Source organism: Methylopila henanensis, assembly GCF_042681025.1.
GTDB classification, from domain to species: Bacteria; Pseudomonadota; Alphaproteobacteria; order Rhizobiales; family Methylopilaceae; genus Methylopila; species Methylopila henanensis.
In genome coordinates this window covers 136,839-192,395 of record NZ_JBHUER010000002.1, presented here as the reverse complement: position 1 = coordinate 192,395, position 55,557 = coordinate 136,839, and the positions used below count along the sequence as shown (strand labels likewise).

Genomic DNA, 55,557 nt, shown 5'->3' with positions numbered 1-55,557 from the left:
GAGAAGGCGGTGATCGCCCGCTTCGCTGGCCGGCGGCCGGAGGAGGTCGCGCTCAACCTGCCCGAGGCGCTGACGCGGGCGCCGGCGCAGATGTCGCCGCGGATGCGGCGCAGCTTCGTCCAGCGGTTCCTCGAGCCCGGCGTTTATCGGACGGAAGACCTGCTGACGGCTTACGGCTATCCTCGCTCCGCCGGCCATTTCGCCCGGTCGCTGGAGCAGGGCGCCTACATGCACTACCCCTCCGACATGATCTTCCGCGTCGACAGGAGCGGCCGGCTCGCCTTCGATCCGCTCGGCGACGGCGGGCCGGGCCAACTCGCCGCCAACGACGCCACCTCGTTCGCGGCGCCCAACCTGTGCGCGTCGGGCCGGTCCGCGGCGCTCGCCCTGACCGCGTCGCGCAGCCGATGAGGCGGGCCGGCCGCCGCGCCTGATGCGCCGCTTTCCGCCCGAACGCATCGTCTGCCTCACCGAGGAGACGGTCGAGACGCTGTACCTCCTCGGCGAGGACCGGCGCATCGTGGGCGTGTCCGGCTACGCCGTGCGTCCGCCCCAGGTCCGCCGGGAGAAGCCCCGCGTCGCCGCCTTCACCTCGGCGGATATCCCGAAGATCCTCGCGCTCGAGCCCGATCTCGTGCTGGCGTTCTCGGACCTGCAGGCCGACATCGTCGCCGATCTCGCGCGGGCGGGCGTCGCGACCCACGCGTTCAACCAGCGCGATCTCGCCGGCGTTCTCGCGATGATCCGCACGGTCGGCGCTCTCGTCGGCGCCTTCGGGAAGGCGGACGCGCTCGCGGCCGGCTACGAGGCCCGGCTGCGCGACATCCGGGCGGAGAACGAGGGACGGCCGCGGCCCCGGGTCTATTTCGAGGAATGGGACGAGCCCATGATCAGCGGCATCGGCTGGGTGTCGGAGCTCGTCGGCGTCGCGGGCGGCGACGACGTGTTCCCGGAGCGCGCCCGCAACGCCGCGGCGCGGGACCGCGTCGTGACGTGCGAGGACGTAATCGCCGCCGCGCCTGACGTCATCCTCGCCTCGTGGTGCGGCAAGAAGGTCTCGCCCGACCGCATCCGGGCCCGTCCCGGCTGGGACGCCGTTCCCGCCGTGCGGGACGGACGCATCGTCGAGATCAAGTCGGCGCTGATTCTCCAGCCGGGGCCGGCGGCGCTGACCGACGGCCTCGACGCGATCCGCCGGGCGCTGCGGGGCTGAGCGCGGACGGAACGCCAGGCGCTTGAGCCCGCCGCCCGGCTTGGGTCAAGATCGCCGCGTCCGCCATCGGAGCCGCCATGCCGCCGTCCCACGCCACGCCCGAGACGCTCGCCCGCCGCATCGCCCAAGGCCGGGGGAGGGAGCCGGCGGACCTCGTGATCAAGGGCGCTCGCGTGCTCGACGTCGTCACCGCGACCCTGTTCGAGAGCGACGTGGCGATCGCGGGCGACGTCATCGTCGGAACCTTCGGGGAGTACGAGGGCGCGGAGACGATCGACGGCCGCGGGCTGACCGTGGCGCCGGGCTTCATCGACACGCATCTCCACATCGAATCCTCCCTGCTGACGCCGCTCGAGTTCGACCGCTGCGTGCTGCCGCACGGCGTGACGACCGCGCTCTGGGACCCGCACGAGATCGCCAACGTGCTGGGCGCGGCGGGGATCGACTACGCGCTCAGGGCCGCCGCCGCCGCGGTGATGGACATCCGGGTCAACCTGTCCTCCTGCGTGCCGGCCTCGCCGCTGGAGACGGCCGCCGCCCGACTGGAGGTGGACGACCTGCTGCCGTTCCGCGGCCGCGAGGGCGTGCTCGGCCTCGCCGAGTTCATGAACTTCCCCGGCGTGCTGAACGCCGATCCCGGCTGCCTCGCCAAGCTCGCGGCGTTTCAGGACGGCCATATCGACGGCCACGCGCCGCTGGTGCGGGGCCGAGACCTCAACGGCTATCTCGCCGCCGGCATCCGCACCGACCACGAGGCCACCAGCTACGAGGAGGGGCTCGAGAAGCTGCGCAAGGGCATGACGGTGCTGATCCGCGAGAGCTCGATCGCCAAGGACCTGCGCGCGCTCTGGCCGCTGATCACGCCGGAGACCTCGGCCTTCGTCGCGCTCTGTACCGACGACCGCAACCCGGTCGAGATCGCGGCGGAAGGCCATCTCGACCACATGATCCGCTGGACGATCGCGCAAGGGGCGCCGCCCGCGCATGTCTACCGCGCGGCGAGCTGGTCCGGCGCCAACGCCTTCGGGCTGCGCGACCGCGGGCTCGTCGCGCCGGGAAAGCGCGCCGATCTCGTGCTGCTCTCGGACTACGAGGGTTGCCGGGTCGAGCATGTCATCGCCGGCGGGCGCCTCGTGACCGACGCGCTGTTCGACGCGCGGACCGCGCCCGATCCCGTCGGTCTCGACAGCGTGAAGGTCGCGCCTGTCTCGGCCGACGACCTGCGGGTCGCGGGCAGGGGCGGGCCGAGGCCGGTCATCGGCGTCATTCCGGGCAAGATCGTCACCGAGCGCCTCACGCTCGACCTCGCGGCGCGCGACGGCGTGGTGGGCTCCGATCCCGCGCAGGACGCGCTGTCCGTCGCGGTGGTCGCCCGGCACGGCGGACCGCGCACCATCGGCCGGGGATTCGTGAAGGGCTTCACGCTCAAGGGCGGCGCGATCGCATCCTCCGTCGGCCATGACAGCCACAACCTCTGCGTGGTCGGGGTCGACGCTGAGGACATGGCCCAGGCGGTCAACCGGGTGATCGCGCTCGGCGGCGGCTTCGTGGTGGCGGGCGGCGGCGAGGTGAGGGCGGAGCTCGCGCTGCCGGTCGCCGGGCTGATGAGCCTCGATCCGCATGAGGTGGTGCGCGAACGCCTGCTCGCGCTGCGGGCCGCGGCGAGGGCGCTTGGCTGCGGACTGGACGAGCCGTTCCTGCAGGTCGCGTTCCTGCCGCTCACCGTGATCCCGCATCTCAAGATCAGCGACCTCGGCATGGTCGACGTGGACCGGTTCGAGGTCATCGCCGAATGACGCGGACGACGGATCGGCCGCGCGGCCGCGCCGCCGCCGTTCCGGGACCTCCGCATGCCGGCTGATCCGCTCGGGCGCGTGCTCGAAGGGCTGCCCGAGCGGCGCGTCCTCGTGGTCTCGGACCGTTATCCGCCGGACGCCGCGGGCGGCGCCGAGCGCAGCCTGCATCTGATGCTGCGGGAGGAGCCGCTGCGCGGGCTGGCGCTGGTGGCGACCTTCGACAAGGCGCTGGCCGCTCCGGAGCGCCGCAGCGTCGACGGGGTAGAGATCCTGGCCTTGCCGGCGCCCGCGGCGTGGCCGCTGCACCGTCTCAGCCAGTTCGAGGTCGACGCGCTGAAGCGCCGGCCGTTCGGATTGAAATGGGCGACGTTCCTGCGCGAGGTCGCCCACGACCTTCGCGCCGACCCGGTCGAACGCGCGCGCGCCTTCGGCGTGCGCTTCTTCGGGCGTCCCGAGGGCGGCGTCGCCATGGACCATCGGACGGTCGCCGAGAGCGGTCTCGAACAGGCGATCGCGCGCATCGTCGCGCATGTGAAGCCCGATCTCGTCCACGCCGACAACGCCCGCGCCATTCTGGCCTCCGCCGGCGCGCTTACCGACGCCGGCCCGCCCCTGATCGCGGTCGTCCGCGACCATCGGTTCTCGACGCCGAACTTCCGCCAGACCTTCGATGTGGCCGGCGAAGGCGGGACCGCCGTGGCGGACGCCTTCGCGCGGCGAGCGCTCGCCTTCCGGCAGGAGCGATTGCGGCGCGCGGACCTCGTTCTCGTCACGAGCGCGCATGTCGAAGCGCTGGTGCGGGCGGCGGCTGCGCCGGAACGTGTGCGCCGGCTCGCGCTGACGCCGGTGGAGCCGGCGCCCGTCGTCGCCGTCCCGCCGGAGGGGTTCAACGTCGCGGTGGTCGGGTCGCTCAACGCCAACAAAGGGCAGGCGGGTTTGATCGAGGCCTGGCCGGAGGTGCTCGCGCGCCGGCCGGACGCGACGCTCGAGATCGCCGGCGAGGGGCCAGACCGTGCGGCGCTGGCGGCGCTGATCGAACGGCTCGGCGTCGCGGACCGTGTGCGCCTGCTCGGTCCGGTCGAGGGCGTCGAGCGGGACCGGCTTTTCGGCCGCAGCCATGTGGTCGCGCTGCCGACTCTGTGGGAGGAGCCGTTCGGCCGCGTCGCCGTCGAGGCGGGCGCGGCCGGACGTCCGGTGGTCGCCTACGCCGTCGGCGGACACGCCGAGACGGTCGTCGACGGCGTCACCGGCCGGCTGGCGCCGGCTGGCGACCGCGCCGCCTTCATCGACGCGCTTCTGGCGCTCGGCGACGACCCCGAAGCCCGCGTGCGATTCGGCGAAGCGGGCAGGAAAAGGGCCGAATCCTACGCTCCCGGACCGCTGGCGGCGGGCCTCGCCGACGTGTGGCGGGAGGTCGCTGGGCGCGCAAAGACGGCGTTTTAGCGCGTTTGAGCCATGAGGAGCCGCGAGACGGCGTCACGGTCGGGTGATATTGAGCGCTGATGCCTGCGTCCGCCGACCTCGTGATCGTCTCCTCGCCGCTGCAGTATCTGAACGCCGTCGAGTGGCGCCGCCGCCGCCCGGAGCGCGCCGTCGACCTCGTGCTGCTCGGCGACCGGGCGGGCGGGGGGGCCGCGATCGATCTCCTGATGGCGCGCGCCCCGTCGCTCTGGCGTTCGGTCCGGCGCTGCGAGGGGCGGCCGCGGTCCTCGCGCAAGGCGCCGCGGATTCTGCGCGACGCGGTCGACCTCTTGCACCGCGCCCGGCTTCGCCGGCTCGCCGCGTCGCTCGCCGGCGACGGATATGCGGCTCTCGCCTTCGGCGACTACCGCAATCGGTCCCAGCGCGAACTGGTGGACCGGATCGCCCATGACGAGCTGACGCTGCTGGACGACGGTTCGATCACTCCGCAGGCGGCGCGCTGCCGCGCGGGCGAACCGACGCCCGATCCGTCGCGCTTCGCCGATCGCTGGCTGCGCACGCGGCTCGCCCGCGCGCTGTTCGGCGGCGATCGGCCGATCGATCCGCCGCGGCTCACCTTTTTCACGATCTATGGCGCTCTGATCGAGCCGACGCTTCGCCCGGGCGACCGGGTCGAGCGGCACGCCTTCGAAAGCTGGCGGACGGACGCTCCCGCCCGGAGCGGCGACGAGGTCTGGCTTCTCGGCGCGAACCATGTGGAGGCGGGCATCGCCTGCGTCGAGACCCACCGACGGCTGATCGTCGAGGGCGTTGCGGCCCTGCGGCGCATGGGGCTTCATGGCCCCGTGCTGTACCGGCCGCACCGCGGCGAGGACCGATCGGCCGCCGAGGCGCTCGCGCGTGCGGCGGGGGCGCGGTTCGAGCCGTCGATCACGCCCGTCGAGCTCGCCTATCTCGACGCTCCGGTGAAGCCGGCGGCGGTCGCCGTCGTCGCCTCGTCCGCGGCCGACACGCTGTCGGTTATCGATCCCAAGCTGCCCATCATCCGTTTCGCGCTGCCGGAGGGCTATCTGAAACGGCAGCGGGACCACATCCTCGCCGTTGTTCGCGCGCATGACGCGTTCATAAAGCGCCTCCGCGTCATCCACCCGGACGACGCGCCGGTCCACAGGTCCCTCGCCATCCGATGACGTCAGCCCAGCAATCGCAAGGACAGGAGCACGCGCAGGGCCGCTTCGCCGGCCGGCGCATTCTCGCTCTCGGGACCTTCGATTCCTTCGTGAAGACGGCGGCGGCGATCGGGCGCCGGTTCGAGGATGAAGGCGCCAGCCTCCGGATCGCGGCGGTGTCGACGGCCTCCGGCCAGCTCTCGCCGCGGCAGTTGCGGGCGGGGGGCGTCAGCGAAAGCATCCCGATCGTCTCGACCGAGCAGATCGTGGCGAGCCGGCTGTTCCGCGACGCGCATGTGGCGATCGCGGTCGTCGACGGCGGACGCGCGCGCGAGCTGTTCCTGGCGCTGGCCTCCGCCGATTTCAGCCGCGAGCGGTCGCGGCCGATCGTCATCATCGCCTCGCCCGGCGTCGTGCTGGCGGACCATCTCGCGGGGTTCATGAGCCGCGCGCCGGCCGATCTGCTGTGCTTCAACACCGAACGCGACCTCGCGCTCTACCGGGCCGCGGCCGCGGAGATCGGCGTCGACGACACCAACGGGCTGGTCACGGGGCTGCTCGGCCTTCCGACCGCGCCGCGCGCCGCGCCGGCGGGCGCGCCGCTCGTCACCTTCTTCGAGCAGCCGATCATTCCGGCGCGGCGGATGCAGCGCCTCCACATTCTCGGCGAGCTGACCACGCTCGCCCGCCGCCATCCGGAAGCGCAGGTGCTGATCAAGCTCCGGCACGCCCGCGACGAGACCGCGCATCACGGCGCCCGCTTCCATCTCGAGGACCTCGCGCGCGAGGCGTTCGCCCGCGGCGGGCGGCCGAAGAACCTGAACTTCACCCACGAGCCGGCGTCCGAGCTGCTCGACCGCACCTCGCTCGCGGTCTCGGTCAGCTCGACCGTGGCCGTCGAGGCGATGGCGCGCGGCGTTCCGACCCGGATCGTGTCGGATTTCGGCGTATCGGAGGCGCTGGGCACGAGCTTCTTCGTCGGATCAGGCTGTCTCGCGCCGCTCGCGTCGCTCGCTCCCGATCTTCCCGCCGTCGTGGACGCGAGCTGGCTCGCCGCCCATTCCGGGGCGACGCCGGACGTCGAAGGGCTGCTCACGCGGTGCCTCGCGCTGATCGAGGGCCAGGACCGGCTGGAGGCTCCGCTGCCGCTGAGGCCGCTCGTGCCGGCCTACGGCTCGGCGGACTGGCTCTCCTTCGCGCTTGGAAAGGGGGGCGCCATCGCGGTCCACGCGCCCCATCTGATTGAACGTTCGCGCCGGGGAGCGGGCGTGGTCGCCGCCGTCGCGCGGAGGTTGCGACAAGTCAAGCCCTTCGCGCCACGAGGGTAAAACCCTGTAAAGTCACTTCCTAAGTCGCACTTTTCACGTTAGGGTGCGCTGCACAATCGGGACGCATGTATGAGCAATCGATACGCCATCGGCGAGAAGGACAACCGTCCGTGGGGGTCCTGGGAGGTTGTCGCGGGCGGAGACGACTACGTAGTCAAACGCATAGTTGTCTCGCCCGGCGCGCGTCTTTCATTGCAGCGTCACAAGCATCGCGAGGAACATTGGATCGTGGTGCAAGGTGAGGGTGTCGTCACGCGGGATGCGGAGCGCATCCCGGTGTCGTCCGGCGTCGCGGTTTACCTGCCTCTGGGCTGCGTTCACCGCGTCGAGAATCCCGGGGCAGGAGACCTCGTTTTCATCGAGGTGCAACGAGGAGACCCGCTGGACGAGAACGACATCGAGCGTCTGGAGGACGACTACGGACGCGCCGAAGCGGCGGAGACGTCCGCTACGCAGTGACCGCCGGGCGGTTGGCCCGGAACGGTCGGATTGAGCGAAGCTCGATCAATAACGTGCAACGATCTTAACAGACCCAATTTTCAGGTTCGGAGACGTGTCATGGTAAAGGTAATCGCCGAGATCGGCTGTAATCACATGGGCAAGATGGAGACGGCCAAGGAGCTGATCTCGGTCGCCGCGCATGTCTGCAAGGCCGACTACGCAAAGTTCCAGAAGCGCAACAACCGCGAACTGCTGTCCCCCGCGCAGTACAGCGCGCCGCATCCGGTTCCCGCCAACTCCTACGGCGCGACCTATGGCGAGCACCGCGAGGCTCTCGAGTTCACGGTCGAGCAGCACGCCGAACTCAAGGAGTTCTGCGAAGCGCAGGGCATCGGCTACGCGACGTCCGTCTGGGACATGACCTCCGCCAAGGAGATCGCCGCCCTGAAGCCGGACCTGATCAAGATCCCGTCCGCGACGAACTCGAACTACGAGCTGCAGGGCTGGCTCGCCGAGAACTACGAGGGCGAGGTCCATGTCTCCACGGGCATGACCACCAAGGATGAGATCGACGCGCTGATCACGTTCTACGAGGAGCGCGGCCGCGCGAAGGACCTCGTGGTCTACTCCTGCACCTCCGGCTACCCGGTGGCGTTCGAGGACCTCTGCCTGCGCGAGATCACCCGCCTGCGCGAGAAGTTCGAGGGCCGCGTCAAGAAGATCGGCTTCTCCGGCCATCATCTCGGCATCGCGGCCGACGTCGCGGCTCTGGCGCTCGGCGCCGAGTGGGTCGAGCGTCACTTCACCCTCGACCGCACCTGGAAGGGCACCGACCACGCCGCGTCGCTCGAGCCGGACGGCATGCGCCGCCTGGTCCGCGACCTGCAGCATGTCGAGGCGGCCCTGACCTTCAAGTCGAAGGACGTGCTGGACGTCGAGGACGTGCAGCGCAAGAAGCTGAAGTGGCAGCCGTCCCTGCGCGCCGTCAGCTGACGCGCAGCCGACGCTGCATGATCTGAACCTGCACCGTGGCCGGATCAATCCGGCCACGGTCGTGTTTGCGTCCCGGTTTCCGCAGGAGGCCGGGCCGGACCTTACGATGATCGGGGAGAATGCGAACGTGCGGTGCGTGGCGGTGATTCCGGCGCGCGGCGGGTCCAAGGGCGTGCCGCGCAAGAACGTCAGGCCTCTCGGCGGCGTGCCGCTGGTGGCGAGATCGGTGGCGGCGGCGCTCGGCGCCTCGTCCGTCGACGCGGTCTTCGTCTCGACCGACGACGCCGAGATCGCGAGCGTCGCCCGCGCCGCCGGCGCCGAGGTCATCGACCGCCCGGCCGACATCTCGGGCGACAAGGCCTCGTCGGAATCCGCGCTGATCCATGCGCTCGACACGCTCGAGGCCGAAGGCCGCCCGGCCGACGTGCTGGTGTTCCTGCAGTGCACCTCGCCCTTCACCACCTCGGCCGAGATCGAGGCCTGCGTCGCCGCGATCGGCGAGGACGGCACGGTGGCGGCGTTCACCGCTTCCTCGAACCACGGCTTTCTCTGGCAGGTGGCCGAGGACGGTTCGGCCGCCGGCGTCAATCACGACCACACCCAGCCGCGCAAGCGGCGGCAGGAGCTCACGCCGCAATATCTCGAAACCGGCGCGGTCTATGTCATGGACGTGCCGTCGTTCCGCGCCGCCGGCCATCGCTTCTGCGGGCGCACGAAGCTGATCGAGGTCGATACGCCGCCGGTCGAGATCGACAGCGAGGCCGACTTCCAGGTGATCGAGGCGATCCTCGCCAAGCGCGAGGGGCAGTCGCGCGCGGCGGCCGCCGTGCCGGCGGGCCTCAAGGCGCTGGTGATGGATTTCGACGGCGTCTTCACCGACGACCGCGTGCTCGTGGACGAGACCGGGCGCGAGGCGGTGCTCGCGAGCCGGAGCGACGGCATGGGCCTCGGCCGGCTGCGGAAGCTCACCTCGATCCGGACGCTGATCCTGTCGAAGGAGCCGAACCCGGTGGTTTCCGCGCGCGGCCGCAAGCTCGGCATCGAGGTGCGGCAGGGCATCGACGACAAGCTGCCGGAGCTCGACCGCTGGCTCGCCGAGCACGAGCTGACGCGGGCCGACGTCGTCTACATCGGCAACGACGTCAACGACCTCGAATGCATGCGCGCGGTGGGGTTCGCAGTCGCGCCCGCCGACGCCCGGCCGGAAGCCAAGGCCGCGGCGCAGCTGGTGCTGACGTCCGGCGGCGGCCGGGGCGCGCTGCGCGACCTCTGCGAGGCGCTGATCGCCGTGTCCGGCCAGGCCTGACGGGTTCTTGCGTCAGCGCGGCGCGGCGCCCGGCGTGATACGGCGCAGCCGCTTGTAGAGCCAGTAGAGCCCTGCCTTGCGCGCCAGCGCCGCGACGCCGCCCTCGCGGCGCCGCCAGGCGGAATCGACGGCGTGGCGCGTGTCGGACGCGGTCAGCGTCGCGCCGAGGCCGGACAGCGCCGCGCGCGCGGCCTGGTCGTCGCCCGCCGCGAGCGCCGCCTCCACCGCCGTCCGGTCGCGCGCCAGCGCCTCGTCTTCCGCGCGCGAAACGCGGGCCGAGGCGCCGATGAGCGCGCGTTCGCCGGTCTGCAGTTGCGGCGGCGGGGGCGCCATGACGTCCGTCTGCGCGATCCGCGCGAGCAGCGCCTGCGGCGAATGGGTCGCGCCGTAGCCGATCCTTTCGAGCCAGCCGGGGTCCGGCGCACGGCGCGGCGCGTCGTCGAGGGTCGCGAGCCGCGACAGCTCGACGCCGAGCCCCGAGCCAAACAGCACGTGCGATCCGTAGGCGTTGCGCACGCCGAAATCGAGCAGCACGCAGCATGTGGCGCCGTGGTCGAGCGCGTCGAACAGCGCGGTCGACGAGATCGTGGCGAACAGGTCGGTCCCGTCGAGCAGGCGCTCAAGCGGCTCATAGGAGATGAGCAGGTTCGCGGGCCGCGCCGGCAGCCGCTTCAGCAGCGTCTCCATGTGCAGCGTCTGGTCGTGGAAGGTGCGCTCGCCGGGCTGCACCCGCGGCCGGACGACGACGCGCCAGTCCGGGCTTGCGGCGGCCAGCCGCGCGAGCGTCGCGGCGAGGCGTTCGCGGTGCTCCGGGTCGGAAGGCGCCGCCACCTGCTCGGCGAACAGAAACGTCTTCGGCGATTCCGCGTCGCGCGGGGTCGCGGCCGGAACGTCGCGGCGTCGGCGCAGGCCGACGGTCGCGATGGGCTGGTCGGCGAAGGCGGTGCCTCCGGCGAAGTCGCGGAACGCGTCTTCGTCGCGCGGTCCGTTCAGGCACAGCACGTCGTAGCCGAGGCGCCAGGCGAGCCCCTCCTCGAAACGCTCGAACACGAGGCCGTTGAAGCCGCAGAACAACGCCGGCCGCCGCCCCCCGCGCACGCGCCAAGCGAGCTCGTTGTCGTAGCGGAAGCGCGCGATGCGGCTGCCGGTCGCGAACACGCCAACCGCGTCGGCCGAGAAGGCGAGGTCGGAGACCGCCAGCGGTCCGATCCAGGCGTCATGGATCTCGAACCGGTTCGTGATGCGCGCGAGCACGCCCGGCGGCAGTTCGCCCGGCGCATGCAGCGCGAACGAGACCGTCCAGCCGGCCGTTTCGAATGCGTCGGCAAGGGGGAGGGCGCCGAAAACCTGGCTGTCGAGATCGCAGGCGAAAAGAACGCGCTTCGCCGTCACGCGAAAACGCCCGTGAGCGATGCAACCGATGTTTTCAGGACAGCGTTCATGTCGCGAGGTCCGCGCCGCGACTCTCCGATGGAGCGATGTGGCGGATCTGCCTGAAAAATCAGCAATGCTTTCGTCCCCATCGGACGGCGAAACGCGCCGCCGTCGCGTTTCCGGCATACGTCGGAGCCGCTTCGGCTGCAACGCCGGCGAGGCGGGGGCTGTGGGCGGAGAGTGGCGTGCGCCTTGCGTCGGAATGGTCAGGCGCGACAATCAGAGGGACGGGCAGCGTGAAGATCAGGGTCGGCTTCGAGATCGTCCACTCCTTTCCGCAACCGACGCCGCTGTTGATGATGCTGAACGTCCATCCAAGCCGTGAGCTCGACCTGATCGAGCCCGACACGGTGACGTCGTGGCCGCCGACGCCGATCGACACCTATGTCGACGGTTTCGGGAACGTCGCGAGCCGCGTGCTGGCGCCGGCCGGCGAATTCACGCTGCGGACGGACGCGCTCGTCGCCGACAGCGGCATTCCCGACGTCGCGGCCTGGAACGCGGTCCAGCATCCGGTGGAGGAGCTGCCCGATGACACGCTCGTCTACCTGCTCGGCAGCCGCTACTGCGAGACCGACCGGCTCGTGGCGGACGCGTGGCGGCTGTTCGGCCACACGCCGCTCGGCTGGGGCCGGGTCGCCGCCATCGTCGACTTCGTGCACAACCATATCCAGTTCGGCTACCAGCATGCGCGCGCGACGAAATCGGCGTTCGAGGCCTATCAGGAGCGGCTGGGGGTCTGCCGCGACTTCGCGCATCTCGCAGTGACCTTCTGCCGCTGCATGAATATCCCGGCGCGCTACGCCACCGGCTATCTCGGCGACATCGGCGTGCCGAAGGACCCGGCGCCGATGGACTTCAGCGCGTGGATGGAGGTCTATCTCGGCGGCCGCTGGCACACCTTCGACGCCCGCCACAACCATCCCCGCATCGGCCGCATCGTGATGGCCCGCGGCCGCGACGCCTCGGACGTGGCCCTCACCACGGCCTTCGGGCCGAATGAGCTCCGGCGCTTCACGGTCTGGACGGACGAGGTGGAGGAGTAGGGCGATCTCGCCAGCCTCGCTTCCGGATCAGCTGAGTCCGTCCAGACCGGCGCAAGCAGGCACGGACATGTCCTCAACAACGGCGCGGCCGACGCTGCTCCGCCGCGATTGATGGCCTCCGGTTTAACGGATAGCCGAAGCTGAGCGGTTCGCCGGGAAAGCACCCTTGCCGCGATTTGGCCGAGCGCTATGTCGATCTGGCGCGCCGGTTTCATAGTTCGGCGCGCGTTGCTCCACTGCGGTTTGCAACATGTCTAAAAGTTGTAAGCTGAATAAATTACAGGAGAGCCACATGGCTATCGATATTGCGAGCGAAGGCGGAATCCGCGAGCTCAATGCTGACGAACTCGACGCCGTTGCTGGCGGCCTCGGCGCCGCCGAGGGCGCATTGGGGTTTGCGGGTCTCGCCGTCGGTCTCGCGGCGTTGCCGGTTGCGATGCCTGTCGCGCTTGGCGCTGCGGCCGGCGCCGCTGTTATCGCAGGCGGCATCGCCGTGTATGAGGCGCTCTGAGCGCCTTGATCTCCGCGTGATCTCGACGGCGGCGTAAAGCCCCTCTGGGATAGGTCGCCCCACAACGTCGAACACCGCGCACGAGGAGCCGCCCTCAGGGCGGCTCCTCCCAACCCGAGCGGTTCGCCAGAGCGACCGCTGGACCCGCTGGTCCCAGGTGAGCCGCGCCGCCGCGCTAACGCCGCGCGCTTCGCTGCCGAAGCGCGCATTCCGTCACGCCCCACGTCGAGGCGCTCGATCGAGGCGGCGGCCCCCACCAAGATGCCGCCGATCATTTCGCGGGCGCGGCGTGTCGTACCCTTCGCCGCTATGATAGAAGCCGTCGACTTGGCTCCGGAGACAATCGTCGCCGCCGAGGCTGTAATTCGGACGGTTTCCTCACAGGCGCCGTCGCCGTGACGGCGTCCATAATGCGACATGTCTCCCGATCGGCGCGCAGCATCGCGCCGCGTACGACGAAACAGGCGAAATGAGCGAGAACGAGCAGAAAACGAGCGTCGCCAGGGCGCGCCGCTTTTCGGTCGCGCCGATGATGGACTGGACCGACCGGCGCTGCCGCCTGTTCCATCGCGCGCTGACGGGGCAGGCGCTGCTCTACACCGAGATGGTGACGACCGGCGCGGTGCGCTTTGGCCCGCGCGAGCGGCTGCTCGGCTTCTCGCCCGAGGAGCAGCCGGTCGCCGTGCAGCTCGGGGGATCGGAGGCGGCGGAGCTCGCCGAGGCCGCCCGCATCTGCGAGGACTTCGGCTACGTCGAGATCAACCTGAACGTGGGCTGCCCCTCCGATCGCGTCCAGGATGGCCGCTTCGGCGCCTGCCTGATGGCGGAGCCCGGCCGGGTGGCCGACGGCGTCGCGGCGATGAAGGCCGCCGTGCGGGTTCCGGTCACCGTCAAATGCCGAATCGGGATCGACGACCAGGACCCCGAGCAGGCGCTGGACGAACTGGCGGACGCGGTGCTCGCCGCCGGCTGCGACGCGCTGATCGTGCATGCCAGAAAAGCGTGGCTGAAGGGGCTGAGCCCGCGCGAGAACCGCGATGTGCCGCCGCTCGACTACGATCGCGTGTTCCGGCTGAAGGCGCGGCGGCCCCGGGCGCACATCTCGATCAATGGCGGAATCGGCTCGCTGGCGGAGGCGGAGGCGCTGCTGCGGCCGCGCGAGGGCGTCGCGCTCGACGGCGTCATGCTCGGCCGGGCCGCCTACCAGAACCCCGAGCTGCTCTTGGGCGTGGACGCCGCGATCTTCGGCGTCGCCGCGCCGCACGGGGACGCGCGATCCGCGGTCGAAAGCCTGTTCCCGGCGATCGCGGCCCATCTCGCCGCGGGCGGTCGGCTCTCGAATGTCACCCGGCACATGCTCGGCCTCTTCCCCGGCCAGCCGGGCGCGCGGGCCTATCGCCGGTTGCTCAGCGTCGAAGGACCGAAGGCCGGCGCCGGGCTCGACGTGCTCCGCGCCGCGCTTGACCTCGTTCGCGAACGCGGCTCCCTAGGCGCTCCCGCCGAGGCCGCCGCCTGACACGATCCGCTCGCGGCGGTTTCTCCGGAGCCCGCCCATGGACGTCTTCTCCGCGCTGCCTCTTCGCGAGCTGGTCGAGCTCGGGCTCGGCCTCGTCGCCGCGGGCCTCGTCACCGGCGTGCTCGCGGGCCTGTTCGGCGTCGGCGGCGGCGCGGTGATCGTGCCCGTGCTGGCGGAGCTGTTCGACCATATCGGCGTGCGCGACGACGTCCAGATGCAGCTCGCGGTGGGCACCTCGCTCGCCATCATTATTCCGACCTCGATCCGCTCGTTCCTGTCGCACCGCGCCCGCGGCTCCGTCGACGAGGCCGCGCTCCGGGCGTGGATCGCGCCGGTCATCGCCGGCGCGCTGCTCGGCGTCGGCATCGCGGCTTACGTGACCTCCGACGCGCTGAAGGTCGTGTTCGCCGTGTTCGCGGCGGGCATGTCCGCGAACCTGCTGTTCGGCCGCGAGAGCTGGCGCGTCGCGTCGGAGCTGCCGTCGCGAGCGGTGACGGGCCTCTGGGGCTTTCTGTTCGCGGTGCTCTCGGCGCTGATCGGCATCGGCGGCGGAACGCTCGGCACGCTGTTCCTGTCGCTCTACGGGCGGCCGATCCACAAGGCGATCGGCACCTCGTCCGCTCTCGGCACGCTGATCGCGGCCCCGGCCGCGCTCGGCTACGCCATAGCCGGCGTTCCGCATCTCGCCGACCTGCCGCCGCTGTCGCTCGGCTATGTGTCGCTGATCGGCGTCGCGGTGCTGGCGCCGGTCTCGGTGCTGTCGGCGCCGCTCGGCGTGCGGATCGCGCACGGCTTGAGCAAGCGGCGGCTCACCATCGCGTTCGGGCTGTTTCTGGCGCTGATCTCGCTGCGCTTCGCCTACGATCTCGCGACCTGACCGCCTACCACTTCAGACGTTGACGCCGAGCGACGCCAGAGTGTCCTGCCCGTAGACGAACAGCAGCGCGAGCCCGACCGCGAGCGCAAGCCAGATCGCGATGTGGCGCAGCGCGTCGCCGCCACGGCCGGCGTAACGCGCGAACGCCCCCGGGCCGATCCAGACCGCAAGGCAGATCGCCGCGATCGCTGCGGCCCAGCGCTCGTTCGGGAAATCGCCGATGCCGCCTGCGAGATCCGCCACCACGAACACCACGATCGACGCCAGGATGGCGGCGATCAGCATCTCGGGAATGCTGCGCTTGTTCACGGGGCGGAGGTCCTCGGCGCTGCGCCTTCCCGGAAGGCCTTCCGACGCGCCGGCAGCAGGCGCATCGCGGCGTCGCGCTGGTCGTCCGACATCCGCGCCCATGCGCCGATCTCGGCGAGCGTCCGGAAGCAGCCTTCGCACCAGCCGGTGGCCGGATCCATCACGCAGACAGACACACAGGGACTTTTGATCGGGCGGCGATTGAGCATCCCGGATGCTTCGCCCAACCGGGCGGGGCGATCAAGAGACGATCACGTCATCCCTTGGGCTGCGACGAGCGCGGCGAGCGCCGCGATCTCCGCCACATGCGCCGCGGCCCCGCAGACGTCGCCGGTGACGCCGCCGATCTCACGGCGGGCGAGGGCCGTCACGCCGAGCGCCGCCACCATGGCGGCGACCGCCGCCGCGAGGCCGGGGCCGGGTCCCGCGGCCAGCATCGCGAGCGCCAGGCCAAGAAAGGCGCCGGTTAGAACGGCCCGGACGCCTGGCCGGGCGGCGTGGCCCGCGCCGTCGGCGCGCGCCGGGGACAGCAGCGCGGCCGGCGCGAAGGCAGCGGGCCGGGCGACGATCGCCGCGGCGGCGAGCGCGCAGGCCGCCTCGACGCCGAGGCGTTCGCCGAGTTGGGCCACGAGCGCGACGCGCGCGATCAGCGCGAGCACGAGCGCCGAGGCGCCGTACGATCCCACGGCGCTGTCGCGCATGATCGCGAGCTTCGCCTCGCGGGTCCGGCCGCCGCCGAAACCGTCGGCGACGTCGGCGAGCGCGTCCTCGTGCAGAGCGCCGGTCAAAGCGACCGCGGCCGTCACCGCGAAGGCGGCGGCGGGAAGCGGTCCGAGTCCGAGCCAAAGGCCGGCGGCGAGGGCGGTGCCGGCCGCTGCGCCGACGGCCGCGCCCGCGAGCGGGGCCGCCGCCGCCACCCCGTCGAACAGACGCGCTCCGTCGCGCGCGCCGAACCGTTCGGGCGGCGACAGGCGCGTGAAGAACCGCAGGGCGTCGGCTACGGCGTCGAGGCAGGTTCGCAAGGAGGGGTGGTTCATGAGGCTCAGGCGCGCGGATCGTCGGCATGAGACGCGTAGCACGGGCGCCTCGGGTTTGCTTGGCGGCGTCGGCCCGATCGGTTATGTGCGACGCAGCAACGAACCTGTCCGACGCATGAGGTCTTCCATGGCGCGCCCGACCGAGGTCGCCGTCCCGTCCACGCCGACAGGGCTGCCGTTCGACGACATCCGCGCTCTGATGGGGCGCTTGCCCGGCCCGTCGGCGGAGGCCGTCTCCGCGACCCGGGCGCGGGAGGCGCAGCTCGTGAAGCCCACGGGCGCGCTCGGCCGGCTCGAGGAGATCTCGGAGTGGCTCGCCGCGTGGCAGGGCAAGGCGCCGCCGGCCGTCTCCCGGCCGCTGGTCGCGATCTTCGCCGGCGCCCATGGCGTCGCCGGGCGCGGCGTCTCGGCCTATCCGGCGTCGGTCACGCGGCAGATGCTCGACGCCTTCGCCAACGGGCATGCCGCGATCAACCAGATCTGCGCCGCCTTCGACGTCGGCCTGAAGGTGTTCGACCTCGCCGTCGACAGGCCGACGCCCGACATCACGACCGACGCCGCCATGAGCGAATCCGAATGCGCGGCGACCATGGCCTACGGCATGGAGGCGATCGCCGGCGGGATCGACCTGCTGATCGTCGGCGAAATGGGGATCGGCAACACCACCGTGGCGGCGGCGCTGTCCTGCGCGCTCTACGGCGGCGCGCCGGAGGACTGGGTCGGCCGCGGCACAGGCGTCGACGACGAGGGGCTGTCGCGCAAGGCGGAGGCGGTGCGCGCGGCGCTCAAGCGCCACGAGGGCCATCTCGCCGATCCGCTGGAGGCCTTGCGCCGCGTCGGCGGGCGCGAGCTTGCCGCGATGGCGGGCGCGATCCTCGCGGCGCGTCTCGAACGCGTGCCGGTCGTGATCGACGGCTATGTGGCGACCGCGGCCGCGGGCGTCCTGCACGCGCTCGATTCCAGCGCGCTCGACCACTGCGTCGCAGGGCACCTGTCCGCCGAGACAGCGCACCGACGCCTGCTGCAGCGCCTCGAGCTGAAGCCGCTGCTCGATCTCGGCATGAGGCTGGGCGAGGGCTCCGGCGGAGCCTTGGCGGCCGCCATGATCAAGGCGGCGGTCGCCTGCCACACGGGCATGGCGACCTTCGCGGAGGCCGCCGTCGCCGACCGAGGCTAGGAGGCGGCGAACCGGCGGCCGGCGCGGCGCTCGATGGCGTTGACGGCGCGCCGGACGATCTCGACCAGCGCGAGATAGAGCAGCGCGGCCCAGAGATAGACCGAGAAGTCGAGCGTGCGACCGTAGACGTAGCGGGTCGCGCCGAGCAGGTCGAACACCGTCACGGCGCTCGCGATCGAGCTCGCCTTCACCAGCAGCACCAGCTCGTTGCCGAGCGGGCGCAGGCCGCCGATCAGGGCCTGCGGCAGCAGCACGCGGACGTAGAGCGCGAACCGGCGGAGACCGAGGGCGGACGCCGCCTCGCGCTGGCCCGAGGGCAGGGCCGCCATGCCGCCCCGGATGATCTCGGACTGATAGGCGGCGGTGTTGAGCGTGAAGGTCAGGATCACGCACCAGAACGCGTCGCGCACCAGCCCCCACAGGCCAATGGCCTCGAAGGCCGAGCGGAACTGGCCCGCGCCGTAATAGACGAGGAAGGTCTGGGCCAGCAGCGGCGTGCCGCGGAAGAAGGTCGAGAAGCCGAGCGCGAGGTTGCGCGCGATCGGGCCGCCCTCGAGCCGTGCGACCGCGAGCGGGATGGCGAGCGCGAAGCCGAGCGGCGCGGCGAGCGCGACGATCTCGAGCGTCACGCCGAGGCCGGACAGCAGCCGGGGACCGTAGCGCGCCATCAGGTCGACGTCGAACCCGAGCGCGCCCCAGACCGCGAGGAACGCCTGTCCGAGCGCCTCCATCGTCAGCGTCCCGCCGTGGCGAAGCCGTGATCGGCGCGGCGCTGGAGCCAGTCCGAGACGCGGCCCGAGAGCAGCGACAGCGTTAGATAGGCGAGGCAGGCGACGAGGTAGAAGATGAAGGGCTGTTTCGTCGCGCCGGCCGCGACGGTCGTCTGGCGCATCAGGTCGGTGAGCGCGATCACCGACACCAGCGAGGTGTCCTTGAGCAGCACGAGCCAGCAGTTCGACAGGCCCGGCAACGCCAGCCGCCAGAGCTGCGGGAGCGCGACGAGGCGGAACGCGGTCGACGACGGCAATCCGAGCGCCGCCGCGGCCTCCATCTGGCCGCGCGGCAGGCTACGCAGCGCGCCGAGCATCGCCTCGCTCGCGAAGGCGCCGAACACCAGCGCCAGCGCCGCGACGCCGGCCGCGAAGCCGCCGATCTGGACGCTTGTTCCCGGGGCGATCCGGGCGAGCGCGGCGTTGAGCAGGATCTGGCCGCCGTAATAGACCACGACGATGGTCAGCAGCTCAGGCAGCCCGCGGAACACGGTGGTGTAGGCCTCGCCGAACGCCCGGAGCGGGCGTCGCGGGGACGCTTTGGCGAGGGTCACGAAGAGCCCGAGGGCAAGCCCGAGCGGCAGGGTGGCGAGCGCGAGAGCGAGCGTGACGCCGACGCCGGCCAGCAGTTCGTCGCCCCAGCCCGCGGCTCCGAAGGACAGCAGCGCCGGCAGGTTCTCCACGTGCGGACGCCGGCTCTCAGTAGAGGCTGAACGGGAAGTAGCGGGCGTTGATCCGGTCGTAGGTGCCGTCGGCGCGGATGTCGTCGATCGCCTTGTCGAACAGCGCCTTCAGGTCGGCGTCCTCCTTGCGGAGGCCGACGCCGACGCCCTCGCCGAAGAAGGCGGGGTCACGCACGTCCTGCCCGATGACCTGGCAGCATTTGCCTTCCTCGGCCTTTTCAAGCCACGGCAGCAGCACCGCCTTGTCGGCGAGCACCGCGTCGAGCCGGCCGGAGGCGAGGTCGAGATTGGCCTCGTCCTGGGTGGCGTAGAGCTTCACGGTCGCGCCGGCGCCGTAGACGTCCTCGAGATAGGTCGCGCTGGCCGTGCCGGTCTGCGCGCCGATCGTCTTGCCGGCGAGCGCTTCCGGGGTCGAGCCCCAGGAGCCGTTCTCCTTCGCCGCCACGAACATGGCCGGCGTCTGGTAGTAGCGCTTCGAGAAGGCGATGACCCGCTTGCGCTCCTCGGTGATCGACATGGACGCGACGACCGCGTCGTACTTGTTGGCGAGCAGGGCGGGGATCAGTCCCTCCCAGTCCTGCGCGCCGAAGGTGCACTCCGCGCCGATCTTGGCGCAGAGCGCCTTGGCGATGTCGATGTCGAAGCCGCGAAGCTGCCGGTCGGCGTCCATGTAGTTGAACGGCGGATAGGACCCCTCGGTGCCGATCCGGATCTTGCGCCATTCCCTGGCCTGCGCCGCGCCGGCGGTCCAGGCCGCGCCGAACGCGACCAGCGCGACCAAGGCGGCGCGCCGTGAGATCGTGGTCAGCCGAGTCATGTCGGCGGTCTCCGTGCCGGGCCGCGTCCCGCCTGCGGCCCATGCGCCCTCCGGCGCTTCGGACCGACCATTCCATCCTTCGCGGGAGCGTGCAACGCGTCTCACGAGCCCGCGAGCGAGCGCCGCGCGGCGTCGAGGTCGGCCGGCGTGTCGACGTCGCGAAACCCCTGATCGTCGTCGTAAGGAACGAGCGCCGCGCCGAGCCGCTCCAGCGCGCGCTTCGGCGAAACGACGCCTTCGCCCACGAGCGCCCGCAGCCGCGCCGTCGCCGCCACGGGCCAGAGCGCGTGCAACGGCTCGACGCCGCGCGCGGTCGAGGCGGCGGCGGGTCCTTCGCCGGCCGCCGCGAGCAGACGCGCGACGAGGTCCGGCGGCGGATGCGCCGCGTCGCCGGGGATGGTCGCGAGCCACAGCGCTCCGTGGGCCTCCGCGAAGGCGAGGCCTGCGAGCACGCCGGAAAGCGGTCCTCCCGGCCCGTCGGGCGGATCGGGCAGCGCGGGCAGCCCGAACGCGGCGAGCCGGGACAGGTCGCCATTGGCGGACAGGGCGAGCGTCCCCACCTGCGGACGGAAGCGCTCCAGGGCGTGCGCGAGGATCGGCCGTCCGCCAAGATCGAGCAGCGCCTTGTCGGCGCCGCCCATGCGGGAGCCCCGGCCGCCCATCAGGACGAGCCCGGCGATGCGGGGCGGCGAGGGGGCGGACATCGCGTTCAATCCTTCGGGACGCTTCAAGCCATTTGACCGCGCGGCGCGCCAAGGTCCATAGCGCAGCGAACGAAGGATAGAGGGAGCCAAGCCATGGCGGTGACGGAAGACGACGTGCGGCGCGCGCTCAGCGCGGTGCCCGCGCCCGACGGCGCCGGAAGCCTCGCCGAGTCGACCGCGCTGTCCGCGATCTCGATCAGCGGCGGGCGGGTGATCTTCGCGATCGAGACCTCGCCCGAGCGGGCGGGCGCGCTCGAATCGGTGCGCAAGGCGGCCGAGGCCGCGGTGCGGGCGGTGCCGGGCGTCTCGGACGTGCTGGTCGCCCTGACCGCGGACCGTCCCGCAGGTTCGGCGCCCGCGCCGCGGCCCGCGAGCCCGATGGCGGCGCGCGGCGGGCGCGCCGCGCCTCCCGGCGCCACCCCGCCGCCCGCGCGGCCCGCAGGCGGGGCCGAAATGCGGGGCGCGGGCGTTCCCGGCGTCCGCCACATCATCGCCGTCGCCTCCGGCAAGGGCGGCGTCGGCAAGTCGACCACGGCCGCGAACCTCGCGCTCGCGCTGAAGGCGCAAGGTCTGCGGGTCGGGCTGATGGACGCCGACGTCTACGGCCCGTCCGTGCCGACGCTGTTCGGCCTGCACGAAAAGCCCGTGGTCGAGGATAAGATGATGAAGCCGCTGCAGGCGCACGGCCTCAAGATAATGTCGATCGGTTTCCTCGTGGACGAAGGCACCGCCATGATCTGGCGTGGGCCGATGGTGATGTCGGCGCTGACGCAGATGCTGACCGAGGTGTCGTGGGGCGAACTCGACGTGCTCGTGGTCGACATGCCGCCCGGCACCGGCGACGCCCAGCTCACCATGGCGCAGCGGGTGCGGCTCTCCGGCGCCGTCATCGTCTCGACGCCGCAGGACCTCGCGCTCGCCGACGCCCGGCGCGGCGTCGCCATGTTCCAGAAGGTCGACGTGCCGATCCTCGGGATCGTTGAGAACATGAGCTACTACTGCTGCCCGAACTGCGGCCACCGCGCCGACCTGTTCGGCCATGGCGGCGCGCGCGCCGAGGCGCAGAGGATGGGCGCGCCGTTCCTCGGCGAAATCCCGCTCGCGATCGAGATCCGCGAGGGCGCCGACGCGGGCGCGCCGATCGTCGCCTTCGCGCCGGACAGCGAGCACGCCCAGGCCTACGCGCGGATCGCGGAAGGGGTGTGGACGCGGCTCACCAAGGGCGCGCCGGGCCGCACGCCGCCGCGCATCGTCATCGAGCGCTGAAGGCGCGGGCTCAGGCCGCCTTGCCGGCGGCCGGAGCCTCCGCGATGGCGCGGCCGATCGCACGGGCGCGCGCGAGCGCCGAGGCCGGGAAGGGCTCGCCCGAGGGCAGCAGCAGGTCGGACGAGGCGACCGTCGCTCCGGCGTAATCAAAAATGCCCTTGTCGATCTGCGTCCTGATCGCGTCGGCGTAGCCGCGCCGCTGGTAGAGGCCCTCGTCGGCGGCGCCGATGCCGACGAGATGCGCCCGAAGCCGGCCCAGCATCTTGATCAGCGAGCCGTCCGGGGTCTCGTCATAGGCCCAGCCGTTGGTGAACACCCGGTCGATCCAGCCCTTGAGCTGGGCCGGCATCGACCACCAGTAGACGGGATAGACCAGCACGAGCACGTCCACGCGGTCGACCCGCGCCTGTTCGGCGAGGACGTCCTCGGGCGGGCCGGCCTGCCGGCGGAACAAGGCGAGGTCGGCCGCGGAGAAGCGCGGATCGAAGCCCTCGGCGGCGAGGTCCGCCATCTCCACGGCGTGGGATGGGTCCGCCGCCGAAATTCCCTCGGCGATCTGGGCGGCGACGGCGTGCGTGAGCGACGCGGGATCGGGATGCGAGAAGACGATGAGCGAGCGCATGGGAAGGCTCCTGCGTTTTCAGCTTTGACCGGCGGGACGGTCGTTATATACTTTTAGTAGTTACTTTTGGTATATAGTGATGTCAACCGCGTCCCTGCCGTCTTCGCTCGCCCCCCGCCGCCGGCTGACCCGGGATCAGCGGCGGGTCCAGCTCATCGAGACCGCCTGGCGGCTCGCCCGCGACGAGGGCGCCGACGCGCTGACCCTCGGGCGCCTCGCCGAGCAGGCCGGCGTGGCGAAGCCGGTGGTCTACGATCACTTCGGCACGCGGAACGGCCTGCTGGCCGCGCTCTACGAGGACTTCGACCGGCGGCAGACGGCGGCGATGGATGCGGCGCTCGCCGCGAGCGGCCCGACGCTGGCCGACAAGGCCGGCGTGATCGCCGACGCCTATGTGGATTGCGCGCTCGCCCAGGGGCGCGAACTGGCGGGCGTGGCCGCGGCGCTCGAAGGCTCCGCGGAGCTCGAGGCCGTGAAGCGCGCGTGCCGCAACGCGTTTCTCGACCAGTGCCGCGAGGCGCTGGCGCCGTTCGCAGCTCGCGCGCCGTCCACGGTGAGTCTGCTGGGGGCGATCGGCGCCGCCGACGCGCTGTCCTACGCCGCCGCCGCAGGCGAACTCGATCCATCCGACGCGCGCAAGGAATTGCAGGCGGTGTTCGCAGCGGTGGTCGAGCGGGCGGGGGATGCATCCCGCTGACGAGTCCGACCACCGTCGTTCGACGAGACTGGATTTATTCCAAGTTGAACTTCAATCGAAAAAAGTCATGCGATCAAAAGCCTTTACGACCTAATTGACTTTTTCGTGAGGTCGGCTCTCGGTTGCGCTCGCCGGCGCCGGAAGAACTCTCCGGGCGGTTCCGGGAACGCCCCGGCGGCTGAGGAGGACAGGCCCATGACGATGAGGTGGATCGGCGCGCTTGCGGGCGCGGGCCTTTCCCTGTTGGCCGCGGGCGCGGCGCAGGCCGCTGGTCCTTCGGCGAAGGACGTGGTGGCGACCTATTCCGACATCGCGCTGGCGATGTATGGCGACGCGGTGATCGCGGCGAAGGCGCTCGACGGCAAGATCGACGCCTTTCTGGCCGACCCGACCGACGCCAATCTCGCCGAGGCGCGTAAGGCGTGGATCGCGGCGCGCGCGCCCTACCAGCGCACCGAGGCCTACCGCTTCGGCAACCCGGCGGTCGACGACCTGGAGGGCAAGGTCAACGCCTGGCCGCTGGACGAGGGCCTGATCGACTACGTCGATCCGAAATACGGCGAGACCTCCGACGAGAACCCCTATTACGCGCTGAACGTCATCGCGAACCCGAAACTCAAGATGGGCCGCAAGACGGTCGACGCGTCGAAGATCACGCCGAAGCTGCTTCAGTCGCTGCAGGAGGCGGGCGAGGTCGAGGCCAACGTCGCCATCGGCTACCACGCCATCGAGTTCCTGCTGTGGGGGCAGGACCTCAACGGAACGGGGCCGGGCGCCGGCGCGCGACCCGCGACCGACTACGCCAAGGGCGACGCCTGCACCCACGGCAATTGCGACCGGCGCGCGCAGTATCTCAAGGTCGTGACCGATCTTCTGGTCGCCGACCTCACGGACATGGAGAAGCTCTGGGGTCCGAAGGGCAAGGCGCGCACGGCGCTCGCGAAGAAGAAGGGACCCGACGCCGTCGCGGTCATCTTCACCGGCATCGGCAGCCTGTCCTATGGCGAGCTCGCCGGCGAGCGGATGAAGCTCGGCCTGATCCTCCACGATCCGGAGGAGGAGCACGACTGCTTCTCCGACAACACCCACAACTCGCACTACTACGACATCGCCGGCATGGTCGACATCTGGAACGGCCGTTACGTGCGGCTGGACGGCTCGACCGTCGAGGGCGCCTCGCCCAAGGCCTATGTGGAGGCGAAGGCCCCCGAGCAGGCGAAGACGCTCGACGCCGACTTCGCCGCCACGCTCGCCAAGGCGCAGACGCTGAAGGACCGCGCCGACAGCGGCAAGGAGGCCTACGACCAGATGATCGCCGAGGGCAACGCCGAGGGGAACAAGGTGGTGCAGGACGTCATCGACGCGCTGGTGCAGCAGACGCGCGGCGTGGAGGCGGCGGTGGCCAAGCTCGGCGTGAAGATCACGGTCGAGGGCTCCGACAGCCTCGACGCCCCGGAGAAGGTGTCGCAGTAGGCGGACGGCGACCGCGTCGAGGTCGTTGTCCATGCTCCGCGTCGTCCTCCGGCTTGACCGCAGGACCCATTTTCGGCGGGGAGTTTCGCGTTCGACATGGATGGTCCGGTCAGGCCGGACCATGACGGGGGCTTCTTCGGCAGACATCGCGGAGATGATGCTGGCGCTCGAGTGTTTCGAAGGTCGCATGCGATGAATCCGGATTTCTCCAGACGCGCCCTTCTCGGCGGCGGCCTCGCCGTGGCGGGCGTCGCGCTGCTGTCGGGCGGCGGGCAGGCGAGGCCGGCGCGGCTTCCGGCCCGCGCGGCCGCCGCGGCATCGGGCGAGCACAGGCTCTCCCTCGTCGCCGCCGAGCGTTCGGCCCCACTGCTTGGGCCGGACAGGCCCGCGACCCCGGTCTGGACCTATGGCGACCGGCTGTTCGACGTCGTCCGTATCCGGCAGGGCGAGACTCTGTCGGTCGATCTCGAAAACCGCCTGCCGGAGCACACCGCGATCCACTGGCACGGGCTGCGGATCCCCAACGACCAGGACGGCGTTCCCTTCGTGACGCAACCTCCGGTGCGGCCCGGCGAGCGCCACGCCTACCGCTTCACGCCGCCCGACACCGGCACCTTCTGGTTCCACCCGCATTGCGACACCGTCGCCCAGCTTGGACGCGGGCTCGCGGGCGTGCTGATCGTCGAGGGCGACGAGACCAGGCCCTACGACGCCGACCTCGCGCTGGTGCTGAAGGACTGGCGCATCGACGAGGACAGCGGGGCGTTCATCGCCTTCTCAACTCCGCGCGGCGAGCTTCGCGCCGGCACCTTCGGCACGGTCCGCTCGGTGAACGGCGAGCGCTCCCCTCGGCTGCCCGCGCCCGCTGGCGGCGACGTCCGGCTGCGCCTGCTCAACCTCGACAGCACCCGCGTCGGCGACATCGGCGTCGAGGGCGGCGAGGCCGCGGTGATCGCGATCGACGGCAATCCGGTCGCTCCGTTCCCATTGCATGGCTGGCGGCTCGGCCCCGCCATGAGGCTGGACATCGTGGTGCGCGCCCCGGCGCCGGGCGCGGAGCTGCGGCTGATCGACTATTTCGCGGCCGAGCCGGTGACGCTCGCGACATTGGTCGGCGCGGGCGAGCCCGCGAAGAAACGGGCGTTCGACCCGGCGCCGCTCTCGCGCTCCGACATTCCGGAGCCGAAGCTCAAGGGCGCGGAGAGGCTCAGCTTCGCCTTCGCCACCGCGAGCAAGGAGAAGGCGGCGCTGTCGGTCGCGGCCGAGTACGGCGACGCGCTCGCGGAAGCCATGCTCGACAGCCTGTGCGCGTCGTCCTCCGTCAACTGGAGCATCAACCGCGAAGCTTGGCCGTCGAGCGCGCCGGCGGCGCTGCCGAAGCCGCTGGCGCTGCTGAAGCTTGGGCGGTCCTACGTCGCGGAGCTGTCCAACGAGACGCCGCACGTGCATCCCGTGCATCTGCACGGATTCACCTTCAAGGTGCTGAAGTCGAGCCAGCGCGAGTTGCCCGTGCATTTCGCCGACACGGTGTTGCTGACGCCGGACGAGCGGATCACGATCGCCTTCGTCGCCGACCGCCCCGGCGACTGGATGCTCCATTGCCACCTGATCGAGCATCAGGAGACCGGCATGATGGGCTACCTGAAAGTCGCCTGATGCGGCTCGCCATCGCCCTTGCGGCCATCATGCTGGCGCCGGACGCGGGCTCCGCGGCCGACAGGCTTGACGTCGCCGTCGGCAAGGCGGTGTTCGAGCGGCTGTGGGTGCAGGCGCCGGCCTCGACCACGAACGCGGACGGTCTGGGTCCGCTGTTCGCCGCGCGCTCCTGCGCGAGCTGCCATTCGGTGGGCGCGGGGCGCGCGCGCTTCCGGCTTGGCCGGGACGATCCGGCGGCGCATCCCGGCCTCGTCATACGCTTCGGAACGGCGGACGGCGCGCCGGACCCGGTCTACGGCGCCGAACTTCAGCCCAAGGGGGTCGGGGATGTGGCGGGCGAGGGCGTCGCCGCCGTCAGCTTCGCCCCCGGGGCCGGCGCGCTCGCGAAGCCCGAATGGCGTGTCGACGGGCTGGGCTACGGCGCGCTCGGCGAGGGCGTGGCCATGTCGGCGCGGGTCGCGCCTTCGCTTGCGGGCCTTGGGCTGCTGGAGCACGTGCCGGTAGACGCCGTCCTCGCCCTCGCCGCGGAGCAGGCCGCGGGCGAGGACGGCGTGTCCGGCCGCCCGCATTGGGTAGGGACGGCGGACGGGCGCAGGCTCGGCCGCTTCGGCTGGAAGGCCGCGGAGCCGACGCTCGCCGCGCAGGCCGCGGCGGCCTTCGCGCTGGACCTCGGCCTGTCGACGCCTGCGCGGCCGTCGCCCGGCGGGGACTGCACGGCCGCGCAGACCACCTGCCGCGCCGCGCCGGCCGGAGCGCCGGAGGGCGGCCACGAGGTCGCCGATCCGCTGCTGGCGAGCCTCGTCGCCTTCCTCGAAAGCCGCCCGCAGCCGCCGGCTCCGGCGTCGGGCCCCCGGGGCGCGGCGGCTTTCGCGAAGGCCGGCTGCGGCGCCTGCCATGCGCCGTCGCTGCCGCTCGATGGCGGCGGAGCGGTCTCCGCCTACACCGACCTGCTGCTGCACGACATGGGGCCGGGCCTCGACGACGGCGTCGGCGAAGGCGCGGCCCGCAGCGCCGAATGGCGCACCGCGCCGCTCTGGGGCCTGTCGCGCGCGCTCGACGCCGGCGCCGGCTTGCTGCACGACGCCCGCGCGCGCAACGTGGACGAGGCGGTGCGCTGGCATGGCGGCGAGGCGGCTGCGGCGCGGGCGCGCTACGACGCGCTTCCCGAGCGGGAGCGCGCGGCGCTGATCGCATTCGTGAACGGCCTTTGATCGCGAGCCGGGAGGTCGCCATGGCGTATCGTTTCGCAAGCGTCGCAATCCTGATGGCGGCGCTCGCCGCCCCCGCCGCCGCGGCCGGCCCGGAGCCCGGACCGCTCGCGGTCTCGGTCATCGAGGACTGGCTGCTGCCGCGCTACGACGCGCTTGTCGCTACGACGGCCGAACAGCGCGACGCCTGGCGTTCGGCCTGCGCCGATGGCGACTACGTGGCCGAACTGGCGGATCTCCGCGAGCGGTTCCAGGCCGCGTCCGACGCCTGGTCGGCGGTGGAGCACGTCACGACCGGGCCGGTCAGCCTGGCGTTGCGGCCCGATCGCATCTTCTTCTTTCCCGATCGCCGCAACGCGGTCGCCAAGGCGCTGGGCGAACTCGAGGACAAGGCCGCTACGGACGAGATCGCGCCGGACGCGTTCCGGGCCGGCAGCGTGGCGGGGCAGGGCTACCCCGCGCTCGAACGGCTGCTGTTCGATCCGGACGACGCGGGCTCCGCCGCGCGCTGCCGCGTCGGCGCGGCGGTCGCCGCCAATCTGGCGACGCTCGCCGGCGCCATCCGCGACGAGTGGGCGGCGCCGGCCGGCCCGCTCGCCAAACTCAAGGCCGGGCAGGGCGATCCGGTCCACTTCGCCGATCCGTCACAGGCGGCGGCGCGCCTCATGACCGATCTCGCCGGCGGGCTGCAGCGGGCGGTCGACGTCAAGCTGCTGCCGGTGCTCGGCGGCTCGGCCGACGCCGCGAAGCCAAAATCCGCCGAGGGCTGGCGGGCGGGCCGTTCGGCTCGGGCGCTGAAGGTCGCGACGGCGAGCCTCGCCGCCATGGCGAAGGCGTTCGCGGCCGCAGCCCCGAAGCCGATAGCTGCCACCGACGCCAAGGCCTTCGCAGCGGCCGAGGCGGCGGTCGCGCGGCTCCCGAACGATCTCGGCGAGGCCGCGTCCGATCCGAAGCGCCGCAAGGTGGTCGAGGCGGCGGTCGCGGCGCTTAAGGGCGCGCAGGCCGACGTGGCGAAAAATCTTGCGCCGGCGCTCGGAGTGCGGCTGGGCTTCAACGCGCTCGACGGGGATTGACGCGGATGCGCCTCACGCGTCGCGCCGCGCTCGGGCTCATCGGCGCCGGCCTGCTCGGAGCCGATGCGGCGCTCGGGAGCGAGCTGGAGTTCGACGCAGCCGCCATAGGCCCCGGTCTCGACGGCGCCGGCGCGTTCCGGATCGGGGCGCTTGACGCCGCGCTGGGCCTCGAGGCCGGCGCCTTGGCTCCTGTCCGGCTTCACGCGCTGGCGTTCCGGCCGGACGGCGCGGAGGCGGTCGCTGTGGGCCGCAGGCCGGGCGATCTGGCGCTGGTGCTCGACGGCGCCGGCCACACGCTGCGATCGACCTTTCGGGCGAGCGCGGGGCGGCGCTTTTCCGGCCATGGCGCCTACCGCGCCGATGGGCGCAGCTTCGTCACGAGCGAGATCGACGCCGCGACGGGCGAGGGCGTGCTCGTGCTGCGCGACCCCGCCGACGGCTACGCCGCGCGCGCCGAGATCGCCTCGGGTGGCCTGGGTCCGCATGACGTGACCGAGCATCGCGGGCTGCTCGTCGTGGCCAACGGCGCGAAGGAGCCGAAGACCGATCCTGGCATCGCCACGCTCGGGCGCACGACGGCGCGGTCGAACGTCGCCCTGATCGATCCAGCGACCGGCCGGATCGAGGAGGTGGCGGAGGCCGCGAGCGATCTCGCGAGCCTGTCGCTCCGCCACATCGTCGCGGCGCCCAACGGCGGGCTGCTGGTCGCGGCGCAGGACACGCAGGCCGGCGTCCACGACCGGCCGCTGGTGGCGAGGTTCGATCGCGGCCGGCTGCGCTGGCTCGATGTCGAGGCCGACATCGCCGGCCGCATGAACGGGTCGGTCTGCTCGCTCGTCGTCGATCGGTCCGGTCGTTTCGCCGCCGCCACCTGCCCCCGCGGCGGCGTGGTCGTGGGCTTCGACCTCGCCCGCGACGCCGCTGTCGGCCTCGCGTCCGCCGCCGACGTCTGCGGGCTCGCCGCGACGCGAGACGCCGGCGGTTTCGTGGCGACGACGGGTCTCGGCGAAGCGCTCCGGCTGGTCGTGAGCGAGGACGGCGTCGCCGTCGCCGCGCGCAGGACGGGCGCGCTCCGGTGGGACAACCACCTGGCGCCGTCGCGGGTCTGACGGTCCGTTCGGGGGTTGCCCCTCCGTCGCGCGGTCTCTATCTACCGTGGCCCGAACGGTTTTCTCCCCCCATCCGGAGCGTCCGGCGATGAGCCTCGAAAACACGGCGGTGGCCGTACGCGAGAGCGAAATCGCGCGCGGCGCCGCCGAACGGCCAGCTCTGCCGGCGGTTCCCGGCGGCTTTCCAGGCCGCGCTGCGATCTTCCTCGACCTCGACGGCACGGTGCTCGACCTGGCGCCGACGCCGGACGGCGTCTCGATTCCGGCTGAGGTCGTCGCGGCGATCGGCGTGCTCACCCAGCGTCTCGGCGGCGCGCTCGCGATCGTGACCGGGCGGACGCTCGCGGACGTCGACCGTATTCTCACGCCCCTGCGGCTGCCGACCGCGGCGCTGCATGGGGCCGAGCTTCGCCGCTGCGGCGGGGGTCGCGTGGCCGACGCCGGCGATGCGCCGCCCGACCGCCTGACGGCGGCGCTCGGCGCCTTCGTCGACGCCCGCCCGGGCCTCGCGCTCGAGAACAAGGGCGCGAGCGTGGCCGTGCATTTCCGCGCCGCGCCGGAGCGGGAGAGGGAGGTGCGCGAGCGCATCGGCGATCTCGTGGCGATGCTTGCGCCCGAGCATGAGCTTCAGCCCGGCAAGATGGTCGTCGAGGTGCGTCCGCGCGGCTGCGACAAGGGCTCGGCCCTGCGGCGGCTGATGTCCGAGAAGCCGTTCGCCGGGCGGACGCCGCTGATGCTCGGCGACGACCTCACCGACGAGTTCGCCTTCGCGGCTGCGAACGAGCTCGGCGGCGCCTCGGCGCTGGTCGGCGACGTCACACGTTCGTCGGTCGCAACCTATCGCGTCGCGGATCCGCAGGCCGTCCGCGCCTGGCTCGTCGCGCTCGCGGCGTCGGCGTGACGGAGCGGCAGGCGACCACGGTCTCGCTCGATCTCGGCGTCATCGGCAACGCCGCCGCCGCCGCTCTGATCGACGCCAGGGGCCGCATCAACTGGATGTGCGCGCCGCGGTTCGACGGCGACCCCACCTTCTGCGCGCTGCTCGGCGGCCACGCGCCGGAGCGCGGGTTCTGGGAGTTCGAGCTCGAGGGCCTGACGCGGGTCGAGCAGCATTATCACCGCAATACGGCGATCCTCGAGACGCGCCTCTATGGCGGCGAGGGCGCCGGCGTCCGCATCGTCGACTTCGCGCCGCGGTTCCGGGATCACGGGCGGATGTTCCGGCCGCAGACCATCGTGCGGCAGGTCGAGCCGATCTCGGGCTCGCCGCGCATCCGCGTCCGGCTTCGCCCGGCGATGGACTATGGCGCCGCCGTGCCGGACACGACGCGGGGCTCCAACCACATCCGCTTCCTGCTCGGTGACACGGTGCTGCGGCTCACCACCGACGCGCCGGTTTCGCTGGTGAGCGAGGAGACCCCGTTCATCCTCGACCGTCCGCTCGCCTTCATCCTGGGGCCGGACGAGACCCTGCCGGCGGCGCCGTCGCGGGTCGCCCGCGAGTTCTACGAGCGCACGCACGACTACTGGATCGACTGGGTGCGCTTTCTGTCGCTGCCGTTCGAGTGGCAGGAGGTGGTGATCCGCGCGGCGATCACGCTCAAGCTCTGCAGCCACGAGGAGACCGGCGGCATCGTCGCGGCGCTGACAACCTCGATCCCCGAATATGGCGACAGCGGACGAACCTGGGACTACCGGCTGTGCTGGCTGCGCGACGCCTACTTCACCGTCGAGGCGCTGAACCGGCTCGGGGCGACCAAGACGATGGAGGGCTATCTCTCCTACGTGACGAATCTCGTCGCCTGTTCGCCCTCCGGCTACCTCCAGCCGCTGTTCGGGCTCGGTTTCGAGACGCGGATCGAGGAGTCTCTGGCCGAGGCGTTGCCCGGGTATCAGGCGTTCGGGCCCGTGCGGCGGGGCAACGCCGCCTACACCCAGGTGCAGAACGACGGCTACGGCTCGGTCATCCTGGCCGCGGCCCAGAGCTTCTTCGACGCCCGTCTGCCCAAGCCCGGCGACGAGGCGCTGTTCGAGCGGCTGGAGAAACTCGGCGCCCAGGCCGTCGCGCGCTGGGACCAGCCCGACGCCGGCATATGGGAGTACCGTACCCGCGAGGCGGTCCACACCCATTCCGCCGCCATGTGCTGGGCGGCGTGCGACCGGCTGGCGCGCATCGCGAACCGGCTCGGCCTGTCGGAGCGGGTCGACCACTGGAGCGAGAAGGCGGCCGACATCCGCGACGGCATCTTCGCCGCGGCCTGGAGCGACGATCTCAACAGCTTCACCAGCACCTTCGGCGGCGATTTCGTCGACGCGAGCCTGCTGCTGCTGCCGGACATCGGGCTGGTCGCGCCGGATGATCCGCGTTTCCTCGGAACGCTCGCCGAGGTCGAGCGCAGCCTGCGCTATGGCAACCACATCTACCGCTACCGGACGCCCGACGATTTCGGCGAACCCGAGACCGCCTTCACCGCCTGCACCTTCTGGCTGATCAACGCGCTGGCCGCGGTCGGGCGGGAGGACGAGGCGCGCGAGGTGTTCGAGGAGGTGCTCGACCATCGCAACCGGCTCGGCCTGCTGTCCGAGGGGCTGCATGTCGGCACCGGCGAACTCTGGGGCAATTTCCCGCAGACCTACTCGATGGTCGGACTGGTCAAGGCGGCGATGCGTCTGTCCCGCCCCTGGGAGGAGGCGTTCTGAGCGCGGCGCGACGCGACGGCAGGAACTTCGCCGCGGATGCGGCGTTTCAGGTGAGGGCGATGACAGGACATCTCGACAGAACGGCGCAACGCGCCTCGGCGACCCGGCCCTCGGCGCTGAACCCGGGGACTTGGGCGTGAGCCGGCTCGTGATCGTGTCGAACCGCGTGCCGGTTCCGACGCCGGGCACGCCGCCGGCCGGCGGGCTCGCCGTCGCGCTGTCGGGCGCGATGAAGGCCCGCGGCGGCCTATGGTTCGGCTGGAGCGGCGGCAAGCTGGAGCCCGGCGCCGACGAGCAGCCGGAGCCGGAGATCACCACGATCGACGGCGTCACCTACGCCGTGATCGATCTCGCCCAGCGCGATCTCGACGAGTACTACGCAGGCTTCTCCAACCGCATGCTGTGGCCGCTGTTCCATTACCGGATGGAGCTGACAGAGTTCACGCGGGTCACGCTCTCCGGATACCACCGCGTCAATCGGCTGTTCGCGCAGAAGCTCGCGCCGCTGATCTGCCCGGACGACATCATCTGGGTGCACGACTACCATCTCATTCCGCTGGCGGCGGAGCTGCGCGCGATGGGCCTGCGCAACCGGATGGGCTTTTTCCTCCACATCCCGTTCCCGCCGCCGGACATCCTCACCGTCCTGCCAAACCACGCCGATGTGGTGCGCTCGCTCGCGGCCTACGACGTCGTGGGCTTCCAGACCCCGATCGATCTCGAGAACTTCGAGACCTACGTCCGGCGGGAACGCGTCGGACGCCGCCTGCCGGATGGTCGGTTCGTGGCTCACGGCCGAGCGGTGACGGTCGAGGCGTTTCCGGTCGGCATCGAGACGCAGGTCTTCGCCGACGTGGCCGCCGCCTCGGGACGCAACGCGCTCGTCCGGCGCACCCGCGAAAGCCTCGGCGATCGCAGCCTGATCATCGGCGTCGACCGGCTGGACTACTCCAAGGGCATCGCCCAGCGCATCCAGGCGTTCGAGACCTTTCTGCTGCTCGATCCGGAATGGCGGGGCCGCTGCGCCTATCTCCAGATCACGCCCAAGTCGCGGGAAGAGGTCCCGGAATACGCCGCGATGGAGCGCGAGGTGGCCGAACTCGCCGGCCGCGTGAACGGCTCCTTCTCGGAGGTCGACTGGACGCCGCTCCGCTACGTCAACCGCACCGTCGGCCGCAACGCGCTCGCGGGACTCTACCGGCAGGCCGCGGTCGGGCTGGTCACGCCGCTCAGAGACGGGATGAACCTCGTCGCCAAAGAGTATGTGGCGGCTCAGGATCCCGAGAATCCGGGCGTCCTGCTGCTGTCGCGCTTCGCGGGCGCGGCCTGCGAGCTCGACGGGGCGCTGCTGACGAACCCCTACGACGTCGACGGCACGGCCGGCGCGCTGGCGCGCGCCCTCGACATGTCGCTGGAGGAGCGACGCGAGCGCTGGAGCGGCATGTTCGAGAAGCTCAAGACGCACGACGTCGCCTGGTGGTGCCAGAGCTTCCTCGCCGCCCTCGAACAGCCGGACGAGCCGTCCCAGGCGAGCCGCATCGCCGCCGCCGGCTGACGGCGTCGAAGCGGCTGCTGCGCGTCGCGCGAATCCCGGTCATTCTGCGGCGCGCGCCGGCCGGCGCGGCGAGGGGAGCGCATGACGGCCATCGATCTCAACAGCGATCTCGGCGAAAGCTACGGCGCCTGGCGGATGGGCGACGACGCGGCGATGCTGGACATCGTCTCCAGCGCCAACGTCGCCTGCGGATTCCATGGCGGTGATCCCGCGAGCCTGCTGCGCACGCTGAGAGCTGCGGCGGAGCGCGGCGTCGTTGTCGGCGCCCACGTCTCCTATCCCGATCTCGTCGGTTTCGGCCGCCGCGCCATGGACGTCGCGAGCGAGGACCTGATCGCGGACGTCGTCTACCAGATCGGCGCGCTGAAGGCGCTCGCGCACGCCGCGGGCGCCCGCGTCGACTACGTCAAACCGCACGGCGCGCTCTACAACGCCATCGCGACCGACCCCCGGCAGGGCCGGGACGTGGCGCAGGCGATCCGCATGGCCGATCCCGATCTCGTGCTCATGGGGCTCGCCGGATCGCCGCTGCTGCCGCTCGCGCGCGATATGGGGCTCGGCGTCGTCGCCGAAGCCTTCGCCGACCGCGCCTACACCCCCGAGGGAACGCTCGTCTCGCGGCGCGAGCCCGGGGCGGTGCTGCACGACGCCGACCGTATCGCCGATCGCATGCTGCGCCTCGCGCGCGATGGCGAGATCGAGGCGGTCGACGGCTCCGTCATCCGCGTCGAGGCCGCGTCGATCTGCGTGCACGGCGACAGTCCCGGCGCGGTCGCGATCGCCCGCGCGGTGCGCGCCCGGCTGGAGGGCGAGGGGGTCTCGATCCGCTCCTTCGTCACCGCCGGCTGACCCGGCGTAGGGGGACATCGGTATGCGTTTTCTCCCCGCGGGTTCCGGCTCCATGCTCGTGGAGCTCGCCGATCTGGACGAAACGCTCGCCCTGCAGGCCTCGCTCGCCGCCGCCCCGCTTGCGGACATCGACGAGGTGACGCCCGGCGCGCGCACCCTGCTGCTGCGGCTGCGTCCGGGCGCCTGGCGCGACCCCGGCCGCGTCGCCGCGGAACTCTTCGCGCGCGACCTGACGGCCAGCGCACGCGCGGCCGGGCCGCTCGTCGACATTCCGGCGCTCTATGACGGCGAGGACCTTGGCGAGGTCGCCGACCATCTCGGCGTGACGCCCGAAGAGGTCGTGCGGCGGCACACGGGCTCCGATTACGACGTCGCCTTCATCGGCTTCGCGCCCGGCTTCGCCTATCTCGTGGGCGGCGAACCCAGCCTGAACGTCCCGCGCCGCCGCTCGCCGCGCACCCGCATCCCCGCCGGCTCCGTGGCGCTCGCCGGCCTCTTCAGCGGGGTCTACCCGAAGGACAGTCCCGGCGGCTGGCAACTGATTGGCCGGACCCCGCTCGAGATGTGGGACCCGGCGCGCGAGCCGGCGGCCCTGCTGCAGCCGGGTGCACGGGTGCGCTTCCGGGCGCTCCGGGACCGGGACGAATTCGAGGCCGCGCGCGAATCTTTCGCGGAGCCACGCAGGAGCGCGCCCGCGTCGCCTGAGCCGGAGGCGGGCGGGACGGTTCTGACCCTCGTCGAGGCGCCGCTTCCTGCGCTGGTTCAGGATCTCGGGCGGCCCGGATTCGCGGGGCAGGGCGTCTCGGCGTCCGGCGCGCTCGACCGCGCGGCTCTGAGGGCCGCGAACCGGATCGTCGGCAACGAACCGGGGCGGCCATGCCTCGAGATCGCCGGCGGCGGCTTCGTCTTCACCTCATCGGGGCCGGCGGTGGTCGCCGTCGCCGGCGCCCCTTGCGCGCTCGAGATACGGGCCGCCGACGGCGTCCCGTATCCGGCTGCGGCCTACGCCCCACTGCCGCTCGCAGCCGGCGACCGGGTCGCATTGCGCGCGCCTGAACGGGGCGTGCGAAGCTATCTCGCGGCGCGCGGCGGCTTCACGGTCGAACCCGAGCTCGGCTCTGCGTCGACCGACACGCTGGCCCGCCTTGGCCCGGCGCCGCTGCAGACCGGTGCCCGGCTTGCGATTGGAACCGGCCCCGCCGGCCCCGTGGCGCTTCACGAGACGCCCGCCGAGGAGCCGCCGGCGACCGGCGATGTGGTGACGCTCGACGTCGTGCTGGGGCCGCGGGCGGACTGGTTCACCGCGGCGTCGCTCGCCTTGCTGTGCGAACAGGACTGGGAGGTCACGCCGCGTTCGGACCGTGTCGGGCTGCGGCTCGCCGGCGAGCGCGCGCTCGGCCGCGCCGACCCGACCGCGGAACTGCCGAGCGAGGGGACCGCGACCGGCGCGATCCAGGTTCCGCACGACGGCCAGCCCGTGCTGTTTCTGGCGGACCACCCTCTCACCGGCGGCTATCCCGTGATCGCGACCGTGGCGGAGCGTCATCTCGACCGCGCCGGCCAGATCCCGCCCGGCGCCCGCATCCGCTTCCGCGCGCTCGGCCCCTTCGCCGAGATCGTCCCGACGTCCGACAGGATCGACGCATGAAAAAGGTCCTCATCGCCAATCGGGGCGAGATCGCCGTCCGCGTCATCCGGGCCTGCCGGGACTACGGCGTCGGCGCGGTCGCGGTCTATGCCGACAGTGACGCCGACGCGCCGTTCGTGGCGCTGGCGGACGAAGCCTACGGCCTCGGCGGCGATCGACCCTCCGAGACCTATCTCGCCGCCGAAAAGCTGATTGCGGTCGCCGGACGCGCGGGCGCCGACGCGGTGCATCCGGGCTACGGCTTTTTGTCCGAACGCGCCGACTTCGCGCGCGCCGTGATCGCGGCGGGTCTGATCTGGATCGGGCCCGATCCGGAGGTCATCGACGCGCTCGGCGACAAGATCGAGGCCCGTCGGATCGCCGCGGCGGCCGGAGCGCCGCTCGCGCCCGGGAGCGACGGACCGGTCGCCGGCGCCGACGAGGCCGTCGCCTTCGCCGAGCGGTTCGGGCTGCCGGTCGCGATCAAGGCGGCCTTCGGCGGCGGCGGGCGCGGGCTGAGGGTGGCCCGGCGCATGGACGAGGTCGCGGAGGCCTACGAGGCGGCCGTCCGGGAGGCGACGTCAGCCTTCGGGCGGGGCGAATGCTTCGTCGAGCGCTTCCTCGACCGCCCCCGCCATGTGGAGGCGCAGGTGATCGCCGACCGGCGCGGCAAGGTCGCGGTGCTGGGAACGCGGGACTGTTCGCTGCAGCGGCGCAACCAGAAGCTCGTGGAGGAGGCCCCGGCGCCCTTCCTGGAGCCTGCCCTGCGGGAGGAGATTCATCGCGCCGCGCGAGCCATCTGCGTGGCGGTCGGCTATGTCGGCGCCGGCACGGTCGAGTTCCTGCTTGGCGAGGACGGGACGCTGTCGTTCCTTGAGGTCAACACCCGTCTGCAGGTCGAGCATCCCGTGACCGAAGAGGTTTTCGGCGTCGATCTCGTGGTCGAGCAGCTCCGCGTCGCGGACGGGCTTCCGCTCAGCCTCGACGATGCGCCCGAGCCGCGCGGCCATGCGATCGAGTTCCGCGTCAACGCCGAGGACCCGGCCCGCGGCTTCCTCCCCATGCCGGGCGCCGTCACCGCATTCGAGCCGCCCTCGGGGCCGGGCGTCCGCCTCGACAGCGGCGTCGTCGCGGGGTCTGTTGTGTCGGGCGCGTTCGATTCGTTGATCGCGAAGCTCATCGTCACGGGCGCGACCCGCGAGCAGGCGTTGCGCCGCGCCGAACGCGCGCTCGCCGAGTTCCGGATCGAGGGCGTCGCCTCCACGCTGCCGTTCCATCGGGCGGCGATCCGCTCGCCGGACTTCGCGGGCGCGGACGGCTCCCGCGTCCACACCCGCTGGATCGAGACCGATTTCGCCGAACGGCTCGAGGCGGCCGTGCGGCCGCAGCCGGTGGACGGACCTGCGCTGACGCGCTTCCCCGTAGAGATCGACGGCCGCCGCCGGGAGCTGGCGCTGCCGCGCTCCGTTTGGGCGTTGTTCGGCTCGGCCGCAGGCCCGGCGAAGGCGGCGGAAGAAACGGCCGATTCCAGCGCCGCCGCGGGCGCGGTGACGGCGTCCGTCGCCGGCGTCCTGCAGTCCTGGACGGTGGAGGACGGCGCGACGGTCGCGGAAGGCGACGCGGTCGCCGTGTTGGAGGCGATGAAGATGGAGACTCGCGTCTTCGCGCCCCGCGCAGGCACCCTGCGCATCCGGACCGATCCCGGGGCGAGCGTGAAAGCAGGCCAGGTTCTCGCCGAGGTCGACGCCGGCTGAACCGGCGTCAGCCGCCTGTGGTCGACATGTGCCGGCCGACGGCGGGCCGGGCGTTGCGCCGGTCGATCACGAAGTCATGGCCCTTCGGCTTGCGCGCGATGGCGTCGCGGATCGCCGTCTCGAGCCGCCCGTCGTCCATGCTCGCCCGCAGCGGGGCCCTGAGGTCGGCGGCGTCCTCCTGCCCGAGGCACATGTAGAGCGTGCCGGTGCAGGTCACGCGCACGCGGTTGCAGCTTTCGCAGAAATTGTGGGTCATCGGCGTGATGAAGCCGATCCGCCCGCCGGTCTCGCCGACCGACACGTAACGGGCCGGGCCGCCGGTGCGGTAGGGGATGTCCGTCAGCGTCCAGCGCTGCGCCAGCCGCGCCCGCACCAGGCTGAGCGGCAGGTACTGGTCGGTCCGGTCGCCGTCGATCTCGCCGAGCGGCATGGTCTCGATCAGCGACAGGTCCATGCCCTTGCCATGCGCCCATTCCGCGATCGAGGCGATTTCGTCCTCGTTCACGCCGCGCAGCGCGACGGTGTTGATCTTGACGTGGATGCCGGCCGCGATCGCCGCGTCGATCCCCTTGAGCACCTGCGCGAGATCGCCCCAGCGGGTGATCGTTTTGAATGCGGCGGGGTCGAGCGTGTCCAGCGAGACGTTGATGCGGCGCACGCCGGCGTCCGCGAGCTCGGGCGCGAAACGGGCGAGCTGGCTGCCGTTGGTGGTCAGCGTCAGCTCTTCCAGCTCGCCGGACGACACCCGCTGGCCAAGCGAGCGGATCAGGGTCATCAGGTCGCGCCGCACCAGCGGCTCGCCGCCCGTGAGCCGGAGCTTGCGCACGCCGAGCCGGATGAAGGCCCCGCACAGCCGGTCGAGCTCCTCGAGGCTCAGCAGGTCCCGCTTCGGCAGGAAGGTCATGTGCTCGGACATGCAGTAGACGCAGCGGAAGTCGCAGCGGTCCGTCACCGACACACGCAGATAGCTGATCGCCCGCTGAAACGGGTCGACCAGAGGCGAAGGCGCAAGCGGCGCAGGGGATTGGGTCAACGAACGCTCGTCCTGGTCATCATCGCTGTCCGCAGGCCGCCTTACGGCGGCTGGTTGGAACGCCTCCTAACAGCTAAGAGGAGAAACGGCTGGCGTAAAGGGTGACGAGCGATGGCGGACGAAGCGGATTGGCCGATCGAGATCAAGCTTTCGCGGGACGGGCGCACGCTCACCGTGGCCTGGGCCGACGGCGCGCGGCATGAGCTCGCGGCGGAACTGCTGCGGGTCGAGAGCCCGAGCGCCGAGGTGCAGGGCCATTCGCCGGAGCAGAAGACGATCGTGCCCGGCAAGCGCGAAGTCGCCATCCGCGACGTGCAGGAGGTCGGCTCCTACGCCGTGCGGCTGGTGTTCGACGACGGGCACAGCACCGGCATCTACACATGGCCGACGTTGCGCGCCTTCGGCGACGAGGGCGCCGAACTGTTCGCGGCCTACGAAGCGGCGCTCGCCGAGCGGGGCCTCAGCCGGGGCTGACCGCCCGCCGGCGGGCGGCGTTCAGTGCGCCGGCACGGGCGGGCGCGCGCGCTCGCCGTCCTGCTTCGAAACCCAGCCGCAGTCGCACATCTTCTGCAGGATCGTCTCCGGCGTCTCCAGCACGCCGATGCTGTGGGTCCGGTCCATCGAACTCGTCAGCATGTCGATGACCGTCTTGTCGCCGAACCGCCGCATGTGCACGGCGAGCGACATGTTGACGAAGACCTCATGGTCGCCCGACGTCGTAAGCTGAAGCCATTGCATCGCGCATCCTCCGCTCGGTTCTGTTTTCGTTATCGCCAGAGAAGTATACGCTCAATAATCGCGGAGCGCCATCGCGGCGTTTACTGCGCTGCAGCATCGGCCTGTGGCGCGAAGGCCGCAGTCCATGCGCATGCGGCCGCCGCCCGCTTCCAAATCGGCGCGCGGGGCCGATAACGCGATGGGCAAAAAAAGGAGTGATGACGAATGAAGATCCTGACGCTGCTGATCGTCGGCGCATGCGCCGCTACCGTCGCGGGCTGCACGGAGACCGGACGCCGCGGCTACGGGCCGGGCTACGGCTATGAGCGCCGGACCGTCATCGTCGAGGACAACCGTCGCGATCGCCGGGAATGGGAACGTCGTCAGGCGCGTCAGGAACGGCGCGACGACCGGCGCGAGTGGCGCGACGACCGCCGTAAGGACGCGCGCGATCGCCGTGACGACCGAAGGGACCGTCGTGACGACTGGCGCGACGACCGCCGTTACTGAGGGCGTCGCGGCGCCCAGGCGGGCGGGCGCTTCCCGATGAACGCTCGCACGCCCTCGGCGTGATCCTCCGACGCGGCGGCTTCCGTCTGAAGCCGCCGCTCGACCTGAAGCTGGGCGTCGAGATCGTTCCCGGCGGAGGCCGCGAACGCCTTCTTCACCAGCGCGAGCGCATGGGCAGGCTGGGCGGCGAGCCGTTCCGCGACGCCGAAGGCCTCCTCGGCCAGCCGGTCGTCGTCGACCGCCTTCCAGATCAGGCCCCAGGCCTCCGCCTGCTCCGCGCCGACGGGCTCTCCGAGCAGGCACATGGCGCGCGCCCGCGCGTCGCCCACAAGGCGCGGCAGCGTCCACGTCCCGGCGACGTCCGGGACCAGCCCGATCCGCACGAAGGCCTCGACGAACTGCGCCGATCGCGCCGCCACGACGATGTCGGCGAGCAGCGCGAAGTTCGCGCCGGCGCCGGCGGCGACGCCGTTGACCGCGGCGACGATCGGCAGCGCGGAGGCGCGCATCCGCCGGACCACCGGCTCGTAGAAGCGCTCGAGGATGCGGGAGACGTCGCGCTCCTCCGGCGGCAGGGTCGCGATCTGCCCGATGTCCTGCCCGGAGCAGAAGCCGCGCCCGGCGCCGGTGACGAGGACGGCGCGAACGGTCGGATCGGCCTCGGCGGCGTCGAGCGCCTCGGCGATCGCGGTCAGCAGCTCAGGCGTGAACGCGTTGATGCGGTCCGGCCGGTTGAGGGTCAGCGTCGCGACGGCGCCGCGGCGTTCGACAAGAAGACAGGGTTCGCTCATGCGGGCCTCGGCGGGGGCGTCGGTCGGCGCACTGAAGACGTCGGGGGCCTCGCCGGCAAGACCAACCTCAGGCGGAAAGCAGCGCGTCAATCTCGGCGCGGAGCGGCATCGAGCGGCCGGCGCCGGGCCGCGTCACCGAAATGCCGGCCGCGGCGCAGCCGAAACGCGCGGCCTCCGCGAGGTCGCGCCCCTCGGCGAGAGCCACCGCGAAGGCCCCGGTGAACGCGTCGCCCGCGCCCGTGGTCTCGACCACCGGGCCGGCGTCAAACGCCGGGACGAGCAGCGACTGGCCGGGGCGGTGCAGCAGGGCGCCTTTCTCCCCGAGGGTCAGCAGCACCGCTCCGGCGCCTCTGGCGAGCAGCCGGTCCGCGGCGCGGCGGGCCGCGTCCTCGCCGTCGACCGTGATTCCGGTCAGCAGTTCCGCCTCGCTTTCGTTCGGCGTGACGATGTCGCAAAGCCGGAACACGGCGTCGTCGAGCGGCGCGGCGGGGGCGGGGTTGAGCAGGGTCGCGACGCCGGCGGCGCGGGCGAGCTCGAAGGCCGCCGTCGCCGCGGCCAGCGGCTGCTCCAGTTGGGCGACCACGACCGCGGCGCGCCCGATCGCGCCCCGGGCGGCCGTGACGTCCGCCGCCGACAGCGCCGCCGCCGCGCCGCCGTTCACGACGATGGCGTTCTGGCCGTCGCGGGCGTCCACGAAGATGAAGGCCGCGCCGGTCGGTTCGTCCGGGCTTACGATCACATGGGTCGCGTCGACGCCGGCCCCCGTCCATTCGTCGCGCGCCATCTGGCCGAAGGCGTCGTCCCCGATCCGGGTGATGAGCGTGGCGTGCGCGCCGGCCTTCGCCGCGGCGATCGCCTGGTTGGAGCCCTTGCCGCCGGACCCGAGCGAAAAGCCGTCGGCGAGCAGCGTCTCACCGAGCTTCGGCAGACGTGCCGCCCGGAACGTCAGGTCGGCGGCGAAAATCCCGAGAACGGCGACGCGGGCGCGGGTCACCCCGTGGGCGGCGTCCTCAGCGCCAAGACCACGGCGCCGGCGGCGACGCCGAGCCATCCGACGATCAGGAGCGAGCCGCCCAGCGGCGCGGCGAAGGGCAGGGGCGACGCGCCGGCGACCACGCGCAGCGTCAGGTCTCCGCAGAACAGCAGCGCCCCGAGCGCGATCAGCGCGGCCGGCGCGCCGAGCGTCCATCGGGCGGCGAAAGCGCGGACCGCGGAGGCGAGCCCTGCCAGCGCCGCCGCGTGGAGCAGCAGGAAGGTCGAGGCGAGGCCGAGGCGCGGATCGTTGAAGGCGTGGGAGGCGGCGGCGGCCGCCGCCACGCCCACCGCGCCATACAAGCCCGCGACCGCGATGAGGATCAAAGGGAAACGAGAGGACATAAGTCAGGATGCGCCGTCTCCGCCGGCGAAAGCAACGCCAGGGAGACGGAGCGCTGGGGATTGCCGGCGGCCGACGTCAGCCGCGGACGGAGATCTGGCCGGTCGGCGCCTCGTTCCTTGCGAGGCCTTCGAGCCGCTCGATCGGAAGTCGGGCGCCGTCTGTCGAGACGACGCCGATGTCGATCGCGCCTGCGTCCTGACGGCTCTGAACGAGCTTCAGGGCGTCGGCCGCCGTCGGCGCGAAAGAGATCGAGGCCTTGTCGTCAAGCGTGCATACGACGTTGTAGGGCATTCGTGCCTCCCAAGGCTTGTTTGGCGCGATTGTGCACGTATTCCTACGTGGTCCTACGTACTTTGACATGAGGCGCACGCCAGTGGCGCGCCTCTCCGTTGACTCCCGGTCCGCGCTTGCGTCCCCTCGCGATCCGCATCCGGGGATACCTTCCGCATATGTCCATCGCCGTTGTCGTCGCCGTGCTGGCAGCGCTGCTGCTGGTGGTCAGCCTCGCGGAGCCTGCGGCGGCGCGGGTGCGGCTTCCGGCGAGCGTGCTGCTGGCGCTGTTCGGCGTGGTGCTCGGGTCGGTCGGGCTCGTGCTGCATGCGGGCGCGCTAGGGCCGGCCGGCCGCGGCCTCGCGGCGGCGATCACGGACCTGCCGCTCAACGCCGAGGCCTTCCTGTTCGTGTTCCTGCCGCTGCTTTTATTCCAGTCGGCGATGAACACCGACGTCCGTCATGTGCTCGAGGACGCCAGTCCGATCTTCATCCTCGCGATCGTCGCCGTCGTCGTCTCGACGCTGGTGATCGGCTTCGCGCTCTGGCCCTTCACGGCGGCGCCGCTGGTGGCCTGCCTGCTGCTCGGCGCGATCGTCGCGACGACCGATCCGATCGCGGTGATCGGGATCTTCCGCGAGGCCGGCGCGCCGGCGCGTCTCGTCCGGCTCGTCGAGGGCGAAAGCCTGTTGAACGACGCGGCGGCGATCACTCTGTTCGCGCTGTTCCTTGATCTGCTGGTGACGGGACGGCCGTTCGATCCGGGCGCGGCGGCGCTCGACGCGCTGGTGCTCCCGCTCGGCGGCGCCGTGGTCGGCTTCGTCGGAGGCTGGGCGGCGTCCAATCTCGTCGGCGCGCTGCGCGACAACGCGCTTGCGCCGACCTCCGTCAGCCTCGCGCTGCCTTACCTTGTCTTCGTCGTCGCGGAGAGCCTGTTGCATGTCTCGGGCGTGCTCGCCGTCGTCGCGGCGGGCATGACCTTCGCCGCCGCGGGGCCGGCGAAGGCGCCGCCGGACGTGTGGCGCCACCTGCGCGCGGTCTGGGAGCAGATCGACTGGTGGGCCGCGTCGCTGATCTTCGTGCTCGCCTCCATCCTCGCCCCGCGCCTGCTGGCGGACGCGACCCTGCGGGACCTCCTGCTGCTCGTGGCGCTGATCGTCGCCTCGCTGGTCGCGCGGGCGGCCATCGTGTTCGGGCTGATGCCGGCGCTGTCGCGCGCCGGCATGGCGCCGTCCATCAGCCGTCCATTCCGTTGGGTCGTGTTCTGGGGCGGGCTCAGGGGCGCGACGACGCTCGTGCTCGCCCTCGCGGTCACCGAGAACGAGGCCATTCCGCGCGAGGTGCGCTCCTTCGTGGCGGTGCTCGCCACCGGCTACGTGCTGTTCACGCTGCTGGTCCAGGGCGCGACGCTACGCCGGCTGGTCCGGGCGACCGGGGTCGACCGCCTGTCGCCCGTCGACGCCGCGCTGCGGCGCGACGTGTTCGCCGCCGCCCATGCGCGGGTCGCCGTCGCGGTGACGGAGACCGCCGCGACTTACCACATCTCGTCGCCGCCCGAGCTCGCCCCGCTGGGTATCGCGCCGCCCGTCGTGGAGGCTCCCGCGCCGGTCGGCGAGCGCGTCGCCATCGCGCTGGTGACGCTCGCCCGCGCCGAGCGCGAGCTGGTGATGGAGCGGGTGCGCGAGCGCGCGGTCTCGCTCGGGCTCGTGAACCGGCTGTTGAGCGACGTCCGGCGGCTGAGCGACCGGAGCCGCGCGGCGGGGCCTGCGGGCTATCGGCAGGCCTATGGCGTCGCGCTCGCCTTTTCCCGTTCCGAGCGGCTTGCGCACCTGCTCGCGCGCAAACTCGGCTGGCGCGGATGGCTCGCCCGCGCGCTCGCCGACCGCTTCGAGCTGCTCCAGCTCACTTCGATGGCGCTGCGGCGGATCGAGGGCGTCGCTGACGAGACGATCCGTCCGGTGCTCGGGGACGCCGCGGCGGACGCCGTCGCCGAGGTCCACGCCGAGCGCTCCGCCGCCGTCGCCCGCCAGCTCGACGCGCTGCGCCTGCAGTATCCCGACTACGCCCAGGCGCTCGAGCGCCGCCTGCTGCGGAACGCGGCGCTCGCCTTCGAGGAGCGCGAATACGACCGTATGCACGAGGAGGGCCTGATCAGCCCGGAGCTGCACCGCGACCTCGGCCTGGACCTCGACCACCGCCGCCGGAGCGCTGAGATCCGCCCGGCGCTCGACCTCGGCCTCGACGCACGCACGCTGATCGCGCGCCTGCCGATGCTGGCCGGTCTCGACTCGGCCGCGCTCAAGCGCCTCGCGGACCGCGTCGAGCCGATCCTCGTCCATCCCGGCGAGCGCCTGATCCGGCGCGGCGACCAGGGCGACGCGGCCTACTTCATCGCTTCCGGCGCGGTTGAGGTGGTCGGGCGGAGCGGGGTGGTCCGGCTCGGGCGCGGCGACGTCTTCGGAGAGATCGCGCTCCTGACGGATCAGGAGCGGACGGCCGACGTCGACTCGATCGCATACGGTTCGCTGCTCCGGCTGCCGCGCCGCGCTTTCATGAACTTTCTGGACGACCATCCCGAGCTTCGCGCGCGCATCGAGGCGACCGCGGCCGAGCGGCTGCGAGCGAACGCCGGCGAGGACGCGTGAGACGGAGCTATTTTTCGACTGCGGCGAACACGCCGTTCCAGTCGACCGGCGGCGGCTCGGCGCGCAGGCGCGCGACGCGCTCGGCCATGCGGACGGCGTAGACGCCGAGTTCGGGCGCTTCCGACGACAGCCTCCCAAGCGCCGCGTCCGCCGCGTCCCAGTCGCCAGCGCGATAGGCGGCGAGGAACGCGGCTTGGACGCGGGCCGCCGCCTCCGAATGCGCGGCGGGGAGCACGGCGTAGACCGCGGTTCCGCTCGCGCGGCCCTTCACCGCCAGCCGGTCGAGCTCCAGCAGCGCGAGGCGGCTCCCCGCCGCGGCGGCGGTGTCCTCGCCGATCAGCATGGGCACGCCGTAGAACCGGGAGGCGCTCTCGAGCCGCGAGGCGAGGTTCACGGCGTCCCCGATCGCGCTGTAGTCGAAGCGGCGGTCGCAGCCGAGATTGCCGACCACGCAGGCGCCGGTGTTGATCCCGACGCCGACCCCTAACACGAGCGGGGGCGCGCCGGCGGCGGGTTCGGCCGCAAGCTCCGCGTTGAGCGCCTCGATGGCCGCAAGCATGCGCAGGCCCGCCGCGACGGCGCGCTCCGCGTGGTCGGGCGTGTCGAGCGGCGCGTTCCAGAACGCCATCACGCAGTCGCCGATGTACTTGTCGATCGTGCCGCCCTCGGCGAACACCGCGTCAGACAGCGGCTGCAGCAGCCGGTTGACGAGGCTCGTCAGGCGCTCCGGATCGTCCTTGAGCCGCTCGGCGATGCTGGTGAAGCCGCGCACGTCGCAGAACAGGACAGTGATGACGCGGACCTCGCCGCCAAGCTTCAGCGCCGCCGGGTCGCGCGCGAGCCGTTCCACCAGCTCCGGCGCGAGATATTGTCCGAAGGCGCGGGCGATCTCCTTCCGGGCGCGCCGCTCCCGCGCGTAGTCGATGGCGGCGTCGAGGCCCACGACGGCGGCGAGAGCGAGGACCGGAGCCACGGGCGAGAGCCAGCCGCCATGGCGCAGCGCGAGCCAGCTCGCGGCGACCGCGACGACGGCGAGCGCCAGCGCTGAGAGCGCGGCGCGCAGCGTCACCCGTCCGCCGCGGGCGAGGCCCGCGCCGGCCGCGATCGCGAGTCCGAGCGCCGCGAACTCCGCCCAGAGCGGGGCCTGCCGGATGACGTCGCCGGACCGCCAGCCGTCGACCATCGTCGCCTGCGCCTCGACGCCGGCGGTCCAGCGGCCCGTGCGGGCGGTGAACGGGGTCGCGAAGGCGTCCGCCGCGCCGGCGCCGGCCGCGGTCTGGGTGCTCAGGCCGACGAGCACGACGGCGTCCTTGAGAGCGCCTGGCGGCAGGAATTTGTCCGGCTCAAGCGCCTGATAGTAGGACACGGTGCGGTAGGTCCGCGGGCCGCCGCGAAAGCGGATCAGCGCGCCGTCGGAGACGGGGCCGGGCGTCGCGCCCGCCGCGCGCGCGACCATCCGGGCGAAGGCGTCGTCATAGGCCGGCGCGCGCCGCAGCGCGCCGTCGCGGTCGAGCGAGACCGCCGCGATCCCGGTTTTGGCGCCCCGGTCCAGAAACTCCGGGAGCGGATCGATCCGCAGGGACTGCCGCGCATGCTGCGTGTCGATGACGGTGAAGTCGGCCGCCAGAATCACGTCGGGGCCGAGAGCCTCGGCGAGCGCGAGGTCGGCCTCAGGGCTCGACGGTTCGGCGAAGACGATGTCGAGGCCGATCGTTCGCGCCCCGGCCGCCCTCACGGCGCGGATGAGATCGGCGTGCAGGCTGCGCGGCCACGGCCAGCGCTGTCCGATCTCGGCGAAGGACGGTTCGTCGATCGCGACCACGACGATGTCGGGAGCGGGCGGCGGCGGCGCGATGGCCGCGAGCGCGTCGTAGGCGGGTGCGTCTAGAACGCCGCGCCAGGGACTTGCGAGCAGCAGCGCGAAAACGGCCCCGATCGCCAGCACCGGCGCGAGCGCGCCGAGTCGGCGCAGGGCCGACCGCATCAGAACCGCACGCGCGCGGTCGCGAGGAAGGTGCGGCGCTGGCCCTCGATGGTCTCGCCGGCGAGGCCCCGGAACTGCGTCGAGAACGCGTTGGCCTGCACGACGTAGCGCCGGTCGAACAGGTTCACCGCCTGCAGGCCGATGAGCAGGCGTTTGTCGAACGGCTCCCAGGTCAGGCCGACGTCGGTGGTCGTGAACGCCTTCAGCCGCCGCGTCTCGCTGAGCGAGAGCGGAATGTCCGCGCCGGCGTCGTCGCGCGCGCCGACGAGGTTCTGGATCAGCGACAGCCGCACCTTCGACGGATGCACGAAGGTGACGCCGACGCGGCCCGCATGTTCCGCGAGGAAGGGCACGTCGGCGTCTCCGGCCGCGTCCGCCCAGGTGCGGGCGTAGCGCGCGAACAGGCCGACGCCGTGCGTCAGCCACAGGTTGGCGCTGGCCTCAAGCCGGCGCAGGCGCACGTCGGCGCGCGTGGCGTCGAACACGCTCTCGGGGATGCCGAAGCCGAGCTGGTCGGCGCGCTGGTCCTGGTACTCTAGCGAGGTGAAGAGATGCGGGCTCCACTCCGCGTCCCAGCGCGCCGCGAAGGTCTTCACCTCTGCGCCGACCGGGGCCGGCGTCTCGTTCGGCAGGATGCCGACGGTCGCGACCGGCGCAAGCGAGGCGTTGTTGAGGATCGCGACGTCTTCGCGGTAGGCCACGCGCAGCCAGTGGCCGCGCACCGGCTCCCATGCGGTGCCTATCCGCGGGTTCAGGTCGCGGTCGCGCTGCTTCAGCCGGGCCGCCGCGCAGGGAAGAAAGGGCGCGAAGGTGCAGTCGAAGCCGGTCGTCTTGTAATCGACCGAGGTCGCGAACACCCCGGCCTCGAACTGGACGGAGGGCGACGTCTCCCAGACGGCGTCGGCGTAGGCGAGGCCGATCTCTCCCTTGACCCGCGTGGTGACGTCGAAGGCGGTGTCGGGATAGGGCAGCGGAAACGCCGATCCCGGATAGAACCGGTCCTCCACCGACTTGGCGCGCGAGATCGATCCTTCGACGCCGTATTTGAGCGTGACGTCGCCGAAGCCGATCATGTGCGCGAGCGCCGCGACGCCGTTGTCCTCGTGGCCCTTGGCGCGGCGGCGGTGGAAGATGTCGGGAAGACCGTCGGGGCGGACGTTGAAGTCGACGTCGAAAATGTCCGTCACGGAGTCGCCGGCCTGCGTCCGATCGAGGCGCGAGCCCGAGATCAGGACCTGAAACAGGTTGCGCTCGGCGAAGGTGTGGGTCCAACCGACGCCCGCGGTGCGGGCGTCCGAATCCACCCGCTCGGGGCGCTGCGAGAACAGGTCTACGGTCCGCAGCTCCTGCTTCGGCCGCTGGACCGCGCCGTAGAGCACCACATTGTCGAACAGCGTCGGCTGCGCGCCGATGAAGGCGGTCAGGCTACCGAGATCGTTGCGGTCGTCGTCGAACGAGCTGTCCGGCCGGTCGAGTCCGCCCGTCACATAGACCGCGACCGGCGTCGGCTCGAGCAGCTTCCCCTGCGCCACGAACGTGTTGCGCCAGCCGATGTCGCCGCGCTCGGATCTGAGGCCGCCCTCGATCGCGGCTTCGGCGAAGGGCGCGTGGGTGAGCATCTGCCGCCGTTCCGAGCCGGCGACAGCGAGCGGCTCCAGCATGATGCCCTGGAGCTGGGACGAGAAGGCGGTCGATCCGAAGACGTCGTCGAGCGCCGGAGGCTGGATCGCCGCAAACGGGTCTCTACGGCTCGACGTGGCCTGGTCGAAATAGCCGAACGCGGAGAACGGATCGAAGGTGCGGTCGCCGAAGTAGCGGCCCCAGTCGTCGAGGTCGAGAAAGCGCAGAGCGCTGTTGATCGGCGAGCCGTTCTGGCGGTCGGACTCGATGGTGGCGAAATATCCGCCGCGGGCGAGCCGGCGGCGGAGCGATTCCCGCGCCGCGACGATCGCCTCGTCGGCGCGGTACTGGTCGACGGCGATGACGGAGCGCGCGAGCGGCGTGTTGGGGTTGTCGTCGTCGAAGCGGTCGGCGTTGTCGAGCGCCTGCGCCGCCTCGTCATAGGCGCCGAGCTGGTAGTTCGTGATCGCGAGCTCCAGCAGGCCGTCCACGTAGGTCGGGTTCACAGCCGAGGCCGCGAGGAGTTTCTGGAGCCCGTCCTCCTTACGCCCCTGACGCGTCAGCAGCCGGCCGCGCGTGACGAGCTGTACCGCGCCGGATGGATCGATCGCCTCCGCCCGTCTGAGCGGCTCTTCCGCGGCGCGGATCTGGTTCCGGTTGATCAGGAAGTTGGCGTAGTTCGCGAGGTAGAGCGGGGTCTGGGGGTCGAGCTCGATCGAGCGCAGATGCGCCCGTTCGGCCTCCCGCACCGCTTCGCGCTCGTCCTCGATCAGGGCGAGTTCGGCCCAGAATCGGGCGTCGCCGGGAACGGCCGCGATGGCGCGCTCGATGTCCTGCTTGGCGCCGTCCAGATCGCTCTGCGCCGTCCAGCGGTAGCGCGCCCGCACCGCCAGCGCGAACGGGTCCTCCGGGTCGAGCGCGAGCGCCCGGTCGATCTCCGCCTTCGCCGCCTTATCCTGATCGATCGCGAGCAGCGTCGCGCCTTTCGCCGCCGCAATGAAGGGATCGGACGGATGCCGCTTCGCGGCTTCCGTCAGCAGTTCGACGCCGCGCTCGTTGCTCTCGACGAACATCTCGACGCTGGCGCGGCCGATCGCTCCGGCGCGGCTCTGCGCGTGGCGGGAGGGCTCCGGCAACGGGGCGGGCCTCTCGTTCGGGCGCGCCATAGTCTCGGAGACCCAGGCGGCGTAAGCGGCGGTGTCGCGGCGCTCGGCGTCGAGGTTCCGGCCGGCGGACTGGAAACGCGCGGCGGCGTCGGACCACTGGCCCCGCCGCGCGGCGATGAAGCCGCGCACCAGCGTCAGGCGCGCGCGCTGGGCCGCGTTCAGGCCGGGGCGCTCGGCTTCCGCGACGGCGCGCTCGGCCTCGGCGGCGCCGTCGAAATCGAGCGCGAGCTCGGCGTTTGCGACGGCGTCCTCGGCGGAGCGGCGCGCCGCGGGCGTCGCGCGGATGCGGGCGCGGGCGTCGCGCAGGTCGCGGCCCGGCCGGGTGTTGGGCGACAGCTCGAAGAAGGAGTCCCGCAGCTCGCGATAGAGCAGGAGCTGGGCGCGACCGTCGAAATTGATCAGGGTGATCTTGCGCGGCGCCTGGCCGATCAGGGCGACCGCGCCTTCGCCCTGCCGCACTGTGACGGACCCCTGCGAATTGGCGAGGACGACCTCGCCCTCGGTCACGATCAGCGACGTCTTGGCGCCCTCGACCGAGAGCGACCAATCGGTGCCGCGGATCGCCGCCGCCGCGGCCGGCGTCTCGACGGTGACGCCCGATCCGCCGCGCGAGGCGCGGGCGTAGATCGAGCCCTCCGGCAGCGAGAGTTCGGTCTCGCCGTTGGGGCCGCGGGCGACGTCCTTCACGATCAGCGTGGAGTTGCGGCCGACGCGCACCTGGGTGCGGTCCTGAAACAGGATGCCGAGCGCGCCGGAAGCGTTGGTGCGCAGCGTGTCGCCGCCGACGAGGTTCTGCTGGAGGGCGACCGAGCGCCACAGGGCCTCGGCCGAAAACTGCAGCTCCTCGCCGCCTTTGGCCGCGATCACCGCGCCCGCGGCGGGCGCGGTGCGCTGGATCGGTGCCTGCGCGAAGGCGACGCCTGCCGACAGGGCCCACGCGGCGAGAACCGCGCCCGATGACAGACCACGCTTGCGCATAAACCCCGACCAGTTTCCCCCGGGCGGCGACTTGCGCCGCCGCGCGCATTTCTAGCGGCCGGCAATCTAGCCGGCGCGCCGCTTGGGGAGATCGGGACTTTTACTTACGACCTTGGCGCAAACTTAGCGAGCCTGCTCAGGCGACCTCGGCCTCGCGCTTGCGCTCCTCGCGCTTGCGGTCGTTCGGGTCCAGCAGCCGCTTGCGAAGGCGGATGGACTTCGGCGTCACTTCGACCAGCTCGTCGTCCTGGATCCAGGCGAGCGACCGCTCCAGCGTCATGCGGATCGGAGGGGTGAGACGGACCGCCTCGTCCTTCGACTGGGTGCGGATGTTGGTGAGCTTCTTGCCCTTGAGGACGTTGACCTCGAGGTCGTTGTCGCGCGAGTGGATGCCGATCAGCATGCCCTGATAGACCTTCCAGCCCGGCTCGATGATCATCGGGCCTCGGTCCTCGAGGTTCCAGAGCGCGTAGGCCACGGCCTCGCCCGGCTCGTTGGCGATCAGCACGCCGTTCACGCGGCCCGCGATCTCGCCCTTGTAGGGGCCGTAGGCGTGGAACAGGCGGTTCATGATCGCCGTGCCCTTGGTGTCCGTCAGCAGCTCGCCTTGATAGCCGATCAGGCCGCGGGTCGGGGCGTGGAACACGAGGCGCAGCCGGTTGCCGCCGGACGGGCGCATCTCAAGCATGTCGGCCTTGCGCTCCGACATCTTCTGCACGACGACGCCGGAATGCTCCTCGTCGACGTCGATCACGACCTCTTCGATCGGCTCGACGGTCTCGCCGGCCTCGTTCTTCTGCAGCACCACGCGCGGACGCGAGACGCCGAGCTCGAAGCCCTCGCGGCGCATGGTCTCGATCAGGATCGCGAGCTGAAGCTCGCCACGGCCGGACACGACGAACGAGTCCTTCTCCGCCGACTCTTCGACCTTGAGCGCGACGTTGCCTTCGGCCTCCTTGAGCAGGCGGTCGCGGATGACGCGGCTCGTGACCTTATCGCCTTCGGTGCCGGCGAGCGGCGAGTCGTTGACGATGAAGCTCATCGACACGGTGGGCGGATCGATCGGCTGCGCCTGGATCGGCTCGGTGACGGCCGGATCGCAGAAGGTGTCGGCGACGGTCGCCTTCACGAGGCCCGCGATCGAGACGATGTCGCCGGCCTCGCCGACCTCGATCGGCTGGCGCTCGATGCCGCGGAAGGCGAGGATCTTGGAGACGCGGCCAGTCTCGACCAGCTTGCCCTCGCGGTCCAGCACCTTGACGGTCTGGTTCGGCTTCACCGTGCCGGACGCGATGCGGCCGGTGATGATGCGGCCGAGGAACTGGTTGGCCTCGAGCAGGGTGCCGAGCATGCGGAACGGACCGTCCTCGGTCTTCGCCTCGGGCACGTGGTCCAGGATCAGGTCGAACAGCGGCGCGAGGCCGTCCTCCTTCGGACCTTCCGGCGAATGGTTCAGCCAGCCGTCGCGGCCGGAGCCGTAGAGGATCGGGAAGTCGAGCTGCTCGTCGGTGGCGTCGAGCGCCGCGAACAGGTCGAACACCTCGTTGATGACTTCCGAGGCGCGGGCGTCCGGACGGTCGACCTTGTTGACCGCCACGATCGGGCGCAGGCCGATCTTGAGCGCCTTCGACACCACGAACTTGGTCTGCGGCATCGGGCCTTCGGCCGCGTCCACCAGCACGATCACGCCGTCGACCATGGAGAGGATGCGCTCGACTTCGCCGCCGAAGTCGGCGTGGCCGGGCGTGTCCACGATGTTGATGCGCGTGTCCTTCCAGACGACCGAGGTCGCCTTGGCGAGGATGGTGATGCCGCGCTCCTTCTCGAGGTCGTTCGAATCCATCACGCGCTCGGCGACCCGCTGGTTTTCGCGGAACGATCCGGACTGCTGCAGCAGCTTGTCGACCAGCGTGGTCTTGCCATGGTCGACGTGCGCGATGATCGCGATGTTGCGGAGCTTCATGGGGTCTCGCCTCGGGGCCGCGCGCGCGGGCCCGCTGTTCTCGTCAAATATCTCGTGTGCGGCGCACACATGCGGGAAACGGGCTCGAAACGCAAGGGCGCGGGGGACACACACCCATGCGTCGTCCGTCCCGGACGGCCTTCAGGTCGAGCCGGGACCGCGCTTCGAAAGGCAACGACCGCAGAACGATCCCGGCTCTTTGGCCGGGACGACGCCTTACGCCCCGCGCCGCTTGCGCGCGCCGAGGGTCCTCAGGCGCAGCGCGTTGAGCTTGATGAAGCCCGCCGCGTCGCGGTGGTCGTAGGCGACCGCGCCGTCCTCGAAGGTGACGAGCTCCTGATTGTACAGCGAGTTCGGGCTTTCGCGGCCGGTGACGATGACATTGCCCTTGTAGAGCTTCAGCCGCACCCGGCCCGAAACCTCCTTCTGGGAGTAGTCGATCGCCGCCTGCAGCATCTCCCGCTCCGGCGCGAACCAGAAGCCGTTGTAGATCAGCTCGGCGTAGCGCGGCATCAGCTCGTCCTTGAGGTGCGCCGCGCCGCGGTCGAGCGTGATGGACTCGATCGCGCGGTGCGCGGCGAGCAGGATCGTGCCGCCGGGGGTCTCGTAGACGCCGCGAGACTTCATGCCGACGAAACGGTTCTCGACCAGATCGAGCCGGCCGACGCCGTTCGCCCGTCCGAGCTCGTTCAGCCGCGTCAGGATCGTCGCCGGCGACAGCGGCTCGCCGTCGATCGCGACTGCGTCGCCCTTCTCGAAGTCGATCGAGATCAGGGTCGGCTGGTCCGGCGCGTCCTCGGGCGAGATCGTGCGCATGTGCACATCCTCCGGCGCCGGGAGGCTCGGATCCTCGAGCACCTTACCTTCCGACGACGAGTGCAGCAGGTTGGCGTCGACCGAGAACGGCGCCTCGCCGCGCTTGTCCTTGGCGATCGGGATCTGGTGTTGTTCGGCGAACTCGATGAGCTTCGTGCGGGAGGTCAGGTCCCATTCGCGCCACGGCGCGATCACCTTCACCTCCGGCTCCAGCGCATAATAGGCGAGCTCGAAGCGGACCTGGTCGTTGCCCTTGCCGGTCGCGCCATGGGCCACGGCGTCAGCGCCGGTGGCGCGCAGAATCTCGATCTGGCGCTTGGCGATCAGCGGCCTCGCGATCGAGGTGCCGAGCAGATACTGGCCCTCGTAGACCGCGTTGGCGCGGAACATCGGGAACACGAAGTCCCGCACGAACTCCTCGCGCAGGTCGTCGATGAAGATGTTGTCCGGCTTGATGCCGAGCAGCTCGGCCTTCTTGCGCGCGGGCTCCAGCTCTTCGCCCTGGCCGAGATCGGCGGTGAAGGTCACGACCTCGCAGTTGTAGGTGGTCTGGAGCCACTTGAGGATGACGGAGGTGTCGAGGCCGCCGGAATAGGCGAGGACGACCTTTTTCACGGAAGCGGCGTCAGACATTGCGAGGGGGGTCCGGAATCCTGAGGGGCTTGAAGCGCGGCGCACTCTAGCCATCGCGGCGCGCGGCGCAACCCGTGGGAACGATCGCGACGGCGGCGCTCAGACGCCGGCGTCGCCCGGACGGTAGCTGCCGAAACTCCAGAGATTGCCTTCGAGGTCGAGCGCCGAATACTCGCGCGAGCCATACTCGGTGTCGTTGACCTCGCGGACGATGCGGGCCCCGGCGGCCTTCGCCGCCTCGTAATGGGCGTCGACGTTCTCGACCACGACGTAGAGCCCGAAGCGGGCGTCCGCCCAGGGGTCGTCTGAGGAGGCCTTGCGCGGCGAGCCCAGCATCACGCCGCCGGCACCGAAGCTCAGCTCGGCGTGGGCGATCGCGCCGTCTTCGCCCGGCACCACGAGGCCGCGGCGGAAGCCGAAGGCGCGCTCGAGCCAGTCGATCGCGGCGGACGCGTCGTCGAACTTGAAGGCGGGGTAGACGGTCGGGGGGCTGGCGTTCGCAGGGTCTGTCATCCTCGGTCTCCCTAACCTGTCGGCGACGTCCGCCGCCGACGTGACATGGCGCGGCGCGGCTCCGGCGTCACAGGCCGCCGAACAGACCGCGCAGGAAGCCCAGCGGCCCGCCATCGTCACGCCGCGCGCGACGCTGGGGCGGCGGCGCCTCGACCCATCGTCCGTCGGGCTCGTCCGCCGACCCGCCCGGTCCGGTCTGGTAGACGTCGCCGGGCTCTTCATAGCCGGCGACCTGCGGGCTCCAGTCGCCCGGAAGCGCCGCGACCGCCGCGCCGCGATGGGCGGCCGTCATGAAGCGGCTCCAGATCTGCACCGGCAGACCGCCGCCCGAGGCTTTCTTGGTCGGGCTGTTGTCGTCGTTGCCGAGCCACACGGCGGTGACGAGGTGGGACGTGTATCCGA

At 71.7% G+C, this 55,557-nt stretch carries 51 protein-coding genes (2 of these 51 running past the window's edge); 30 read left to right on the top strand and 21 right to left on the bottom strand.

The window, feature by feature from the left end:
* The 9 genes from ACFSCV_RS03580 to ACFSCV_RS03540 all read left to right on the top strand — a co-directional run.
* Positions 1-411: the 3' end of a hypothetical protein gene (locus ACFSCV_RS03580; protein ID WP_378797087.1), read on the top strand. The gene continues 858 nt to the left of window position 1, outside the view; the window shows 411 of its 1,269 coding nt (coding positions 859-1,269); the start codon falls outside the window, past its left edge; it ends in the stop codon at positions 409-411.
* A 22-nt stretch (positions 412-433) separates the two neighbouring features.
* The gene (locus ACFSCV_RS03575; protein WP_378797085.1) at positions 434-1,213 is read left to right on the top strand and encodes a cobalamin-binding protein; all 780 of its coding nucleotides are present in this window, start codon (positions 434-436) and stop codon (positions 1,211-1,213) included.
* Positions 1,214-1,290: 77 nt separating this feature from the next.
* Positions 1,291-3,009 (top strand): adenine deaminase, encoded by a 1,719-nt coding sequence (gene ade / locus ACFSCV_RS03570; RefSeq protein WP_378797083.1) that lies wholly within the window; start codon positions 1,291-1,293, stop codon positions 3,007-3,009.
* Positions 3,010-3,063: 54 nt separating this feature from the next.
* Positions 3,064-4,452 (top strand): glycosyltransferase, encoded by a 1,389-nt coding sequence (locus ACFSCV_RS03565; RefSeq protein WP_378797081.1) that lies wholly within the window; start codon positions 3,064-3,066, stop codon positions 4,450-4,452.
* A gap of 59 nt (positions 4,453-4,511) precedes the next feature.
* The gene (locus ACFSCV_RS03560) at positions 4,512-5,621 is read left to right on the top strand and encodes a hypothetical protein (RefSeq protein WP_378797079.1); all 1,110 of its coding nucleotides are present in this window, start codon (positions 4,512-4,514) and stop codon (positions 5,619-5,621) included.
* A complete protein-coding gene (locus tag ACFSCV_RS03555; RefSeq protein WP_378797077.1) occupies positions 5,618-6,928 on the top strand; it encodes a DUF6716 putative glycosyltransferase in 1,311 nt (436 codons plus the stop codon). The genes ACFSCV_RS03560 and ACFSCV_RS03555 overlap by 4 nt, the downstream gene beginning before the upstream one ends.
* A gap of 69 nt (positions 6,929-6,997) precedes the next feature.
* On the top strand, positions 6,998-7,387 hold the full coding sequence (locus ACFSCV_RS03550) for a phosphomannose isomerase type II C-terminal cupin domain (RefSeq protein WP_378797075.1): 390 nt from the start codon (positions 6,998-7,000) through the stop codon (positions 7,385-7,387).
* A 99-nt stretch (positions 7,388-7,486) separates the two neighbouring features.
* On the top strand, positions 7,487-8,362 hold the full coding sequence (locus ACFSCV_RS03545; protein WP_378797073.1) for an N-acetylneuraminate synthase family protein: 876 nt from the start codon (positions 7,487-7,489) through the stop codon (positions 8,360-8,362).
* Between the two features lie 106 nt (positions 8,363-8,468).
* On the top strand, positions 8,469-9,668 hold the full coding sequence (locus ACFSCV_RS03540) for a cytidylyltransferase domain-containing protein (RefSeq protein ID WP_378797072.1): 1,200 nt from the start codon (positions 8,469-8,471) through the stop codon (positions 9,666-9,668).
* Between the two features lie 12 nt (positions 9,669-9,680).
* On the opposite strand, the gene ACFSCV_RS03535 is transcribed toward ACFSCV_RS03540, so the two are convergent.
* On the bottom strand, positions 9,681-11,060 hold the full coding sequence (locus ACFSCV_RS03535) for a DUF6716 putative glycosyltransferase (protein WP_378797070.1): 1,380 nt from the start codon (positions 11,058-11,060) through the stop codon (positions 9,681-9,683).
* A gap of 278 nt (positions 11,061-11,338) precedes the next feature.
* Between ACFSCV_RS03535 and ACFSCV_RS03530 the strand changes: the two genes are divergently transcribed.
* The 4 genes from ACFSCV_RS03530 (at position 11,339) to ACFSCV_RS03515 (ending at position 15,052) form a co-directional block, all read left to right on the top strand.
* A complete protein-coding gene (locus ACFSCV_RS03530) occupies positions 11,339-12,148 on the top strand; it encodes a transglutaminase-like domain-containing protein (RefSeq protein ID WP_378797069.1) in 810 nt (269 codons plus the stop codon).
* Positions 12,149-12,440: 292 nt separating this feature from the next.
* On the top strand, positions 12,441-12,659 hold the full coding sequence (locus ACFSCV_RS03525; RefSeq protein WP_378797067.1) for a hypothetical protein: 219 nt from the start codon (positions 12,441-12,443) through the stop codon (positions 12,657-12,659).
* Between the two features lie 469 nt (positions 12,660-13,128).
* Positions 13,129-14,175, top strand: coding sequence for a tRNA dihydrouridine(20/20a) synthase DusA (gene dusA, locus ACFSCV_RS03520; protein WP_378797065.1), 1,047 nt, complete (start codon positions 13,129-13,131; stop codon positions 14,173-14,175).
* Between the two features lie 37 nt (positions 14,176-14,212).
* Entirely contained in the window at positions 14,213-15,052 is an 840-nt protein-coding gene (locus ACFSCV_RS03515; protein WP_378797064.1) for a sulfite exporter TauE/SafE family protein, read from the top strand.
* 12 nt (positions 15,053-15,064) lie between these two features.
* Here ACFSCV_RS03515 and ACFSCV_RS03510 read toward each other — a convergent pair whose 3' ends face one another.
* From ACFSCV_RS03510 to ACFSCV_RS03500, 3 genes are read right to left on the bottom strand one after another with little or no spacing between them, the layout of a single operon-like run.
* Positions 15,065-15,361 carry a hypothetical protein gene (locus ACFSCV_RS03510; RefSeq protein WP_378797062.1) on the bottom strand — a complete coding sequence of 99 codons (297 nt, stop codon included), beginning with the start codon at positions 15,359-15,361 and terminating at the stop codon, positions 15,065-15,067.
* Positions 15,358-15,570 (bottom strand): DUF1289 domain-containing protein, encoded by a 213-nt coding sequence (locus ACFSCV_RS03505; protein WP_378797060.1) that lies wholly within the window; start codon positions 15,568-15,570, stop codon positions 15,358-15,360. Before ACFSCV_RS03505 ends, ACFSCV_RS03510 begins: the two co-directional genes overlap by 4 nt.
* Positions 15,571-15,612: 42 nt before the next feature.
* Positions 15,613-16,398, bottom strand: coding sequence for an adenosylcobinamide-GDP ribazoletransferase (locus tag ACFSCV_RS03500; RefSeq protein ID WP_378797058.1), 786 nt, complete (start codon positions 16,396-16,398; stop codon positions 15,613-15,615).
* A gap of 127 nt (positions 16,399-16,525) precedes the next feature.
* Between ACFSCV_RS03500 and cobT the strand changes: the two genes are divergently transcribed.
* A complete protein-coding gene (gene cobT, locus ACFSCV_RS03495) occupies positions 16,526-17,575 on the top strand; it encodes a nicotinate-nucleotide--dimethylbenzimidazole phosphoribosyltransferase (RefSeq protein ID WP_378797056.1) in 1,050 nt (349 codons plus the stop codon).
* Here the strand turns inward: cobT and ACFSCV_RS03490 are convergent.
* The 4 genes from ACFSCV_RS03490 to ACFSCV_RS03475 all read right to left on the bottom strand — a co-directional run bounded on the left by ACFSCV_RS03490 (position 17,572) and on the right by ACFSCV_RS03475 (position 20,549).
* Positions 17,572-18,306 carry an ABC transporter permease gene (locus tag ACFSCV_RS03490; RefSeq protein WP_378797054.1) on the bottom strand — a complete coding sequence of 245 codons (735 nt, stop codon included), beginning with the start codon at positions 18,304-18,306 and terminating at the stop codon, positions 17,572-17,574. The genes cobT and ACFSCV_RS03490 overlap by 4 nt on opposite strands.
* Positions 18,307-18,308: 2 nt before the next feature.
* Positions 18,309-19,028: an ABC transporter permease gene (locus ACFSCV_RS03485; RefSeq protein ID WP_378797052.1), complete on the bottom strand. Its 720-nt coding sequence runs from the start codon at positions 19,026-19,028 to the stop codon at positions 18,309-18,311.
* A 16-nt stretch (positions 19,029-19,044) separates the two neighbouring features.
* On the bottom strand, positions 19,045-19,845 hold the full coding sequence (locus ACFSCV_RS03480) for a lysine/arginine/ornithine ABC transporter substrate-binding protein (protein ID WP_378797050.1): 801 nt from the start codon (positions 19,843-19,845) through the stop codon (positions 19,045-19,047).
* Positions 19,846-19,946: 101 nt separating this feature from the next.
* Positions 19,947-20,549, bottom strand: coding sequence for an NTP transferase domain-containing protein (locus ACFSCV_RS03475; protein ID WP_378797048.1), 603 nt, complete (start codon positions 20,547-20,549; stop codon positions 19,947-19,949).
* A 93-nt stretch (positions 20,550-20,642) separates the two neighbouring features.
* Here ACFSCV_RS03475 and ACFSCV_RS03470 point away from each other — a divergent pair, with 93 nt between their 5' ends.
* The gene (locus ACFSCV_RS03470) at positions 20,643-21,815 is read left to right on the top strand and encodes an Mrp/NBP35 family ATP-binding protein (protein WP_378797046.1); all 1,173 of its coding nucleotides are present in this window, start codon (positions 20,643-20,645) and stop codon (positions 21,813-21,815) included.
* A 10-nt stretch (positions 21,816-21,825) separates the two neighbouring features.
* Here the strand turns inward: ACFSCV_RS03470 and ACFSCV_RS03465 are convergent, their stop codons facing one another.
* The gene (locus tag ACFSCV_RS03465) at positions 21,826-22,437 is read right to left on the bottom strand and encodes an NAD(P)H-dependent oxidoreductase (RefSeq protein WP_378797044.1); all 612 of its coding nucleotides are present in this window, start codon (positions 22,435-22,437) and stop codon (positions 21,826-21,828) included.
* A gap of 79 nt (positions 22,438-22,516) precedes the next feature.
* Here ACFSCV_RS03465 and ACFSCV_RS03460 point away from each other — a divergent pair, with 79 nt between their 5' ends.
* The 12 genes from ACFSCV_RS03460 to ACFSCV_RS03405 all read left to right on the top strand — a co-directional run bounded on the left by ACFSCV_RS03460 (position 22,517) and on the right by ACFSCV_RS03405 (position 38,138).
* Positions 22,517-23,134, top strand: a complete 618-nt coding sequence (locus ACFSCV_RS03460; protein ID WP_378797043.1) for a TetR/AcrR family transcriptional regulator — start codon at positions 22,517-22,519, stop codon at positions 23,132-23,134.
* Between the two features lie 195 nt (positions 23,135-23,329).
* Positions 23,330-24,607: an imelysin family protein gene (locus tag ACFSCV_RS03455; RefSeq protein WP_378797041.1), complete on the top strand. Its 1,278-nt coding sequence runs from the start codon at positions 23,330-23,332 to the stop codon at positions 24,605-24,607.
* A 192-nt stretch (positions 24,608-24,799) separates the two neighbouring features.
* Complete coding sequence (locus tag ACFSCV_RS03450; protein WP_378797039.1) at positions 24,800-26,263, top strand: multicopper oxidase family protein; 1,464 nt, start codon at positions 24,800-24,802, stop codon at positions 26,261-26,263.
* Positions 26,263-27,474: a di-heme oxidoredictase family protein gene (locus ACFSCV_RS03445; protein WP_378797037.1), complete on the top strand. Its 1,212-nt coding sequence runs from the start codon at positions 26,263-26,265 to the stop codon at positions 27,472-27,474. The genes ACFSCV_RS03450 and ACFSCV_RS03445 overlap by 1 nt, the downstream gene beginning before the upstream one ends.
* 20 nt (positions 27,475-27,494) lie before the next feature.
* A complete protein-coding gene (locus tag ACFSCV_RS03440; protein WP_378797035.1) occupies positions 27,495-28,544 on the top strand; it encodes an imelysin family protein in 1,050 nt (349 codons plus the stop codon).
* A 5-nt stretch (positions 28,545-28,549) separates the two neighbouring features.
* Positions 28,550-29,653 carry a DUF1513 domain-containing protein gene (locus tag ACFSCV_RS03435; RefSeq protein ID WP_378797033.1) on the top strand — a complete coding sequence of 368 codons (1,104 nt, stop codon included), beginning with the start codon at positions 28,550-28,552 and terminating at the stop codon, positions 29,651-29,653.
* Between the two features lie 88 nt (positions 29,654-29,741).
* Entirely contained in the window at positions 29,742-30,554 is an 813-nt protein-coding gene (gene otsB / locus ACFSCV_RS03430; RefSeq protein WP_378797031.1) for a trehalose-phosphatase, read from the top strand.
* The gene (locus ACFSCV_RS03425) at positions 30,551-32,353 is read left to right on the top strand and encodes a glycoside hydrolase family 15 protein (protein WP_378797030.1); all 1,803 of its coding nucleotides are present in this window, start codon (positions 30,551-30,553) and stop codon (positions 32,351-32,353) included. Before otsB ends, ACFSCV_RS03425 begins: the two co-directional genes overlap by 4 nt.
* Before the next feature lie 136 nt (positions 32,354-32,489).
* Positions 32,490-33,908 carry an alpha,alpha-trehalose-phosphate synthase (UDP-forming) gene (gene otsA, locus ACFSCV_RS03420; RefSeq protein ID WP_378797028.1) on the top strand — a complete coding sequence of 473 codons (1,419 nt, stop codon included), beginning with the start codon at positions 32,490-32,492 and terminating at the stop codon, positions 33,906-33,908.
* Positions 33,909-33,989: 81 nt separating this feature from the next.
* Positions 33,990-34,757: a LamB/YcsF family protein gene (locus tag ACFSCV_RS03415; RefSeq protein ID WP_378797026.1), complete on the top strand. Its 768-nt coding sequence runs from the start codon at positions 33,990-33,992 to the stop codon at positions 34,755-34,757.
* 22 nt (positions 34,758-34,779) lie between these two features.
* A complete protein-coding gene (locus tag ACFSCV_RS03410; RefSeq protein WP_378797024.1) occupies positions 34,780-36,405 on the top strand; it encodes a 5-oxoprolinase subunit B/C family protein in 1,626 nt (541 codons plus the stop codon).
* Positions 36,402-38,138, top strand: a complete 1,737-nt coding sequence (locus ACFSCV_RS03405) for an acetyl/propionyl/methylcrotonyl-CoA carboxylase subunit alpha (protein WP_378797022.1) — start codon at positions 36,402-36,404, stop codon at positions 38,136-38,138. Before ACFSCV_RS03410 ends, ACFSCV_RS03405 begins: the two co-directional genes overlap by 4 nt.
* A gap of 7 nt (positions 38,139-38,145) precedes the next feature.
* Here the strand turns inward: ACFSCV_RS03405 and moaA are convergent, their stop codons facing one another.
* Positions 38,146-39,171, bottom strand: coding sequence for a GTP 3',8-cyclase MoaA (gene moaA / locus ACFSCV_RS03400; RefSeq protein ID WP_378797020.1), 1,026 nt, complete (start codon positions 39,169-39,171; stop codon positions 38,146-38,148).
* Positions 39,172-39,282: 111 nt separating this feature from the next.
* On the opposite strand from moaA, the gene ACFSCV_RS03395 reads away from it, so the two are divergent.
* Positions 39,283-39,645, top strand: a complete 363-nt coding sequence (locus ACFSCV_RS03395) for a gamma-butyrobetaine hydroxylase family protein (RefSeq protein WP_378797018.1) — start codon at positions 39,283-39,285, stop codon at positions 39,643-39,645.
* Between the two features lie 21 nt (positions 39,646-39,666).
* Here the strand turns inward: ACFSCV_RS03395 and ACFSCV_RS03390 are convergent, their stop codons facing one another.
* A complete protein-coding gene (locus tag ACFSCV_RS03390) occupies positions 39,667-39,909 on the bottom strand; it encodes a hypothetical protein (protein WP_378797016.1) in 243 nt (80 codons plus the stop codon).
* A gap of 204 nt (positions 39,910-40,113) precedes the next feature.
* Between ACFSCV_RS03390 and ACFSCV_RS03385 the strand changes: the two genes are divergently transcribed.
* Entirely contained in the window at positions 40,114-40,398 is a 285-nt protein-coding gene (locus ACFSCV_RS03385; protein ID WP_378797014.1) for a hypothetical protein, read from the top strand.
* Here ACFSCV_RS03385 and ACFSCV_RS03380 read toward each other — a convergent pair.
* The 4 genes from ACFSCV_RS03380 to ACFSCV_RS03365 all read right to left on the bottom strand — a co-directional run bounded on the left by ACFSCV_RS03380 (position 40,392) and on the right by ACFSCV_RS03365 (position 42,858).
* Complete coding sequence (locus ACFSCV_RS03380) at positions 40,392-41,189, bottom strand: enoyl-CoA hydratase-related protein (protein ID WP_378797012.1); 798 nt, start codon at positions 41,187-41,189, stop codon at positions 40,392-40,394. The genes ACFSCV_RS03385 and ACFSCV_RS03380 overlap by 7 nt on opposite strands.
* 67 nt (positions 41,190-41,256) lie before the next feature.
* The gene (gene rbsK / locus ACFSCV_RS03375) at positions 41,257-42,183 is read right to left on the bottom strand and encodes a ribokinase (RefSeq protein WP_378797010.1); all 927 of its coding nucleotides are present in this window, start codon (positions 42,181-42,183) and stop codon (positions 41,257-41,259) included.
* Positions 42,180-42,566, bottom strand: a complete 387-nt coding sequence (locus ACFSCV_RS03370) for a DUF423 domain-containing protein (RefSeq protein WP_378797008.1) — start codon at positions 42,564-42,566, stop codon at positions 42,180-42,182. Before ACFSCV_RS03370 ends, rbsK begins: the two co-directional genes overlap by 4 nt.
* A 76-nt stretch (positions 42,567-42,642) precedes the next feature.
* On the bottom strand, positions 42,643-42,858 hold the full coding sequence (locus ACFSCV_RS03365) for a hypothetical protein (protein ID WP_378797007.1): 216 nt from the start codon (positions 42,856-42,858) through the stop codon (positions 42,643-42,645).
* Positions 42,859-43,016: 158 nt separating this feature from the next.
* Between ACFSCV_RS03365 and ACFSCV_RS03360 the strand changes: the two genes are divergently transcribed.
* Positions 43,017-45,482: a cation:proton antiporter gene (locus ACFSCV_RS03360; RefSeq protein WP_378797005.1), complete on the top strand. Its 2,466-nt coding sequence runs from the start codon at positions 43,017-43,019 to the stop codon at positions 45,480-45,482.
* A gap of 7 nt (positions 45,483-45,489) precedes the next feature.
* Here the strand turns inward: ACFSCV_RS03360 and ACFSCV_RS03355 are convergent, their stop codons facing one another.
* From ACFSCV_RS03355 to ACFSCV_RS03330, 6 genes are all read right to left on the bottom strand, one after another.
* A complete protein-coding gene (locus ACFSCV_RS03355) occupies positions 45,490-47,466 on the bottom strand; it encodes a CHASE2 domain-containing protein (protein ID WP_378797002.1) in 1,977 nt (658 codons plus the stop codon).
* Positions 47,466-51,230 (bottom strand): FecR domain-containing protein, encoded by a 3,765-nt coding sequence (locus ACFSCV_RS03350; protein ID WP_378797000.1) that lies wholly within the window; start codon positions 51,228-51,230, stop codon positions 47,466-47,468. The genes ACFSCV_RS03355 and ACFSCV_RS03350 overlap by 1 nt, the downstream gene beginning before the upstream one ends.
* A gap of 136 nt (positions 51,231-51,366) precedes the next feature.
* Positions 51,367-53,193, bottom strand: a complete 1,827-nt coding sequence (gene typA, locus ACFSCV_RS03345) for a translational GTPase TypA (protein ID WP_378796998.1) — start codon at positions 53,191-53,193, stop codon at positions 51,367-51,369.
* Positions 53,194-53,409: 216 nt separating this feature from the next.
* Positions 53,410-54,642 (bottom strand): argininosuccinate synthase, encoded by a 1,233-nt coding sequence (locus ACFSCV_RS03340; RefSeq protein WP_378796996.1) that lies wholly within the window; start codon positions 54,640-54,642, stop codon positions 53,410-53,412.
* A 99-nt stretch (positions 54,643-54,741) separates the two neighbouring features.
* Entirely contained in the window at positions 54,742-55,155 is a 414-nt protein-coding gene (locus ACFSCV_RS03335) for a VOC family protein (protein WP_378796994.1), read from the bottom strand.
* 67 nt (positions 55,156-55,222) lie between these two features.
* Positions 55,223-55,557, bottom strand: partial view of a transglycosylase domain-containing protein gene (locus tag ACFSCV_RS03330; protein WP_378796992.1) — the end only. The gene runs 1,936 nt beyond the window's last position; only the last 335 of its 2,271 coding nucleotides appear in the window; the start codon falls outside the window, past its right edge; its stop codon occupies positions 55,223-55,225.

Bases quoted from the DNA above. Each gene is read 5' to 3' on its own strand.
- ACFSCV_RS03340 (WP_378796996.1), bottom strand. From the start codon at position 54,642: ATGTCTGACGCCGCTTCCGTGAAAAAGGTCGTCCTCGCCTATTCCGGC.
- ACFSCV_RS03365 (WP_378797007.1), bottom strand. From the start codon at position 42,858: ATGCCCTACAACGTCGTATGCACGCTTGACGACAAGGCCTCGATCTCT.
- ACFSCV_RS03405 (WP_378797022.1), top strand. From the start codon at position 36,402: ATGAAAAAGGTCCTCATCGCCAATCGGGGCGAGATCGCCGTCCGCGTC.
- cobT (WP_378797056.1), top strand. From the start codon at position 16,526: ATGGCGCGCCCGACCGAGGTCGCCGTCCCGTCCACGCCGACAGGGCTG.
- ACFSCV_RS03550 (WP_378797075.1), top strand. From the start codon at position 6,998: ATGAGCAATCGATACGCCATCGGCGAGAAGGACAACCGTCCGTGGGGG.
- ade (WP_378797083.1), top strand. From the start codon at position 1,291: ATGCCGCCGTCCCACGCCACGCCCGAGACGCTCGCCCGCCGCATCGCC.
- ACFSCV_RS03505 (WP_378797060.1), bottom strand. From the start codon at position 15,570: ATGCTCAATCGCCGCCCGATCAAAAGTCCCTGTGTGTCTGTCTGCGTG.
- ACFSCV_RS03335 (WP_378796994.1), bottom strand. From the start codon at position 55,155: ATGACAGACCCTGCGAACGCCAGCCCCCCGACCGTCTACCCCGCCTTC.
- ACFSCV_RS03560 (WP_378797079.1), top strand. From the start codon at position 4,512: ATGCCTGCGTCCGCCGACCTCGTGATCGTCTCCTCGCCGCTGCAGTAT.
- ACFSCV_RS03390 (WP_378797016.1), bottom strand. From the start codon at position 39,909: ATGCAATGGCTTCAGCTTACGACGTCGGGCGACCATGAGGTCTTCGTC.
- ACFSCV_RS03360 (WP_378797005.1), top strand. From the start codon at position 43,017: ATGTCCATCGCCGTTGTCGTCGCCGTGCTGGCAGCGCTGCTGCTGGTG.
- ACFSCV_RS03555 (WP_378797077.1), top strand. From the start codon at position 5,618: ATGACGTCAGCCCAGCAATCGCAAGGACAGGAGCACGCGCAGGGCCGC.
- ACFSCV_RS03415 (WP_378797026.1), top strand. From the start codon at position 33,990: ATGACGGCCATCGATCTCAACAGCGATCTCGGCGAAAGCTACGGCGCC.
- ACFSCV_RS03565 (WP_378797081.1), top strand. From the start codon at position 3,064: ATGCCGGCTGATCCGCTCGGGCGCGTGCTCGAAGGGCTGCCCGAGCGG.
- ACFSCV_RS03385 (WP_378797014.1), top strand. From the start codon at position 40,114: ATGAAGATCCTGACGCTGCTGATCGTCGGCGCATGCGCCGCTACCGTC.
- ACFSCV_RS03380 (WP_378797012.1), bottom strand. From the start codon at position 41,189: ATGAGCGAACCCTGTCTTCTTGTCGAACGCCGCGGCGCCGTCGCGACG.
- ACFSCV_RS03410 (WP_378797024.1), top strand. From the start codon at position 34,780: ATGCGTTTTCTCCCCGCGGGTTCCGGCTCCATGCTCGTGGAGCTCGCC.
- ACFSCV_RS03515 (WP_378797064.1), top strand. From the start codon at position 14,213: ATGGACGTCTTCTCCGCGCTGCCTCTTCGCGAGCTGGTCGAGCTCGGG.
- ACFSCV_RS03435 (WP_378797033.1), top strand. From the start codon at position 28,550: ATGCGCCTCACGCGTCGCGCCGCGCTCGGGCTCATCGGCGCCGGCCTG.
- ACFSCV_RS03455 (WP_378797041.1), top strand. From the start codon at position 23,330: ATGACGATGAGGTGGATCGGCGCGCTTGCGGGCGCGGGCCTTTCCCTG.
- ACFSCV_RS03350 (WP_378797000.1), bottom strand. From the start codon at position 51,230: ATGCGCAAGCGTGGTCTGTCATCGGGCGCGGTTCTCGCCGCGTGGGCC.
- ACFSCV_RS03470 (WP_378797046.1), top strand. From the start codon at position 20,643: ATGGCGGTGACGGAAGACGACGTGCGGCGCGCGCTCAGCGCGGTGCCC.
- ACFSCV_RS03355 (WP_378797002.1), bottom strand. From the start codon at position 47,466: ATGCGGTCGGCCCTGCGCCGACTCGGCGCGCTCGCGCCGGTGCTGGCG.
- ACFSCV_RS03475 (WP_378797048.1), bottom strand. From the start codon at position 20,549: ATGTCCGCCCCCTCGCCGCCCCGCATCGCCGGGCTCGTCCTGATGGGC.
- otsB (WP_378797031.1), top strand. From the start codon at position 29,742: ATGAGCCTCGAAAACACGGCGGTGGCCGTACGCGAGAGCGAAATCGCG.
- ACFSCV_RS03445 (WP_378797037.1), top strand. From the start codon at position 26,263: ATGCGGCTCGCCATCGCCCTTGCGGCCATCATGCTGGCGCCGGACGCG.
- dusA (WP_378797065.1), top strand. From the start codon at position 13,129: ATGAGCGAGAACGAGCAGAAAACGAGCGTCGCCAGGGCGCGCCGCTTT.
- ACFSCV_RS03395 (WP_378797018.1), top strand. From the start codon at position 39,283: ATGGCGGACGAAGCGGATTGGCCGATCGAGATCAAGCTTTCGCGGGAC.
- ACFSCV_RS03450 (WP_378797039.1), top strand. From the start codon at position 24,800: ATGAATCCGGATTTCTCCAGACGCGCCCTTCTCGGCGGCGGCCTCGCC.
- ACFSCV_RS03370 (WP_378797008.1), bottom strand. From the start codon at position 42,566: ATGTCCTCTCGTTTCCCTTTGATCCTCATCGCGGTCGCGGGCTTGTAT.
- typA (WP_378796998.1), bottom strand. From the start codon at position 53,193: ATGAAGCTCCGCAACATCGCGATCATCGCGCACGTCGACCATGGCAAG.
- ACFSCV_RS03525 (WP_378797067.1), top strand. From the start codon at position 12,441: ATGGCTATCGATATTGCGAGCGAAGGCGGAATCCGCGAGCTCAATGCT.
- ACFSCV_RS03440 (WP_378797035.1), top strand. From the start codon at position 27,495: ATGGCGTATCGTTTCGCAAGCGTCGCAATCCTGATGGCGGCGCTCGCC.
- ACFSCV_RS03540 (WP_378797072.1), top strand. From the start codon at position 8,469: ATGATCGGGGAGAATGCGAACGTGCGGTGCGTGGCGGTGATTCCGGCG.
- ACFSCV_RS03460 (WP_378797043.1), top strand. From the start codon at position 22,517: ATGTCAACCGCGTCCCTGCCGTCTTCGCTCGCCCCCCGCCGCCGGCTG.
- ACFSCV_RS03480 (WP_378797050.1), bottom strand. From the start codon at position 19,845: ATGACTCGGCTGACCACGATCTCACGGCGCGCCGCCTTGGTCGCGCTG.
- ACFSCV_RS03490 (WP_378797054.1), bottom strand. From the start codon at position 18,306: ATGGAGGCGCTCGGACAGGCGTTCCTCGCGGTCTGGGGCGCGCTCGGG.
- ACFSCV_RS03465 (WP_378797044.1), bottom strand. From the start codon at position 22,437: ATGCGCTCGCTCATCGTCTTCTCGCATCCCGATCCCGCGTCGCTCACG.
- ACFSCV_RS03575 (WP_378797085.1), top strand. From the start codon at position 434: ATGCGCCGCTTTCCGCCCGAACGCATCGTCTGCCTCACCGAGGAGACG.
- ACFSCV_RS03500 (WP_378797058.1), bottom strand. From the start codon at position 16,398: ATGAACCACCCCTCCTTGCGAACCTGCCTCGACGCCGTAGCCGACGCC.
- ACFSCV_RS03545 (WP_378797073.1), top strand. From the start codon at position 7,487: ATGGTAAAGGTAATCGCCGAGATCGGCTGTAATCACATGGGCAAGATG.